This is a genomic window from Algoriphagus terrigena DSM 22685, from assembly GCF_000429445.1.
Taxonomy (GTDB): domain Bacteria; phylum Bacteroidota; class Bacteroidia; order Cytophagales; family Cyclobacteriaceae; genus Algoriphagus; species Algoriphagus terrigena.
The window spans coordinates 1-57,671 of sequence record NZ_AUBW01000026.1; the positions used below are offsets into that span (position 1 = coordinate 1).

49 protein-coding genes and 1 pseudogene (1 of these 50 running past the window's edge) are annotated in these 57,671 nt (G+C 48.6%); 39 read left to right on the forward strand and 11 right to left on the reverse strand.

Going from position 1 to position 57,671, the window contains the following annotated elements; translation table 11 throughout:
- Positions 1-166: 166 nt before the first annotated feature.
- From G459_RS29145 to G459_RS0120485, 6 genes are all read left to right on the forward strand, one after another.
- Complete coding sequence (locus G459_RS29145; protein ID WP_051315337.1) at positions 167-913, forward strand: hypothetical protein; 747 nt, start codon at positions 167-169, stop codon at positions 911-913.
- Between the two features lie 2 nt (positions 914-915).
- The gene (locus tag G459_RS0120465) at positions 916-1,362 is read left to right on the forward strand and encodes a DUF5675 family protein (RefSeq protein WP_026969314.1); all 447 of its coding nucleotides are present in this window, start codon (positions 916-918) and stop codon (positions 1,360-1,362) included.
- On the forward strand, positions 1,362-1,580 hold the full coding sequence (locus G459_RS28035) for a hypothetical protein (protein WP_245588214.1): 219 nt from the start codon (positions 1,362-1,364) through the stop codon (positions 1,578-1,580). The genes G459_RS0120465 and G459_RS28035 overlap by 1 nt, the downstream gene beginning before the upstream one ends.
- Before the next feature lie 104 nt (positions 1,581-1,684).
- On the forward strand, positions 1,685-1,936 hold the full coding sequence (locus G459_RS28040; protein WP_035456526.1) for a hypothetical protein: 252 nt from the start codon (positions 1,685-1,687) through the stop codon (positions 1,934-1,936).
- Between the two features lie 387 nt (positions 1,937-2,323).
- Positions 2,324-2,965 carry a hypothetical protein gene (locus G459_RS0120480; protein ID WP_026969315.1) on the forward strand — a complete coding sequence of 214 codons (642 nt, stop codon included), beginning with the start codon at positions 2,324-2,326 and terminating at the stop codon, positions 2,963-2,965.
- Between the two features lie 311 nt (positions 2,966-3,276).
- Entirely contained in the window at positions 3,277-4,086 is an 810-nt protein-coding gene (locus tag G459_RS0120485; RefSeq protein WP_026969316.1) for a universal stress protein, read from the forward strand.
- A 226-nt stretch (positions 4,087-4,312) separates the two neighbouring features.
- Here G459_RS0120485 and G459_RS0120490 read toward each other — a convergent pair whose 3' ends face one another.
- Positions 4,313-5,995, reverse strand: coding sequence for a sulfatase family protein (locus G459_RS0120490; RefSeq protein ID WP_026969317.1), 1,683 nt, complete (start codon positions 5,993-5,995; stop codon positions 4,313-4,315).
- A 357-nt stretch (positions 5,996-6,352) separates the two neighbouring features.
- Between G459_RS0120490 and G459_RS0120500 the strand changes: the two genes are divergently transcribed.
- From G459_RS0120500 to G459_RS28055, 7 genes are all read left to right on the forward strand, one after another.
- Positions 6,353-7,009 (forward strand): TetR/AcrR family transcriptional regulator, encoded by a 657-nt coding sequence (locus tag G459_RS0120500; protein WP_026969318.1) that lies wholly within the window; start codon positions 6,353-6,355, stop codon positions 7,007-7,009.
- 140 nt (positions 7,010-7,149) lie between these two features.
- Positions 7,150-8,208: an NAD(P)-dependent alcohol dehydrogenase gene (locus tag G459_RS0120510; protein WP_026969319.1), complete on the forward strand. Its 1,059-nt coding sequence runs from the start codon at positions 7,150-7,152 to the stop codon at positions 8,206-8,208.
- Between the two features lie 311 nt (positions 8,209-8,519).
- Positions 8,520-9,422 (forward strand): DUF4350 domain-containing protein, encoded by a 903-nt coding sequence (locus tag G459_RS28045; RefSeq protein WP_051315339.1) that lies wholly within the window; start codon positions 8,520-8,522, stop codon positions 9,420-9,422.
- 362 nt (positions 9,423-9,784) lie between these two features.
- Entirely contained in the window at positions 9,785-10,792 is a 1,008-nt protein-coding gene (locus G459_RS0120520) for an SDR family NAD(P)-dependent oxidoreductase (protein WP_026969320.1), read from the forward strand.
- 148 nt (positions 10,793-10,940) lie between these two features.
- A complete protein-coding gene (locus tag G459_RS30455) occupies positions 10,941-11,132 on the forward strand; it encodes a hypothetical protein (protein WP_245588215.1) in 192 nt (63 codons plus the stop codon).
- A 55-nt stretch (positions 11,133-11,187) separates the two neighbouring features.
- Entirely contained in the window at positions 11,188-11,775 is a 588-nt protein-coding gene (locus tag G459_RS28050) for an AraC family transcriptional regulator (RefSeq protein ID WP_245588216.1), read from the forward strand.
- Between the two features lie 14 nt (positions 11,776-11,789).
- Complete coding sequence (locus G459_RS28055; RefSeq protein WP_051315340.1) at positions 11,790-12,929, forward strand: adenylate/guanylate cyclase domain-containing protein; 1,140 nt, start codon at positions 11,790-11,792, stop codon at positions 12,927-12,929.
- Between the two features lie 136 nt (positions 12,930-13,065).
- Here the strand turns inward: G459_RS28055 and G459_RS28060 are convergent.
- A pseudogene (locus tag G459_RS28060) lies at positions 13,066-14,613 on the reverse strand (sulfatase family protein).
- Between the two features lie 276 nt (positions 14,614-14,889).
- Positions 14,890-15,975 carry a hypothetical protein gene (locus tag G459_RS0120540; protein ID WP_026969321.1) on the reverse strand — a complete coding sequence of 362 codons (1,086 nt, stop codon included), beginning with the start codon at positions 15,973-15,975 and terminating at the stop codon, positions 14,890-14,892.
- Between the two features lie 280 nt (positions 15,976-16,255).
- Here G459_RS0120540 and crtD point away from each other — a divergent pair, with 280 nt between their 5' ends.
- On the forward strand, positions 16,256-17,722 hold the full coding sequence (gene crtD, locus G459_RS0120545) for a 1-hydroxycarotenoid 3,4-desaturase CrtD (RefSeq protein ID WP_026969322.1): 1,467 nt from the start codon (positions 16,256-16,258) through the stop codon (positions 17,720-17,722).
- Between the two features lie 110 nt (positions 17,723-17,832).
- Positions 17,833-18,513, forward strand: a complete 681-nt coding sequence (locus G459_RS0120550) for a DUF6624 domain-containing protein (RefSeq protein ID WP_026969323.1) — start codon at positions 17,833-17,835, stop codon at positions 18,511-18,513.
- Between the two features lie 157 nt (positions 18,514-18,670).
- Here G459_RS0120550 and G459_RS0120555 read toward each other — a convergent pair whose 3' ends face one another.
- Positions 18,671-19,186, reverse strand: a complete 516-nt coding sequence (locus G459_RS0120555) for a regulatory protein RecX (protein ID WP_026969324.1) — start codon at positions 19,184-19,186, stop codon at positions 18,671-18,673.
- Positions 19,187-19,256: 70 nt separating this feature from the next.
- Between G459_RS0120555 and tpiA the strand changes: the two genes are divergently transcribed.
- The 12 genes from tpiA (at position 19,257) to G459_RS0120620 (ending at position 33,653) form a co-directional block, all read left to right on the forward strand.
- Entirely contained in the window at positions 19,257-20,018 is a 762-nt protein-coding gene (gene tpiA / locus G459_RS0120560) for a triose-phosphate isomerase (protein ID WP_026969325.1), read from the forward strand.
- Positions 20,019-20,024: 6 nt separating this feature from the next.
- Complete coding sequence (gene prmA / locus G459_RS0120565; protein ID WP_026969326.1) at positions 20,025-20,852, forward strand: 50S ribosomal protein L11 methyltransferase; 828 nt, start codon at positions 20,025-20,027, stop codon at positions 20,850-20,852.
- Positions 20,853-21,152: 300 nt separating this feature from the next.
- Positions 21,153-22,877, forward strand: a complete 1,725-nt coding sequence (gene recJ, locus G459_RS0120575) for a single-stranded-DNA-specific exonuclease RecJ (protein ID WP_026969328.1) — start codon at positions 21,153-21,155, stop codon at positions 22,875-22,877.
- A gap of 1 nt (position 22,878) precedes the next feature.
- Complete coding sequence (gene lptB, locus G459_RS0120580; protein ID WP_026969329.1) at positions 22,879-23,616, forward strand: LPS export ABC transporter ATP-binding protein; 738 nt, start codon at positions 22,879-22,881, stop codon at positions 23,614-23,616.
- Positions 23,616-25,139 (forward strand): GH3 auxin-responsive promoter family protein, encoded by a 1,524-nt coding sequence (locus G459_RS0120585; protein ID WP_026969330.1) that lies wholly within the window; start codon positions 23,616-23,618, stop codon positions 25,137-25,139. The genes lptB and G459_RS0120585 overlap by 1 nt, the downstream gene beginning before the upstream one ends.
- 145 nt (positions 25,140-25,284) lie before the next feature.
- On the forward strand, positions 25,285-25,641 hold the full coding sequence (locus tag G459_RS0120590; RefSeq protein ID WP_157373394.1) for a hypothetical protein: 357 nt from the start codon (positions 25,285-25,287) through the stop codon (positions 25,639-25,641).
- Positions 25,642-25,678: 37 nt separating this feature from the next.
- The gene (locus tag G459_RS0120595) at positions 25,679-26,617 is read left to right on the forward strand and encodes a lytic transglycosylase domain-containing protein (RefSeq protein ID WP_026969332.1); all 939 of its coding nucleotides are present in this window, start codon (positions 25,679-25,681) and stop codon (positions 26,615-26,617) included.
- 47 nt (positions 26,618-26,664) lie between these two features.
- Complete coding sequence (locus tag G459_RS0120600; RefSeq protein ID WP_035456531.1) at positions 26,665-27,951, forward strand: M24 family metallopeptidase; 1,287 nt, start codon at positions 26,665-26,667, stop codon at positions 27,949-27,951.
- 111 nt (positions 27,952-28,062) lie between these two features.
- Positions 28,063-30,894: an excinuclease ABC subunit UvrA gene (uvrA, locus tag G459_RS0120605; protein WP_026969334.1), complete on the forward strand. Its 2,832-nt coding sequence runs from the start codon at positions 28,063-28,065 to the stop codon at positions 30,892-30,894.
- An 83-nt stretch (positions 30,895-30,977) separates the two neighbouring features.
- Positions 30,978-32,042: a sensor histidine kinase gene (locus G459_RS0120610; RefSeq protein ID WP_026969335.1), complete on the forward strand. Its 1,065-nt coding sequence runs from the start codon at positions 30,978-30,980 to the stop codon at positions 32,040-32,042.
- 2 nt (positions 32,043-32,044) lie between these two features.
- A complete protein-coding gene (locus G459_RS0120615; RefSeq protein WP_026969336.1) occupies positions 32,045-32,776 on the forward strand; it encodes a LytR/AlgR family response regulator transcription factor in 732 nt (243 codons plus the stop codon).
- A 121-nt stretch (positions 32,777-32,897) separates the two neighbouring features.
- Positions 32,898-33,653, forward strand: a complete 756-nt coding sequence (locus G459_RS0120620; protein WP_026969337.1) for a LytR/AlgR family response regulator transcription factor — start codon at positions 32,898-32,900, stop codon at positions 33,651-33,653.
- 212 nt (positions 33,654-33,865) lie between these two features.
- On the opposite strand, the gene G459_RS30560 is transcribed toward G459_RS0120620, so the two are convergent.
- The 5 genes from G459_RS30560 to ileS all read right to left on the reverse strand — a co-directional run bounded on the left by G459_RS30560 (position 33,866) and on the right by ileS (position 42,969).
- Positions 33,866-33,991, reverse strand: coding sequence for a hypothetical protein (locus tag G459_RS30560; RefSeq protein ID WP_281171904.1), 126 nt, complete (start codon positions 33,989-33,991; stop codon positions 33,866-33,868).
- Positions 33,992-34,243: 252 nt separating this feature from the next.
- Complete coding sequence (locus G459_RS0120635) at positions 34,244-35,593, reverse strand: PhoH family protein (RefSeq protein ID WP_026969338.1); 1,350 nt, start codon at positions 35,591-35,593, stop codon at positions 34,244-34,246.
- Between the two features lie 225 nt (positions 35,594-35,818).
- Positions 35,819-38,755 carry a DEAD/DEAH box helicase gene (locus G459_RS0120640; protein ID WP_026969339.1) on the reverse strand — a complete coding sequence of 979 codons (2,937 nt, stop codon included), beginning with the start codon at positions 38,753-38,755 and terminating at the stop codon, positions 35,819-35,821.
- Positions 38,756-38,959: 204 nt separating this feature from the next.
- Positions 38,960-39,580 (reverse strand): lipoprotein signal peptidase, encoded by a 621-nt coding sequence (locus tag G459_RS28070; RefSeq protein WP_035456535.1) that lies wholly within the window; start codon positions 39,578-39,580, stop codon positions 38,960-38,962.
- A gap of 5 nt (positions 39,581-39,585) precedes the next feature.
- Positions 39,586-42,969, reverse strand: coding sequence for an isoleucine--tRNA ligase (gene ileS / locus G459_RS0120650; protein WP_026969340.1), 3,384 nt, complete (start codon positions 42,967-42,969; stop codon positions 39,586-39,588).
- 879 nt (positions 42,970-43,848) lie between these two features.
- Between ileS and G459_RS0120655 the strand changes: the two genes are divergently transcribed.
- The 10 genes from G459_RS0120655 (at position 43,849) to G459_RS0120700 (ending at position 53,650) form a co-directional block, all read left to right on the forward strand.
- Positions 43,849-44,331: a hypothetical protein gene (locus G459_RS0120655; protein ID WP_026969341.1), complete on the forward strand. Its 483-nt coding sequence runs from the start codon at positions 43,849-43,851 to the stop codon at positions 44,329-44,331.
- Positions 44,332-44,911: 580 nt separating this feature from the next.
- Positions 44,912-45,115 (forward strand): hypothetical protein, encoded by a 204-nt coding sequence (locus tag G459_RS0120660; RefSeq protein WP_026969342.1) that lies wholly within the window; start codon positions 44,912-44,914, stop codon positions 45,113-45,115.
- Positions 45,116-45,183: 68 nt separating this feature from the next.
- Complete coding sequence (locus tag G459_RS0120665) at positions 45,184-45,864, forward strand: hypothetical protein (protein WP_157373395.1); 681 nt, start codon at positions 45,184-45,186, stop codon at positions 45,862-45,864.
- A 78-nt stretch (positions 45,865-45,942) separates the two neighbouring features.
- Positions 45,943-46,431, forward strand: coding sequence for a RipA family octameric membrane protein (locus G459_RS0120670; RefSeq protein ID WP_026969344.1), 489 nt, complete (start codon positions 45,943-45,945; stop codon positions 46,429-46,431).
- Between the two features lie 219 nt (positions 46,432-46,650).
- Positions 46,651-46,827 (forward strand): hypothetical protein, encoded by a 177-nt coding sequence (locus G459_RS30210; protein ID WP_169725053.1) that lies wholly within the window; start codon positions 46,651-46,653, stop codon positions 46,825-46,827.
- An 11-nt stretch (positions 46,828-46,838) separates the two neighbouring features.
- The gene (locus G459_RS28085; protein WP_035456541.1) at positions 46,839-47,471 is read left to right on the forward strand and encodes a pseudouridine synthase; all 633 of its coding nucleotides are present in this window, start codon (positions 46,839-46,841) and stop codon (positions 47,469-47,471) included.
- Between the two features lie 144 nt (positions 47,472-47,615).
- Positions 47,616-48,587 (forward strand): AAA family ATPase, encoded by a 972-nt coding sequence (locus G459_RS0120685; RefSeq protein ID WP_026969345.1) that lies wholly within the window; start codon positions 47,616-47,618, stop codon positions 48,585-48,587.
- Between the two features lie 184 nt (positions 48,588-48,771).
- Positions 48,772-50,007: a hypothetical protein gene (locus tag G459_RS0120690; protein ID WP_026969346.1), complete on the forward strand. Its 1,236-nt coding sequence runs from the start codon at positions 48,772-48,774 to the stop codon at positions 50,005-50,007.
- An 84-nt stretch (positions 50,008-50,091) separates the two neighbouring features.
- The gene (locus tag G459_RS0120695) at positions 50,092-52,995 is read left to right on the forward strand and encodes a TonB-dependent receptor (RefSeq protein ID WP_051315342.1); all 2,904 of its coding nucleotides are present in this window, start codon (positions 50,092-50,094) and stop codon (positions 52,993-52,995) included.
- Between the two features lie 91 nt (positions 52,996-53,086).
- On the forward strand, positions 53,087-53,650 hold the full coding sequence (locus G459_RS0120700; protein ID WP_026969348.1) for a hypothetical protein: 564 nt from the start codon (positions 53,087-53,089) through the stop codon (positions 53,648-53,650).
- Positions 53,651-53,660: 10 nt separating this feature from the next.
- On the opposite strand, the gene G459_RS0120705 is transcribed toward G459_RS0120700, so the two are convergent.
- Positions 53,661-54,143, reverse strand: a complete 483-nt coding sequence (locus G459_RS0120705) for a cupin domain-containing protein (RefSeq protein WP_026969349.1) — start codon at positions 54,141-54,143, stop codon at positions 53,661-53,663.
- Positions 54,140-55,234: a non-hydrolyzing UDP-N-acetylglucosamine 2-epimerase gene (gene wecB, locus G459_RS0120710; protein WP_026969350.1), complete on the reverse strand. Its 1,095-nt coding sequence runs from the start codon at positions 55,232-55,234 to the stop codon at positions 54,140-54,142. Before wecB ends, G459_RS0120705 begins: the two co-directional genes overlap by 4 nt.
- A 131-nt stretch (positions 55,235-55,365) precedes the next feature.
- Here wecB and G459_RS0120715 point away from each other — a divergent pair, with 131 nt between their 5' ends.
- Positions 55,366-56,031, forward strand: coding sequence for a hypothetical protein (locus tag G459_RS0120715; protein WP_026969351.1), 666 nt, complete (start codon positions 55,366-55,368; stop codon positions 56,029-56,031).
- A 3-nt stretch (positions 56,032-56,034) separates the two neighbouring features.
- On the forward strand, positions 56,035-57,671 hold the 5' portion of the coding sequence (locus tag G459_RS0120720; RefSeq protein WP_026969352.1) for a capsule assembly Wzi family protein. It continues 67 nt past the right edge of the window; 1,637 of the gene's 1,704 nt are visible here — the first part of the coding sequence; its start codon is at positions 56,035-56,037; its stop codon lies beyond the right edge, outside the window.

Sequence of the window (57,671 nt, forward strand, 5' to 3'; positions counted from 1 at the left end):
CGTCATACCATCGTCATACATACGTCACACATAGGTTGGGTTTTGTCCACATTTTCCACGGATTACCTTAGTTTTCCTTTGTTTCCATAGATTCCACATTCGTTTTGATATTCAGGTTGTTGAGTTCAGTTTAGGGCCATGTTTCACATCTAAACAATCCAAAACTATGGCAAAACAATCTGGATATATCAAACTCGAGGGCACCATGGGTGACCTCACATTTTATAAAAACCGCGATGGAAAATTCATCGCCAGGAGAAAGGGAGGGGTGACCAAAAAGCGCATCCAAAATGATCCCCGCTTCCAACGGACCCGGGAGAATTTAAAGGAATTCGCCGAGGCCGCTGCCTCCGCCAAATTTCTCAAGAATGCGTTCCGTGAGATCGAACTCAAATCCAACGGTGGAAAGCTGCACAACAGACTCTATTCCGCGGCCATGAAAGTGGTCAAATCCGACTCGGTGAGTCCCCGGGGAGACAGGAAATTTGATCTGGGAGACATGACCTCGCTACTGCGGTTCGAATTCTCTGAAAAGGCATCCATGCGCAACGTCTTGAAAGTGAAGACAACGGTCCTGGATGAGCCGACTTCCGTGACGGTGACGATACCGGCTCTGGTTCCCAGCAAGTTTCTGCTGTTTTCTGAAGGATCAAAGTTCTACCGGTTTTCCCTGATACGCGCAGCGATCAACTTTGCGGAACAGGATTATTACACCGAGACCGCCACAATAGCGCCCCTGCCGATCATCAATCTCCCGGCGGCGCAAGTTTCGCTCTCCCTGCCCAAACCGGGCGTTGCCGGTGAAAAGTACTTCTTCGCTTTGGCCCTGGAGTTCTTTCTCGACGTCAACGGCAATCAGTACGACATGAACGATGTATCGCAGAATCCTGCGATCATCCTATCGGTCTCCTGATTATGAAATTCCTGCTCACACGGGAATATTGGCCCGGCGGCACCAATGGATCGCTTAGTTACAACGGCAAGATCCTCTGTGCCACGGCCGAGCTGCCCTCAGCATGCTTCCATCCTTCGATGGCCTGTCTGCCGGAAGGAGTCTACGAACTAGATCTGGTCCAAAGTTCATCCGAACAGCAGATCGCCGTGTTCCAAAACTCCGGCTCACACAAATCGAAGATCCCAAGGAAAGCAGAACTGGGGCTAACGCAACTGCACCGAAACATCGTCCTGGTGTCTGAAATTACAGGGGAGGGGAGAGGTGTTCCCGGCAGGGAAGTCTTCCAGAATCTCACTTCCCTGATAGGTCAAACACTCGGGAAAGGGGAAAAGGCCACACTGGAGATAAGGAGCTGTCCAGAATGTGCCCTGAACCTGACCTACCATCAAATCCAATGGATGGACTGATGTTTCAGGCAATTGTGGGAGGGGTCTTCGGACTCCTCCTTTCTGTCATCGCCTATTTCCTCAAGCTCCTCATCCAGGATATCAGGCAGATGAATAAAGAATTGGGAAAAATGAAGGAAGTCATGGTGCGCCTCCAAAGCGAACAGGCATTGATCAAAACGCTTTTACAAATACCTGGCAAGTTGCCCAAAAGCCGAAAGATCCAGCCCTGCGCCTAATTCTCTCAATTGGTGAGCAACTGATCACTGACTCTGATCACTGCGACTGAACACTGATCACTCCCAATAAACACTTAACCTTTAACATTTAACTAAAAAAAACTATGACAACAATAGAAGAAATAAAACACCGGGCTCTCGCCCCAACTCCTCCTTTCTTCCAGTTGCTGAAGAAGGCAGGTCTCCTGATCGCCGCCGTCGGCACCGCAATGCTGACTGCACCGGGAGAAGTACCCGAAATCCTCTTGGCGTATGCAGGCCATGCAGTGACAGCAGGCACCATCCTGATCAGCATCTGCCAACTCACCGTCGATGAAACCCGGCTGGAGGAGAAGCTCCTGCAGTCGGTGAAGTAAACCAGTAACCTTGAAAATCAAAACCCGGGCAGGAGGTCTTGCCCGGGTTTTTTGTCGCATCCATTGTGACATTGCCTTTAAATAAAAAAAACGTGTCTTGGGACTCCTCCTAACGGAATGTTGACTTTTCTGAAGAGCCTACTAACGTCCTCTATTTTGCAGGTGAGATTTCCGTAACGACGTCGGCAAAGTTGAACTACTAAGGTCTACAAAGACTCTGGTACAGTAAGCTATCATAGAAGTATAAGATATGATTGTATGAGTGCTAGGAAAAAATGCCAACAGGTGTTTGTTTCTTGATGAAAGCAAGCTGACTTTTTTATAAACTATTTGTAGTTATTGGAATATTTGGTATTATTACGTCATAACCTTTTAACACTCATTTTTATGAAAACTATTTTAATATTAACATGTATTTTGCTGTGCTTATCCGGCTGTGTCGACAATTTGGATATAGATGTTGGGAAGTCTATTGAAAAGCAAGTAGATCAACCTTTGGACACGGAAGATGGTAAGGATTTTACGATTGAGAAGTTTGGAGACTCGGAATCACAACCCGAAGCCTTGAAAGTTATGCCCGCGGGATCTCAACTTACCTATAATAGTGCGACTGGAATCTGGTACGGACATTTTGAAGGAAGTGGGGTTTATTTTTATGGACCCACCCCTTCTCAACTACAAAGTGGCATGCAATCTGTGTGGCAAGCGGCTCCAGGGCCAATATGTCCCGGTTGTTCAGTTTCTGGTGATGGCGATTTTTTTACGGTGCAACAGCCTGGGTGCATGGCTGGAACTTCTATTTCGAATATAGCGATGGTTTATCGTCAGGAAACTCAAGCAACGGCGACTTCACCGTCAAAAATTTACTGGTATATTGTTGAAAGAAATAAAGTAAGGATGAACGGTACTGACTGTCAATTTATATTTCATGCAAAAATTGTTATTGACGAGCAGTGCAAACCTGTAATAGTTGTTCCTGAATCCGATAGCAATAGTGCATGTTCTTCATCACCTTACCCCGAAGTTTAATTATCGAGGTAAGTGCTATTAATATTGGGTAATACTTTATAATGTATTTTATTTTCAATAATAATAGGTTGAAATTCATTTTAATAAGACTTCTGTTTTGAAGCCCGGGAATTGAACTAGGGAAGAGTTGCATGCTCCTCCCTAGGTTCTTATAAAAAATCCGATCTTACTTTAACTATAAAGCCCGGCTCGAAGGAGTCGGGCTTTTTTTGTGTAGCAATTTCCCCAGTTGAATCTGCTCGCTCGCGTAGTCAGAGAAAAATCGGCGAGCTTAATTTCTATATTTAGCCTAACATCTTAAAACGACTTTTATGATCAAATCCATCATCGCCCCTGTTGATTTCTCCGAAGCGGCGGGCAATGCGCTCCTGTTTGCGGCTGAAATATCAAAGCGGGTTTCGGCAACGTTAATTATCATTCATGTGATGCCTGCCGGTGACAGTGAAGCCCAAGCAATACAGAAGCTGGAACTTTTAGTATCTGAGCTACAAGCTTCTTTCGGAGCGAGTCTCAACTGCACTTCACTGGTAGCACACGGTGATTTCGTCGATACCCTGACAGAGCAAATCAGTGCTCAGCGGGTAGACCTGATTGTCATGGGCACCAAGGGTGCAAGCGGGCTGAAGCGGATTTTGATCGGTAGCAATACGGTAAAGGTGGTGGCACATACCAAAGTCGCTGTCATGGTCATCCCCGAAGTCGCGCGCTTCGAAGACTTTAACCGGAAGGGAAAAAACCGGGTGGTCTTTGCCACTGATCTTGAGGATGTAGAAAATGAAGCGTCTCTTGATATCTTGGCTGAGGTGGTGGGCTTGATGATCGCGCCTACCCTGCGGGTGCTGAATGTCCGGCCGAAAAATACCAGGCTTGGTTTCAGCCAAGAGATGGAGCGGGCAGCGCTGGTTTCACGTTTCAGAGAAGACATTGAGACAGAACGCATCACGGTATTCGATGACAGCGTGATGGATGGGATCAATTTCTATCTCGACAAGCACACCGACACTGGGATGGTCGCCATGATCGCCCGAGATTCAGGCGGGCTTTTCCAGCGTCACTTCACACACGAGATGGCTGCGGTCACTCACTATCCGCTGTTGGTACTAAATAGCTCTAAGCACTAAGCGATTGATCTTTGGATGAGTCAAGTGCCAGACCTTCCAGATTCTGAGATCAGGAAGGCATGAATGGCGCAAAAAGATTCAGCTCCTCAAACCCGCGAGATGTATCAGAAGTAATTCTACGGTTTTGTCAAAGGGTTTGGAATCTCGGTTTGACCTAACTGCTACCCGATGACAATCCCTTGAAGAATGCTTCGAGGTTAAAGCCCTCGAAGAGCGGAAAACCAATCTACTTTTTGTTCTCCTGACTGCGCTTGATTGCGGCATCCACCTTTGCTTTTGGCGCGCCGTAGACTTTGCCTTGCGAGGCATCCTCGATCAAGCGATCGATATAGCCTTGGCTGATCGCGGTGTTGTCTTTGTATTTCTTACGGATATTGTCCAGTTCGGAATGCAGTTCCTTGCGGATGGCAGCATAGGCTGGGTCGTCGTAGAAATTTTTCATCTCCATCGGATCATTGACCCGGTCGATCAGTTCCCATCTGTCCTCCGCAAAGTAATAGTGGATCAGCTTGTACTCGTGCGTCACGATGGCATAGTGCCGGTTGACCATGTGCTCGGCGGGGTATTCGTAGTAGTGGTAGTACACCGCGTCGCGATCCCACTCGTTCTCATCGCCTGTCAGCAAAGGCACCATGCTCTCTCCCTGCATGTCTTTGGGAGCTTTCACACCAGCGGCGTCGAGGAAGGTTTGGGCGAAATCGAGGTTTTGGACTAAGGCATCGGATTTAGTGCCGCCTTTGGTCTTGCCCTGCCAAGCCATCAGCAACGGAGTCTTGAAGGACTCATCGTAGATGAAGCGCTTGTCGTACCAGCCATGCTCTCCGAGGTAGAAGCCTTGATCCGAGGTATAGACGATGATTGTATTTTCCATTAGGTCGTTTGCCTCGAGGTAGTCGAGCAATCTGCCGACGTTTTCGTCCACGGCTTTAATCGTCCCGAGATAATCCTGCATGTATCGCTGATACTTCCACCGCATCTTGTCGGCGTCGGTCATGGACGGGTATTTTGATTTGAACTCTTCATTGACCTTGGTGTAAGCATTCAGGAAGTTTTCTTTTTGCGGAGGAGTAAAGCGCGCGAGCTCACCCTTGAATCTGACTTTGTCAGGGCCGATTTCCGGAATCCCCAGCTCCTCCATCACTTCGGGAAATACCTTGTTGTCCCCGGCCCAGCTCATGTGTTTGAGGATATTCATCTCTGCCTCCGCGGCGACAGGTCTTCCTTCGTAGTCGTCAAACAGAGTTGCAGGCTCCGGAAAAGTTTTGTTGGTGAATTCTTCCAAGTGGCGCTCAGCCATCATCCAGGGACGGTGTGGGGACTTGTGCAGGTACATTAGCATAAAGGGCTTTTCAGCATCCCGGTCTTTTTCCAACCAGTCCAGTGTCATGTCTGTCACGATGTCGGTTACGTAGCCTTCCACCTTAATCTCGCCCTCTTTTTTGGTGATAAATTCGGGATTGTAGTAGGAGCCTTGACCCGGGAGAATCTTGAACTCGTCAAAACCTTTGGGATTGTTGCCGAAGTGAAGCTTGCCAAACATGGCCGTCTGGTAGCCTGCGTCCTGTAACAGCTGTGGGAAAGTCACGTTGGTCGTGTCGAAGGCAAAGTGATTGTCCACCTTTCCATTCAGGTGGGAATGCTTGCCGGTCAGGATGGTCGCACGGGAAGGAGCACAGATCGAGTTGGTGACACTTGCCTGGGTGAAAAGAATCCCCATCTCAGCGATCCGATCTATGTTTGGAGTTTCGATCATTCGATTGTCATAGGCCGAAATCGCCTGATAAGCATGGTCATCCGACATGATAAAGATGATGTTGGGTCGCTTAGAGTTCTTGCCGTTTGAGCTTTGACCAAAGCCAATCTGAATACTTCCAAGGAACACTACTATTCCAACAAGAGCATTTCGCATAGGTTATGGGGTTTGATTTTATACTGCCGAATTTAGATCGTTTGATGGATTCTTTGGGGAAATTTTCCAAGAAAGTCAACGAAGAAAGATCTTCGACCGTGACGTTGACGACGCGCTTCAATTGTGTCAGGAAACATCCTATCTCCGAACATCTAAGCATTTGAAGAGAGCAGAAACCATTATTTTCTGGTAGGCCTAAATGAGCGTCCACCGAACCAAACCCCCAAGAAAACTCCGGGTTGATGGAAATTTTTGGCCTGCCTACTTTTGAGCGGTCAAAAAAAGCGAGCCGAAATCCCCTTTTTTATTTTATAGCTCTTAATTTTCTAATTGAAATTTTCCACTAACTCGGGTATAATGAAGAAGCCGGCAAAACTGAAAACCAAAGACAGGATTGTATCCGTCGCTATCCGGATGTTTAATGAATTTGGGATTCAGGGAGTTACCAGTCGCCATATCGCGGGGGAAATGGGAATCAGTCACGGAAATCTGGACTACCACTATCGTACCAAAGAAGAGCTGCTTTTGGCGATTTATGACAAGATGAGAGGTGATGCCTCCGAGGCCTATACCTCCCGAAAGCCAAACACCTCATCCCTTGAGCATTTTCACCGGATGGTATCGGAGCTTGAGGAATTTCAATATCGGTATCGGTTTTTCAATCTGGACGTATTGGAGATCACCCGGTCCTTTCCCCAGGTGAAAGGGAAGATCCAAGAGACACTCCTGCTTCGAAGACAGCAAATGCAGGGACTTTTTGAGGATTTCCTGACGGATGGGTATGTGGGTTTTCCTGACGAAGATGTCCTGGAAAGAATTCAGCAGACGATCCGCATTGTAATTACTTTCTGGCTGTCGCGGCTCGAGATTTTACCAAATCACCAGCCTCAGCAAAAAGGCGAGATGGTGCGCTTGGTCTGGAATACGGTCTTGCCTTACCTCACGGTGTCGGGGCGAGAAGAGTACGAAAGGATCATGCAATCGACCTCTTCCGAACTGATCGACAAACCCTAATCCGCCCAAGCTTCCCCGCTGGATAGATTTTTTAGGCCATTCAGTATGGTTTCTCTGGTTTTTTTTGGCAAATCGGTGAACCACCACATTCCTTTCGGGTGTTCCTATTTTACTTTTCCAAAATACTAAACCATCAAGCCATGAACACATTTGAAGTAAAAGCCTTTGGGGCCGCTTCCAAAGAAGCCGATCTGGAGCAGATGACCATTCCCCGAAGGGAAGCCACTCCAAAAGATGTGGAGATCGAAATTCTCTATTGCGGCGTCTGTCACTCCGACCTTCACACGGCCAGAAACGACTGGGGAGGGACGAAATACCCATCAGTGCCTGGCCATGAGATCGTAGGCCGTGTAACCCAAGTCGGAAGCGAGGTCAGCAAGTTCAAAGTTGGCGATCTCGCCGCTGTCGGTTGCATGGTGGACAGCTGCAAGACCTGCGCCAACTGCCAGCAAGACTTGGAGCAATATTGCCTAAATGGCTTCACCGGCACCTACAACGGACGGGATAGGCATCTCGGACAGCACACGTTTGGGGGGTATTCTGAGAAAGTGGTGGTGGACGAGGACTTCGTGCTGAGCGTTCCTGCAAACCTCGATCTGGCTGCAGTGGCTCCTTTGCTGTGCGCCGGAATTACCACTTGGTCTCCGTTGCGACACTGGAAGGTGAGCAAAGGCAGCAAAGTCGCCGTGGTCGGATTGGGCGGTTTGGGGCACATGGCGCTGAAGCTGGCGCATGCCTTGGGAGCTGAGGTCACCCTCTTCTCCAGATCTGCTGGCAAGATAGAAGAAGCCAAGAGCCTGGGCGCAGATCAGGTAGTCATCTCTACAGATGAAAGCCAGATGGCATCTGTCAGCAATACCTTTGACCTCATCATTGATACCGTACCATACACGCACGACTTGAATCCGTACATGGCTACGCTCCATGCAAGTGGCACGCTGGTGCTGGTGGGCTTTTTGGGCAATCTCGACCCTACGCTCAACACTGCCGGTATGGTCATGGGCAGAAAAGCAATCTCCGGTTCACTGATCGGAGGAATTGCGGAAACCCAGGAACTGCTTGACTTCTGCGGGCAGCACAACATCGTCTCCGAGATAGAGATGATCAAGATGCAGGATATCAACGAGGCCTACGAGCGCATGCTCAAAAGTGACGTCCGCTACCGCTTTGTGATCGATATGGCCTCGATGAAAAATTAGAAGAGAATTACGAAGGAATGCCAGTTTAGACGCCGGATCTTCTTTTCAAATAAAACCCCAGGCTCTTTCGAGTCTGGGGTTTTGGTTTTTAGATCAAAGTGAAGTTTTCGAAAACTTATTCCTCCATGGCCAGGAAGCCCTTTTTCAACTGAAGAGTCCTGAGTCCTTCCACGGGGGCAGATGGCTTGAGCTTGATGTCTTGTATGATTTCAAAAGCAAATTGTAATAACTTACATCAACACAGTTTTGCTGTTAATGCCAGAAAATGCCTTGCTCCTGAGCCCATTTCCAATTTTCCAAATCTTGAAATCATGCCGAAAAGAGTACTCCTTGCACTGCTGTTTTTGATTCCCTTGATGGGGGCTGCTCAGCAGGTAGCAGACACTGGATTTGATCCGGTTATTTCAAGTCCTGTCTATCCGCGAGGTCAGGGGCCGGTGGTGTTGATCGATGAAGCGCACCATAATTTCCATACCAAGGACGGGAGATTCAGTGCTTTTGCCAATGTGATTGAAAAGGACGGTTACGTGGTTGAGGCCTCGGTCGCGCCTTTCACAAAAGAGCAGCTGGAAAAGGGGAAGATTCTGGTTGTCTCCAACGCATTGAATGCCGCTAGCCTTGAAAGCTGGACTTTGCCTACTCCGCCTGCATTCACTGAGAGTGAGGTCGAAGCAGTTAACAGTTGGGTTAAAGATGGCGGTTGCCTCTTTTTGATAGCAGATCACATGCCTTTTCCCGGAGCTGCAGAGAACCTAGCCGCATCCTTTGGCTTCAAGTTTTACAATGGCTTCGCGATGAAAAAGGGAGGCGGCAAAGATATCTTTACACCCGGCGAGGGGTTGATGGAGAATGTCTTGACAAAAGGACGAAATGAAGGTGAATCAGTAACCTCACTGCAAAGCTTCACGGGTCAGGCGTTTGAAATCCCAGAAAACGCAGAGCCTGTCATTGTTCTTGATGCCAAATATGAGCTTAAGATGCCGCAGACAGCCTGGGAATTTACGAAGGACACACCGGTGATTTCAGCCGAAAATTTCGTCCAGGGAGCCTATATGACTTATGGTAAGGGCCGTGTCGTCATCTTTGGAGAGGCGGCAATGTTTACAGCGCAACTTCAAGGCAAGGACAAAGTGGGGATGAATCAAAAAAGCGCTTCCCAAAATGCTCAGTTTCTGCTTAACATTTTTCATTGGTTTGACGGCCTGCTTGATTAAGTTGTCTCATCTTACAGTCGCTACTTTCCAGACCCAGCACTCCTTTTTCCAACAGGAACCCTGAATTTTTCAAGCTCGGAAGCTTGATTAGCTTCGGCTAAAAGACGTCTGCCTAAACCAGGATTTCAGATTCTCAACGCATGAGACGTTGATTCCGTCAGCTTTGGTTCGTTCCCAATCAATGGTCTTTTAAACAAAGTAAAGTTGGTCTTTTAAACAAAGTCCACGGCCATGCCCGGCTATAACTTTGCCATCACAAACACAAAAAGACCATGAAATCGAGCACGAGGCAAAACCTCACACATTGGTATGATTTTATGCGGTGCGAGATTCCATCTGACCTCTAAAAAAACTATAAACAGATGAAAGCAACAACAAAAATTACCAATTACAACGGGCAGCTGCAGAAGCCGATCCGCTCGGGCTTCAACAGTACGGCAACAGCCAGTGAGGTCATCAAGGGGATCGACCTGAGCGGAAAGGTTGCCATCGTAACAGGCGGGAATACCGGCATCGGACTGGAAACCACGCGGGTTCTCGCGGCAGCGGGGGCGACTGTGATCGTCCCTGCAAGAGATATCAAGAAGGCAAAGAGAAACCTCGATGGCTTTGCCCATGTGGAGGTAGAACCGATGGACTTGATGAGTCCAGAATCTATCGATGCGTTTGCCAATAAGTTCCTGTCTTCAGGCCGGTCGATTGATCTGCTGATCAACAACGCGGGAATCATGTGGGTGCCACTTCGAAGAGACAGCAGGGGCATCGAATCTCAGCTCGCCACCAACTACCTGGCGCAATTTCAACTGACTGCCAGATTGTGGCCTGCGCTGAAACGGGCAAATGGAGCGAGGGTGATCAACGTTTCGTCCCACGGACATCAATTTGCGCCGTTTGATTTTGAAGATCCCAATTTTGATCATAGGGAGTATGAGACCTTGCAAGCCTATGGTCAGTCCAAGACCGCAAGCAATCTATTTGCCCTGGAGCTGGACACTAGAGGCAAGGAATTCGGCGTAAGAGCCTATTCACTGCATCCCGGATCCATCGGTGGAACCGAATTGGGCAGAGAGGCGCCGCTGGAATTGTTTCAAGAGATGGGCTTCTGCGATGCGAATGGCAATCTTTTCCCGGAAGTTTTGGCCTCGCTCAAGACAGTGCCGCAAGGAGCCGCGACCACCGTTTGGTGTGCGACGAGCCCGCTGCTCACCGACATTGGAGGCGTGTATTGTGAAGACGCGGATGTAGCTGAACTGGCTTCTGATGCTGTCGCCTCTCCCGGTGTGAAGCATTATTCATTGGACGAGTCCAACGCAAAACGACTGTGGAAGTTGAGCGAGGAGATGATTGGCATCACCTTCCAGATTGACTGACCCTTGCACGAATTATTCAAATCTACGGGAGGCTTTGGCTATCTTGGCCATCAGGATGGAGTGGAAAAGCCTCCCGGGATTAAGTAGGGGCGGTTGTAAGCGGTTTTTTTAAAAACGTATGCAAAACATGAAGTTTACGAATTGACGCATGGACCATATTTCAAAATACCTCACGCCTGAGATCAAGCTTTCTTGCTACGAGGATAAGTTTTTCAAATCGGAGGTGGTGTTTGAGGACCACATGCTGATCTGGTTTATCTCCGGGGAGACCAAAATCGTACAGACCAACGAAACGCATACCTTCAAGAAAGGCGAGTATTTTTCTGATTCCCAGAAATAAGCCTGCCACGATCATCAACTATCCGAAAGACGGTCTGCCACACAAGACTGTCGTGATGCATTTGACAGCCAAGATTCTGCGGAATTTTTACAGTGGAATGGATGTGCAGACGAAGACTGTGCCTTTTTCGGAAATTCGTGCCTATGGCAATCATCCCTTTTTGGAAAGTTGCCTTGCATCCGTCATTCCTTACTTTGAGATGACGCAGCCCTTTCCGGAGAATCTGGCTTTGCTTAAGATCACCGAAGCGATCACTATCCTCAGGGCAATTGATCCTGAGATTGACGCGGTGCTGGCGCACTTTGACGATCCTTATAAGGTCGAGCTGGTCAGTTTTATGGAGAAAAACTACATGTTCAACATGCCAATGGAGAAGTTTGGCTACCTGACGGGCAGGAGCCTGACCACGTTTAAGCGTGACTTTCAAAAGGCATTTAATAGCACTCCACAGCGCTGGCTGACCCAAAAAAGGCTGGAACTGGCCCATTATCAAATCACCGAACTGAAAAGCAAGCCGGTAGATGTATGCTATGAGACGGGATTTGAGAATCTTTCGCACTTTTCATACGCCTTCAAGAAGCGCTTTGGCTATGCCCCGACAGATCTTATCAGTGGAAAAGCTCCCATCAGCAGGACGAGTTAAACAAACCACGACACATGCCCGAGAAGTTTGAATACACGACCATCGCAAACCGCCTCACTGCCCGATTTCCCGTGGCAAGTTATGTCGGAATCCAGGTGAACTTTTGGATGGTCGCCAACATCCTGCTGGTAACCCTGATGGAGCTACAGGGGCAGATAATCGGTCAGATTTTCGGGCTTCCTATGGTCGGGCGATTTGGCGCGATGTTGTTGTTTGCTGTGATGCTTGGAGTGCTGTATGGAGTAACTCTTGGCCTGACTGGGTATTACCTCGACAGAAAGCTCTTGAGGAAATTGTCGCTTGGGAAGATAATCCTGTTTAAAACGCTGATCTCACTGACGCTTCTCATTGTGATTTCATGGCTTTTGCGGTTCGTCTTTTTTGACCTGCTAATTTCACCCTCGCTGGGCATGAAGGCCAGTGCGCTGGATCCTAGATCGTGGCATTTACTTTTCTACCTGCTATTGCTTTACTATTTTTTTATGACCCTTGGGATCAGTTTTATCAATCAAGTCAACAAGAAATACGGACCCGGAGTATTGCTGCCGCTGCTTTTGGGCAAGTACCAAAATCCGAGAGAGGAAGAGCGCATCTTCATGTTTATGGATTTAAAGTCGTCCACTGCTGCTGCCGAGCAGTTAGGGCATTTGAGGTATAGTGCCTTTATCAGGGATTGTTTTTCGGATATCAACGACGTCCTGTTTCCTTTTCGTGCCCAAGTCTACCAATATGTCGGCGACGAAATCGTAGTGATGTGGCCTGCGGGCGAAGGATTGAGCGATCATCGGTGCGTTCGCTTTTATTTTGCCTGCAAGCGTCAGTTTCAAAATAGGGCTGAACATTATCTGAAAAACTATGGCTTCCTTCCAGTCTTCAAGGCCGGTGTACATCTTGGGAAAGTCACGGCTGTGGAGATCGGCGAAGTCAAAAAAGACATTGCCTACCACGGAGATACCCTGAATACTGCCGCCAGGATACAAAGTGTGTGCAACGAATACGGTAAGGACTTTCTCGTGTCAGAATACCTGCTTGACAGAGCGGGGGCAAGCCCTTACTTAATTACCGAAAATCTAGGAATGATCCTGCTCAGAGGAAAGACAGAGCGGGTGGGAGTGGTCAGTGTGGATTGGACTGACCACGCGGAATCTGTCTGAAAGGTGATTTTCGGACACGGACCTAAGCTCGGTCAAAGATTCAAGCTTGCTGTCAGAATCAATAGGCAAGTGATGAACCGGAAGTTAGCTCCGTTGTGTCGACTTGGAGGCCACTCTCTTCGAACTCCCCTATTTTTCACTTCAACTCAGTCTCTCCCGCCTCGGGCATTTTCTTGCCGACAACTCCCTCGTGAAACTGGATCATTTCCTTCAGTTTTTCAGGTTCTGAAGCAGCCAGGTTTTTGGTCTGAGAGATATCGGTTTTCAGGTTATAGAGCTGATATTCTGGCAAATTTCCGGTTTCGATGTTGACAGGCTGAAGAACCGGATTTCCTTTGTGGGGAGGGATCATCACGTAGCTACCCATACGTAGCGCCGTTCGGCCGGTAGCTTCAATGATCAGATTTTCACGGCCTTTTTGACTTTTGCCGAGGAATGCATCCAGGATGTTTTCGCTGTCCTGCCCTTTTTCACCGCTGCCTGTCAGTGCTGCAAAAGAAGTCAGGAAATCCACCTGACAGACCAGTGCATCAGACACCTGAGGCTGGATTTTCTTTTTCCAGTAGATTAAGAAAGGTACCCGTGTTCCGGCTTCCAGCAAACTGTACTTCCCGCCTCGGAGCGGTCCGGCTGCGGTATGCGTGCCGTTTTTCTCCACCGCATCATCGTAATAGCCGTCGTTGAGCACGGGGCCATTGTCGCTGCTGAAGACGATGAGTGTGTTTTCCAACAGGCCTTCTTGCTCCAGCGTTTTGACAAATTCGCCAACCACCCAATCGGCCTCCAAGATCACATCGCCTCTTGGGCCGAGGCCTGATTTACCCACAAATCTTGGATTAGGCGTGCGGGGCACGTGTGGTTCCTGCAGGGCATAATAGAGGAAAAAGGGCTTTTCTTTATTCGACTTGACAAAAGCTTGGGCTTTTTGCAGGAAATGGTCTGCCATCGTGGTGTCGTTCCAAAGGGCAGCCTTTCCGCCTTTCATAAAGCCGATCCTCGGAATGCCGTTGACGATGCTATTGTGGTGCCCATGATGCCACTTCATCGTGGTGAGTTCGGGATTGTCTTTGCCGGTAGGCTCTCCTTCGAAGTTTTTCTCATAATCCACTTCAATCGGATCGTTTGGATCGAGGTTATCCACCCGGTCGTTGTGGATGTACCCGGTCGGCACACGATCCTATGTCGCCGCCAGGATATAACTGTAGTCGAATCCAACTTCATTTGGACCGGGCGTGATGCTGCCATTCCAATCAGCTTGGCCTGAACCTAGCCCCAAATGCCATTTGCCGACGATTCCCGTCTCGTACCATTGCGCTTTCAGCATCTTCGGCAGCGTCATCTGAGCTGTGTCGATCAACAGGGGAGCAGTGCCGGGAAGGATCTTGGCGTCTTTGTTTCTCCAGGGATAGACTCCGGTAAGCAAGGCGTATCGACTCGGTGTGCAGGTCGCCGAAGTCGCATACCCGTTGGTAAAACGGACGCCGCCGGTGGCGAGTCGGTCGATATTTGGTGTGGATAACTGTGTCGCTCCGTAGGCACTCAGGTCTCCGTAACCCAGATCATCCAGATAAATAATGACGATATTGGGTTTGGTTTCCGGGCTGTTTTTTCCGGCAGTTTTGGGAGTGCTGCAGCTGATGCCAAACAAAATCAGCAAACCAAAACTTAAAATTCTAGTGTACATGTGAACAAAAATTTACTGAATTTCTTTTTGAATAGGCAGTTGACAATAGCCGGTTAATATAGACAACTAGTATTTAGCCTCTCTCTTTTTACTGGATTGGGAGTTTCGAGAAGCGTTTACATTTCAGCAATTTCTAGACAAACTTCAAAATAACCAGGGCGGTTTCGGCGCGAAAACGAAGGGAATTTGATAGGATATGGGAGGTTATTTGTTAATAACAGGCAAAAAAAATCCCCCGAGGGAAGCTCGGGGGATTAGAATTATTAAAGGGTTAACTCAGTTGGCAGGACATTCAATTATAGCTTGTACCGCCGTTTTAATACCGTAGTAGTCAGCTTTAGGAAGTCCTGAAATGGTATATGAACTTCCTGTTACGTTGTTGAATTTGTATAGAAATTGACCGGGAGCGGGGTTGTTATTATTCTGAAGTCCCGGAATAGTTCCATTATCTACATCACTTTGGCCAAATGGTTGTACAAATAGAGAGCCCGGCAGTAAATTACCTTCTTCGTCAAAAGATTCGTCACCGAACACGTAACCGCTAAGAAGGGTTACTGTTATTTTTACAAGTTCTTCTCCTTGTTCACCTAGTTCCTCTGCAGCAATAGCATTTCCTACATGAGTGTATTGGGCACCGGCCTGAAGTTTTACACCGAGAAGAAGGTCAGATAAAGAGGAGTATTCAGAGAAATTTTTACCAGGATTGTATTCAAACCCCTCAGTCCAAGACCCTTCTTCCGGACCAAAGCAATTAGGCTCTGGACAATCTGTTTGGATGGTATACACAAAGTGCCTTCCTTGTTGTCCTGGTATGTTGTTGATAAAAGCTGTTCCTTCACCCCAGTATCTTGTAGTACCGTCAGCAAGCTGGAGGACAACCCCCAAATCGAAATTAACACCGTCAATTGCTGGGTAAACGTCAGCAATTCCTGCAATCGGGATAACGAAGGATGGACTAGCGGACGTATTTACAGTCAATACACCATTTAGTGCGCCTAGGTTGGCAAGTGAAGTATGATTACCAAGGAAGTAGGCATACGAAACAGGGCTAATTCCTGAAGGCGTAATATCTATGTAGATATTAGTCTGATCATTCGAGACAACAATGTCCCCATAATCCGCTGCTTGGATTGCGGCACTACCTTGAAGCCTCCTAATGTTTTTAGTTGTTGCTTGCCCACAAATAGTTCTAAGATTTACCCCACTTGTAGCTCCAAAAGGACTCAACTTGTATCCCGCTTTTTCTGCTACTGCCTGCTCATTTGCCAAGTCAGCATCCTCAAATGTGGCCATCTGGCTACATGAGCTTAGAATCAACCCCGTCAGAGCCAATCCTAGAAGTTTTGTTGTAAAAATTCTCATAGGTTTTGTTTTTTGTTTAAATGTAAATGAATGTTATATACGAAAAAATGTTCTTGAAACTATTTTATGAAAATAATGATAAATTACTAAAGAAAAATTCAATCTGTGGAATCGATAATGTAATTGATCGTCGAATATTCTAATTTTGAGGCCATTGTCCTTGTATTATTCAATCTAGGCCGCTAAACTTTTGGACGGCTTTTACTAAATCAGCCAGCTTTTTTCAGGTTCTCTTTAACATTTCATTCCAATAGCTAGTTTAGGCTGGATAATTATTCCTATGACCAAAAAAGCTCTCATCGTCGGTTCCGGAATCGCAGGCCTAGCTGCTTCCGTTCGTTTGGCGGCAAAGGGATACCAGGTGGAGGTCTTCGATGCCAACACTTATCCCGGTGGGAAGCTTTCGCAGATTCAAAACGGCGGCTACCGGTTTGACGCCGGGCCATCACTTTTTACGATGCCGGAGTTGGTGGACGAGCTTTTTGTCCTGGCTGGGAAAAAGCCAGAGGAGTTCTTTGAGTACGAAAGACTGGAACTGATCTGTCGCTACTTCTGGGAAGACGGCACGAAACTTAGCGCTTGGGCGGATTCCAGTAGCTTTGCGGAAGAAGTAGAGACAGAGCTAGGAGAACCGGCATGGAAAGTTAAAAATGCGCTGAAACAGTCTGCCTTTATCTACGGGCACTTGGCGCCGCTGTTTTTGGAAAAATCCCTGCACCGACTCTCGACCTGGACTGGACCAAAAGCCATGAAATCCTACCTGAAGATGGGGAAGCTGGGTATCTTCACGACCATGAACACTGCCAACGAGAAGCAGTTTTCACATCCCAAACTCGTACAGCTTTTCAACCGGTATGCGACTTACAACGGTTCTGACCCCTATCAGACACCAGCTACCCTGAATATCATCCCGCATCTGGAATTCAATCGGGGCGCTTTTTTTCCAAAGAATGGAATGCACGACATCACCACCAGCCTGTTTAGTCTGGCCCAGTCGCTGGGCGTGACCTTCCATTTCAACACCAAGGTGGAGGAAATCCTTGTGGAAGATGGAAAAGCCGTTGGACTCAGTTCCCGGGAAAAAAAATTCCCGGCAGATGTGGTGGTCAACAACATGGACATGGTCAATGCCTACAAGACCATCCTCCGGAAGCAGAAACAACCCAAGATGCTGCTCAGTCAGCCCAAATCGAGTTCTGCGTTGATCTTTTACTGGGGAGTACAAAGCGTTTTCCCGGAACTGGAGCTGCACAATATCCTCTTTTCGGAAGACTATCAGACGGAGTTTGCACATATTTTCAAACACGGAACGATCTATCATGATCCCACGGTGTACATCAACATCACCTCAGTCCACAAACCGGACGATGCGCCGCCGGGTTGCATGAATTGGTTTACCATGATCAATGTGCCCAACAATCAGGGACAAGACTGGGATCTGCTGATAGCCGAAGCGCGGAAAAATATCATCGCTAAGATCAACCGGGTTCTGAAAACCGAGCTCGAGCCCCTGATCGAAGTCGAAGAAATCCTCGATCCCAGATCGATCGAACTGAAGACGTCCTCCGCGCAGGGCGCGCTCTACGGCAATAGTTCCAACAACCGTTTTGCGGCTTTCCTCCGCCACGCAAATTATTCTTCATCGATCAAAAACCTCTATTTCTGCGGTGGCTCAGTGCATCCGGGCGGCGGGATTCCGCTTTCGTTGCTTTCGGCTAAGATCATGAGTGAGATGATCGGGCAGTGATCGTTTTGATTCTTGAGTAGGGAGAGGAATTCGATTTTTTGATAAATTCTGTTAATTAAATCTCTCGGCTCCAGTGAGTTTTTATTTTTGGATAATCACTTTAAGAATTCATGAAATATCTACTCGTTGGAGTTTGTCTCGCCGTTTTAAGTTTCTCGTGTCAGCCCGCTGTGGTAAAGGAGGAGACGGGGGAGACAAATAAGGAATTTGATCAGGAATTGGCGGCCGAACTGTCGGCGATGAAGAAAGTCGATCAGATCGCCGCTTTTGTCCAACAGGGAGAATACAAAACTTGGAGTCGCGAGAGATGGGAATCCTTCAAAGACAGTGTGTTTACAACGCATCAAAAGCGCCTTGAAGAGATATTTGAGGAAAGCGGATTTCCCGGTTATGACCTGGTCGGAAAGGACGGATCGACGGATTTTTGGTTGATGGTTCAGCATTCAGATCACGTTCCGGATTTTCAAGCGAAGGTGCTTAGCCAAATGAAAGCGCAGGTGGACAAGGGTAACGCTGATCCGGCTAACTACGGGTTGCTGGTGGATCGAGTCAATCTCAACACAGGCAAACCTCAGATTTACGGCACTCAGGTGGCCTATCGCGACGGAATTTGCCAAGCCTATTCCCGGGATCTTGCTGACAGCGCAAATGTAAATCAGCGCAGAGAGTCTATCGGGCTACCGCCGCTTGAGGAATATCTAAACCAGATGTCCGAGATGCACTTCGAAATCAATAAAGCAGTATTTCTTGGAGAAGGTATCACGGGGCCAACGCTCTACGAGTTGAAATGATTTGTTTTAGATACGATCTCGATATTTTAACCACTCATATTTTCAAGAAGAAGGTATTCCAGTATGGTCGCCTCGACGATAGGAGAGGTCTGATCGTCACAACTACTCCACATTATAAGATTTTTCCCTACGGTCGAAATGATTCTTCGACCACCGATCACTGCGACTGCCCACTGGAAACTGTCAAAACCGCTTCCTGTACCAGATCCTGCTCAAAGCCCTTTGCCATCAGGTAGCTGATCACTTTGTAGCGTTTCTTGAACGGTTCTTTCTCCACGGTCTTCTCCCATTTTTTCTCGGCTTGATTTAACAGCTCATCGTAGTATTCTTCCGGATCGATCTCCGAAAGCCCCAATCGAACACACGCTGGGCTGATCTGCCTGAGCTTGAGCTCTCTGGTGATCCGAGTTCGGCCCCAGTGCCTCAACCGAAACTTGCCCCGGGCAAAAGATCTCGCAAATCGCTCCTCATTCAAAAAATCGGACAAAATCATCTCACTGATCATTTCTTCGGCGGAATCGCCTTTGATGCCTTTTTCGTAAAGTTTCCGCCGGACTTCCCACTGACATCGCTCTTGATAAGCACAATAGGTTTCTAGTTTCCCCCTTGCTTCCTCGACTGACCAGTACTTTTTTGGAGCATGATCCGGGTTATTTGTTCCCCAACTGGACATTTTTGGTAATTTTAAGGCAAAATACCCTTGCTTACTCTTTTTTTCAAACTCCACAAATTTTAATCCCCTCATGAGAAAGAAAATCGTTGCTGGTAACTGGAAGATGAATATGACCTTTGACGAAGGTCAAAAACTCACTTCTGAGATCGTAAACATGTACAAGGACGAAGCTGTAAAGGACGTCATCGCTGTGCTTAACCCTCCTTTTCCACATATTTTTCCTGTAAAAAAACTGATCGGCGATACCAAAGGAATCGCCTTGGGTGCTCAAAACTGCTCAGACAAAAACGGAGGTGCCTATACGGGCGAAGTCTCAGCCAAAATCTTGGCTTCATTTGGTGTGCAGTATGTGATCTTGGGTCATTCGGAACGCAGAGAATATTTCAAAGAAAACAATGAACTGCTTGCCGAAAAAGTGAAGACTGCGCTCGCTCATGGCCTGACACCGATCTTCTGCTGCGGAGAATCTCTGGAAATCCGAACTGCCGGCACGCACGAATCCAATGTGAAATTCCAGCTGACACAAAGTCTTTTTGACCTCTCTCCTGAGGATTTTTCCAAAGTGGTGATCGCCTACGAACCCATCTGGGCAATCGGCACCGGTAAAACCGCCACAGCTGACGAAGCTCAGGAAATGCATGCCGCGCTGAGAAGACACATCTCCACCAAATTCGGAAAAGAAATCGCAGCGGAGACGTCGATTCTCTACGGAGGAAGTGCCAATCCAGGCAACGCCAAGGAGCTTTTCTCCAAGCCGGATGTCGACGGGGGCCTGATCGGCGGAGCATCGCTGAAGTCCAGAGACTTCCTGGATATTATCAAATCATTCTAAGTTTTCATGGATTACCTGGAGTTTAAGATCGAATGCCTGGAAGAATTCCGGGAAATCCTAATCGCCGAATTGGCCGAAATTGGCTTCGATTCCTTCCTCGAGACCGAGGAGGGAATTGACGCTTATGCGTCTGAAGCCGATTTTGACCGGGAGAGATTCGACGAACTAATAGCGGGCTATCAGGAAGTCGCCCAAATCACCCTGACTGAGGCTGTGATGCCCAAAGTCAACTGGAACGAGGAATGGGAAAAGAATTACGACCCGATTGAAGTGGAGGATCTGGTGTACGTCAGGGCGTCATTTCACGAACCAAAGTCCGGTTTCAAACACGAAATCGTCATCAATCCGAAGATGTCCTTTGGCACCGGTCACCATGCCACGACATTCCAGATGCTCAGACACCAGGGTGAGATTGATCATGCCGGGAAAAGAGTACTGGACGTCGGTTCCGGGACCGGAATTCTTGCAATCATGGCCCATTTGCTTGGAGCCGGTGAAGTAGAAGCCTTTGACATCGACGACTGGTGCGTGGATAACGGCAACGAAAACTTTGACCTGAACGGACTCCAAACCCGTATGGGATTGGGCACGATCAGACAGGTCAATCCGATGGGAACTTTCGAGATCGTCCTGGCCAATATCAATAAAAACGTGCTGCTCGACGAGATGGAAATCTACGCTGGGCTGTTGCCTTCCCGAGGGTTTTTGTTACTGAGCGGATTTTACACCGAAGACATCGTGGACTTGGTGGAAGCCGCTCGACCACTGGGATTGGAGTTGATAAAGCAATCATCCAAAGACAATTGGGCCGCACTTATCTTGCAGAAGGACTAAAATGACAGAGCTCTACATCTACGCAGTTCTCTTTTTAGTTTTGTTGGGGCATTGCCTTTTGGCGGGAAAAATGTACCGGACCATTCACGAGGATGAAGCGCTGACGCTGTCGGAGAAAAACTTTTGGAAACTGAGAGCCTTGATCTTTCCAGGTTTATTTTGGTTTTATTATCAGGGGGAAAAAAAGCGACGAAAATCGTAGCTGTAGAAACTTTTAGGCATTAAAGTTCGCTTAAAGTCTATCACCCAATCATTTCACAAGAGGATCTCGATCCCCTTTATCTTTTGTAAAACAACCCCATGGAGTACGTCTGGAGACAAAAACCCAAAGCCTCGCAATCAGCCATCGAACGGCTCGGTAAGGAGATCAATGTGAATCCTACCTTGGCCAACATGCTGATCAACCGAGAGGTGGAGAGTTTTGAGCAAGCCAAAGACTACTTCCGTCCGGTCCTTAGTCAGCTGCATGATCCATTTCTGATGCAGGACATGGAAGCAGCGGTCAACCGGATCGAGCAAGCCGTGCTGCGTCAGGAGCGAATCATGGTCTATGGAGATTATGACGTGGACGGCACGACGGCTGTAGCGCTCATGTACAGTTTCTTGAAAGGCTTTTATCCAAACGTTGAATTTTATATTCCTGACCGATACAAGGAAGGGTACGGCATATCGGAGCGGGGAGTGAGGTTTGCTGCCGAAAATGGCATCAAGCTGATCATTGCACTGGATTGCGGTATCAAGGCGATTGAGAAAGTCGCGCTTGCGTCCGAGCTTGGCGTGGATTTTATCATCTGCGATCACCACACGCCGGGAGATGAATTACCTGCTGCCATCGCGGTGCTGGACGCCAAAAGAGCGGACTGCAACTATCCCTACAAAGAATTGAGCGGTTGCGGGGTGGGCTTCAAACTAATCCAAGCATACGCCAAAAGGCATGGGATGGAGGAGTCAACATTGTATGGCTATCTCGATCTGGTAGTGGTCAGTATCGCAGCTGATATTGTTCCCATTTCGGGAGAAAACAGGATCTTGGCCTACTATGGCCTGGACCGCATCAACAATATTCCAAGGCCGGGATTGAAAGCACTGATCCTGCAAGCCAAGGTTGAAAAGGATATCCAGATCTCGGACATCGTCTTTAAAATTGGTCCCAGGATTAACGCTTCCGGACGTCTCGAACATGCCAAGGCCTCTGTCGAACTGCTGATCGCGCCCAACCTCGATGAGGCCATCGAGCGCGCCAAACTGGTGGATGAGGTCAACTCGACCCGACGCAATTTTGATGAGAATATCACCAAAGAGGCCTTTGAGATGCTGTTGGAGATGGAGGAGAAGGCGGAATGGAAGTCCACCGTGCTTTTCAAAAACGATTGGCACAAGGGAGTAATAGGCATCGTGGCTAGCCGCTGCATCGAGAAATATTACCGCCCGACAATCATCCTCACCGAGTCTAACGGTAAAGCCACCGGCAGTGCCCGCTCCGTCGTGGACTTTGACATCTACGAGGCAATTGCGGAATGTGCCGACCTGCTGGATCAGTTTGGAGGACATAAATATGCCGCTGGTTTGACGCTTTCGGTCGAGAATGTGCCGGCTTTTCAGAAGAAATTTGAAAAAGTGGTGCACAGCCGGATCGAAGAAGTTCACCGCAAGCCAGTGATCGAGATCGACGATGTGCTGCTTCTAGATCAGATTAATTACAAATTCCACAGCATCCTGAAGCAGATGGCACCCTTCGGTCCGGGCAATACCGAGCCGGTGTTCCGAATCTCCAATGTCTATGCGGACGAAGTTACGGTTCTGAAAGACAAGCATTTGCGGTTCAAGATCGTGCAGGATGGGCAGGTGACCACGCCCGTTTGTCTGGGATTTGGCATGGCCGACCGCGCCAAAGATCCCGATCTGACGACAGTCAATATGCTTCGCGGCAAGATGCGATTTGACATCGTCGCCGAAATGCGGGAGAATTTTTTCCGCGACAAAAGTAGCTTGCAACTCTACGTGAAAGACATCAAATTTGACTGATATGATGCTTCGTGCCGAACACTTAGTCAAGATCTATAAAGGCCGCCGGGTGGTCAATGATATCTCCGTGCAGGTTGAGCAGGGTGAAATCGTCGGACTCCTAGGACCAAACGGTGCCGGAAAGACGACCTCGTTCTACATGATTGTGGGGCTGATCCAGCCCAACGAAGGCAAGATTTTCCTCGAAAACGAACCCATCACCAGCCTTCCAATGTACAAGCGTGCGAAGTTGGGGATCGGATATCTGGCGCAGGAGGCGTCGGTTTTCAGGAAACTCTCCGTGGAAGAAAACATCCTGGCAGTGCTGGAGATGACCAAATTGCCCAAGGCAGCCCAAAAGGAGAAGATGGAAAGTCTGATGGAAGAGTTCAGCTTGACACACGTGCGGAAAAACCTCGGGATGGTGCTGTCTGGAGGCGAGAGACGCCGAACTGAGATTGCCAGAGCCTTGGCTGTGGACCCCAAATTCGTCCTGTTGGACGAGCCCTTCGCCGGAGTGGATCCGATCGCTGTGGAAGAGATCCAGACCATCGTCGCCAAGCTCAAGACCAAAAATATCGGCATCCTGATCACCGATCACAATGTCAACGAGACCCTTTCCATCACCGACCGCGCTTACCTGATGTTTGAAGGCAAGCTGCTCAAGGCTGGCACCGCCGAGGAACTTGCCGCTGATGAGCAAGTGCGAAAAGTATATTTGGGAAGTAATTTTGAGCTGAAACGCAAAGTCTTCAACTAGTGGAAGTGATCAACAGTTTTTTGACCTGGATCTTCAAAAACCGGTTAGGTCAGATCGAGAATTTTAAGCAAAACCCCATTCCAGTCCAGGAAGCGACTTTTCGGGAGCTGATCCAATCCGGAAAAGGGACGGAGTTTGGCGAAGAATTCGGCTTCGAATCGATCAAGTCCTATGCTGATTTCGCAGGCAGAGTTCCGGTGTTCGACTACGAATCCTCCAAGCCCTACTTTGAGAAGACCATGCAGGGCCGGCAAAATGTCATCTGGAATACCGAGATCGAGTGGTTTTCCAAATCCTCCGGCACTACAGGCAGCCGCAGCAAATACATTCCCGTATCAGAGCAAAGCTTGGAAGAATGCCACTACAAAGGGGGCAAAGACATGCTCTCGCTGTACATCTCCAACTACCCCGACACCAAGCTGTTCACCGGCAAAAGTCTCACGATCGGCGGGACGCTGGAGAAAAACCCGCTCAATCCGGAGGGAACCGCCAAAGCTGGTGACGTCTCTGCGGTCATCATGCAAAACCTGCCGCTTTGGGTTCAGTTTGCCAGAACTCCCAGCTTGGAAACTGCCCTGATGGCTGACTGGGAAGCCAAGATTGAGAAGATGGCCCGTGAGACGATGAACGAAAATGTGACGAGCATCGCAGGAGTTCCTACTTGGACGATTGTACTGTTGAGAAGAATTCTCGAGCTGAAAAAGGCAAAAAACATCCTGGAAGTTTGGCCCAACCTGGAAGTCTTTTTCCACGGGGCGGTGGCTTTTGGCCCGTATCGCAGTCTCTTCTGGGAGCTGATTCCTTCAGATAAGATGCACTACATGGAGACCTATAATGCCTCCGAGGGATTTTTTGGCATTCAGGACCAGCCTGATTCTGATGAGCTCTTGCTCCTGTTGGACTACGGGATTTTCTATGAATTCATTCCTATGGAGGAGTGGGAAACGGAATGGCCGAAGGTCGTCCCACTTCAGGATGTGGAGGTGGGTAAAAACTACGCCGTGGTGATCTCCACCAACGGCGGACTCTGGCGCTACAAGATCGGCGACACGATCAAGTTTACCTCGACCTTGCCCTATCGCTTCCGCATCTCTGGGCGTACGAAACATTTTATCAACGCTTTTGGCGAAGAAGTAATCGTGGAGAATGCCGAAGCGGCTGTCCAGTTCGCTGCCGAAGAAACCCATGCGACCATCAACAATTTCACCGCAGCTCCGGTTTATTTCGAGGGAAACGGATCCAATGGCGCGCATGAATGGGTGATTGAATTTCAAAAAGCTCCGGAAAGTCTCGACGAGTTTACCCGGCTTTTAGACCAAAAACTCCGTCAGGTCAATTCCGACTATGACGCGAAGCGGTACAAAGACATCGCGCTGAAGATGCCCATCGTCCATCAAGCCAATCAGGGTCTTTTTGAGGCTTGGCTGGGCAAGAAAGGCAAATTGGGCGGACAGCATAAGGTGCCGCGACTTTCCAATACGCGGGAATATCTGGAAGAAATTTTGGAGATGATGAAGGGATAGTTAAATGAAATCTATCTGCCTTTTGCTTTTCGCCTTCGTTATCCACTTCCAATCATCGGCCTGTGAATGTGTTATTCTCGCCGGATCTCTCCAAGATCACTCAAAGAGATACGATTACATATTTTTTGCAGAAGTAGAATCCTTGGTGGATAGTCAAGTCGAAGGCTTTGAAAATACGATTTATCTTTCCTCCGATTCGACCTATTACAAAAAGGGAGGGTATCATCCCCAGTTGCGGGTTTTGGAGGTTTTCAAAGGGAAAGTGAAAAAGAAAATGACTGGCGAATACCTGCTTATGGACAATGGTTGGTCTATTGATTCAGAATATTTTCAGCCCGGTCAGCTTATGCTGATTTTTGGTTCAGCAGGGCAAAATGGAGGTATTGCGACTAGTAGTTGCGCTTCCAATTGGACATTTGAATCTCTGGAAGACTTCAACCTCAAGAAAAAGGAAATTCGAAAAGCCACTCGAAGAAAGTTCTTAGGGATTTCCCTCGGCTGATCTTACCTTTTGGGCTGAAGTTTCCGTTTCTTGCCCCATGTCCAAGCCCCATCTCATCCTCATTTATACACTTCTGACGGCAAGTCTGGTATTGGCGGCGCTCGCCTACTGGAAGGCACCTTTGCCAAGTACGACCACCGAATACATCGCGGTCGAACCCGTGGATATGCCTCCGCAGATGTCGTTTCGGGATTCTATCCGTCTGTTTGACATCCCAAAGGATCTGGATTTTGCAGGAGAAAAAGTACCGCTGGAGAACGGTGATATCCTGGAGCGCCTAGAGCGGGAGATCTATGTCAACGCTTACTGGGAGTCCAACATGATCTTACTGCTAAAGCGATCCGCGAAATACCTTCCGGAGATCGAGCGGATGCTGAAGGAAAACGGCATTCCGGATGATTTTAAATATCTGGCTATCGCTGAAAGTGCGCTGATGAATGTAGGTTCCCCGGCCGGTGCCAGAGGGTTTTGGCAGATCTTGGAATCTACCGGCAAGGAATATGGCCTGGAAATATCCAAAGATGTGGACGAGCGCTACCATTTCGAAAAGTCCACATTGGCAGCTGCGAAGTATTTTAAGAAAGCCCACGCAAAATTCGGCGACTGGACCGCGGTCGCAGCAAGCTACAATATGGGCCAGACGGGCTTTAGTAAAAGACAGCAGGAGCAACTGCACCGGAATTTTTACGAGATGTACCTCAATGACGAGACCAGCCGATATCTTTTTAGGATACTTGCATTCAAGGTAATCTTCGAAAATCCAGGATCCTTTGGCTATCATCTCCGGCCAAGCGATTATTACAAAAATCCCCCACTGAAATCAATCCGAGTGGATTCTGATATCAAAGACCTTCCCAAGTGGGCCAAGGATCACGGCAGTTCCTACAAGGAGCTGAAGCTCTACAATCCCTGGCTGAGAGAACGTGATCTGAATGTCAAGCGAGGGAAAACTTACGAAATTCAATTGCCGGAATAGCTATTTCCGGTATTTTCGACAAAACTACCACGAACCTTTTGAACCCAATGAAACGACGGAACTTTATCCATATGTCAGCTTTAGGAGCAGGATCATCCCTTTTGGCCGCAGGCTCCGCTTTTGGAGCTACCGAGCCACCATCCACCAATTCACAACTTGATCGATTGACTTCCCGGGTGGCGGATGTGGTCCCGATCTCTCTGGAAGAGCGAAAAGCCCGCGTGGCAAAAGCACAGGAATTGATGGCAAGAAATGGCTTTGCGGCCATCGTACTCGACTCCGGCACCACGATGAACTATTTCACAGCGATGACCTGGGGACAAAGCGAGCGTCCGATGGTAGCGGTGATTCCTGCCAAAGGGGAAGTGAGCTATATCTGCCCGAAATTTGAAGAAGACCGGCTGGAGGAGATGCTCGCGACGGGAACCAAACTTGGAGACAAGATTTACCCGTGGGAAGAGGACGAAAGTCCCTATGAGCAAATCAAAAAGGCCATTTTAGACTCTGGAGCCCAATCCGGCAAGATAGGAATGGAGGAGCGGGTTCGATTCTTCATTGCCGATGGAGTGCGCAAAGTCGCCACCAATTTTGAAATCGTCAGTGCGGATCCTGTCACGATTCCTTGTAGAATTATCAAATCCAAAGCGGAAATTGCCTTGATGCAGATCGCCACAGATTATACCATTGAAGCAATGAAATTTGGATTTGCGGCGCTGAAAGATGGAGAATCCCCTTCCCTTTTTTCGTCTGCAGTCGCCCAAGCGCACCAGAAAATGGGTGCAAGACATGCTTTTGCCTTGGCCAACTCTGGCCCCGCGTCTGCGTTTCCCCACGGAAGCTCTCAGCCTCAAATCTTGAAAAAAGGAGACGTCGTTCTGGTGGATTGCGGTGCGCTCGTGCAGGGATACAACTCAGATATCAGCCGTACGATTGTATTTGGAGCGGAGCCGACGGCTCGGCAGCTGGAGATTTGGAACCTGGAAAAAGAGGCCCAAGCGGCGGGCTTCAAAGCGGCGCAGCTCGGAGCTCCTCTGGAGGCAGTGGATGCCGCTGCGCGAAAGGTGATTACCGATGCCGGATTTGGACCGGACTACAAGCTTCCCGGCCTGCCACACCGTACCGGTCACGGGATCGGCATGGATGGCCACGAATGGGGCAATGCCGTCAGAGGCAACAAACAAGTCCTGGAGCCGGGCATGTGTTTCAGCATCGAGCCCAACATTTCGATTGTGGGAGAATTTGGAGTTCGACACGAAGACTGCGTCTATATGACCGCGAACGGGCCGGTTTGGTTTTCCCAACCCAGTCCGTCGATCACACAGCCTTTTGCCTAAGTAAATAGAAGGGAACCAATTGTCGCATTTTGGGTTACAATCTTTGAGCTGGGATCGCTCTTCCCTTCAAAAAATTGTACCTTCGCTCCTTAGTTAATTCCCCCCTTTCCAATGAGTCAAACCCCTGCTTCACAGGAAGAATATATTGAAATTTTTGGTGCCCGAGAGCACAACCTGAAGAATCTGGACATCAAGATCCCGCGCAACAAGCTGGTGGTGGTGACCGGACTTTCGGGCAGCGGAAAGAGTTCGCTGGCCTTTGATACGATCTATGCCGAAGGGCAGCGTCGCTATATGGAGAGCTTTTCGGCCTATGCGCGCTCGTTTTTGGGAGGGATGGAGCGACCGGACGTGGACAAGATCAACGGCCTCTCGCCGGTGATTGCCATCGAGCAAAAGACCACTTCCAAGAATCCCCGCTCGACTGTCGGCACCGTGACAGAGATCTATGACTTCATGCGTCTGCTCTACGCGCGCGCAGGGGAGGCTTATTCCTATCTGACGGGAAAAAAGATGATCCGTCAGACCGAGGATCAGATCATCGAGCAGCTGTTTTCAAAGTTTTTGGATAAAAAACTATACATCCTCGCACCAGTGGTCAAAGGGCGAAAGGGACACTACCGGGAGCTTTTTGAGCAGATCCGAAAGATGGGCTTTTCCAAGGTCCGAGTAGACAATGTTGTCATGGACATAGTGCCCAAGATGCAGCTCGACCGGTACAAGATTCACGACATCGAGATCGTCATCGACCGCATAGTGGCGGAAGAATCCGACCGATTTCGTATCACTCAATCACTGAAAGCCGGTTTGCAACACGGCAAAGGAGTGATCATGATCCGTGAGGAAAGCGGAGAGATCCATCATTTTTCAAAATACCTGATGGATCCCGAGACGGGCTTGTCTTACGATGAACCCGCACCTAACTCATTTTCATTTAACTCTCCCTACGGAGCCTGTCCCACCTGTAATGGACTGGGAATCACAGAAGAAATTACCCAAGAGAGCATCATTCCAGATCCTAGTCTGAGCATCACCCGTGGTGGAATCGCGCCGCTGGGAGAATACCGGGACATCTGGATTTTCAAGAAGATTGAAGCCATCCTAAAGCACTACAAATGCAGCATGAGCACACCGATCCGGGATCTGCCGGAGGAAGTGGTGCAGGTGTTGCTCTATGGCGACAAAGTGGAAGTCGCAGTGGATTCGGTGAAATACCCGGGGACGAAATGGACGACGACTTTCGAAGGGATTGTCAATTTCCTTCAGAAATATCAAGAGGGATCTTCCGACAAAATCCAGGACTGGGTCAGTGAATTCACCATCACCCAAACCTGCCCCGATTGCCATGGCTATCGATTGAAAAAAGAAGCTTTGCACTTCAAGATCGACGAAAAGCACATCGGCGAACTTGCTGTGATGGATATTCGAAGTCTGTCCGAATGGTTTGATGGGCTGGAGGATCGCATGACAGAGAAGCAACAGCTCATCGGTGCCGAGGTCTTGAAGGAAATCCGAAAACGGATCGGATTTTTGCTGGATATCGGACTGGATTACCTGTCGCTGAACCGACCCCTGCGGACACTTTCCGGTGGAGAGGCCCAGCGAATCCGCTTGGCTACCCAGATTGGAACCCAGCTCGTCGGCGTACTTTATATTTTGGATGAACCGAGCATCGGGTTGCACCAGCGGGATAACGAGAAACTGATCAAGGCGCTCCAAAGCCTTCGCGATCTTGGTAATTCGGTGCTGGTTGTAGAGCATGACAAGGACATGATGCTGGCTTCTGACTTTGTGCTCGACATGGGCCCTGGAGCGGGTCGACATGGAGGACATGTGGTTGCTGCAGGCAAGCCAAGCGAGATCTTCAACAACGGCTCGGTGACCGCGAGATACCTGAGTGGGAAGCTCGGTCTTCCGATTCCCAAAGAGCGGAGAAAAGGGAAAGGCAAAAGCCTCATCCTGAGCGGTGCTACTGGGAACAACCTAAAAAATGTCACTTTGGAACTCCCATTGGGCACTTTGATCCTAATCACGGGTGTATCCGGCAGTGGAAAAAGTACGCTGATCCACGAGACACTGTATCCGATCTTGAATCGGGAATTTTATAATTCCAAAAAAGAACCGATGCCCTTCAAGAGCATCGAAGGCCTGAAGGAACTCGACAAAGTCATCGAAGTGGACCAGTCTCCGATCGGGCGGACTCCGCGGTCGAACCCGGCCACCTACACCGGAGTTTTCTCCGATATCCGTACGCTCTTTACCGAGCTGCCCGAAGCGAAAATCAGGGGCTATAAACCCGGACGGTTTTCATTCAACGTCAAAGGTGGCAGATGCGAGGACTGTGAAGGTGCGGGAATGAAACTGATCGAGATGGACTTTCTCCCCGATGTGCACATTCCATGCGAAACCTGCAAAGGCAAGCGCTACAACCGTGAGACCTTGGAAATCCGATTCAAGGGCAAGTCTATCTCCGACGTGCTGGACATGACCGTGGAGCAGGCGGTGGAGTTTTTTGAGTTTCAACCTAAGATCCTGAGAAAGATAAAAACACTGAGTGAGGTTGGATTGGGTTACATCACCCTCGGCCAGCATGCGACGACGCTGTCCGGCGGGGAAGCCCAACGGGTCAAGCTTGCAACCGAGCTTTCGAAAAAGGACACTGGAAAGACCTTCTACATCCTCGACGAGCCGACAACGGGCTTGCACTTCCAAGACATCGACCTCTTGATGGGTGTGTTACAAAAGCTGGTGGACAAAGGGAATACCGTCCTGATCATCGAGCACAACCTCGACGTGATCAAAGTGGCTGACCGTGTCATTGACCTAGGGCCTGAGGGCGGAAACAAAGGCGGGACAATCGTGGTGCAGGGAACACCCGAAGAGGTCGCTGCTCATCCTCGAAGTCATACCGGCAGGTTTCTCAAGCTTGAGCTAAACTCCTGAAATTGACGCGAAAATCAACGGTCTCGCCCTTCTATCAAAATTAAAGCCGGCAATACTCCCCCATGTCTACCTTTGCGCCAGTTATGAACAGAGTAAGGCTTTACTGGGTATTGCAGATTATAGGTTGGGGAAGCTTTGCCTTTGTCAATGTCTTTTTTGCCTCTCTTTCGCAGGGTATTTCGGCCGTCCAGATTTGGGCATTTGTCGTTCTGGCTGCTTTTTACCTGATTTCTACCCACGCGCTCCGTCATGTGGTCAAAGAATACGGATGGTTTCGGCTTGGGATTTTCCAACTTTTGGTCCAGACGATCCTTGGTTTGCTGGTGCTGTCTGTAGCCAATGTGCTGGCTCAAATCCTGATCAACCTGGCTTTTGGTACGCTGAAACCAGAGGATGATTTTAGGTCGCTGGTGATCGCCGTCAACCTGTTCGTCAGTTTCCTGTATTACGCATTTTGGTTCTTGCTTTACTTTTTGTTCCACTTTCTGGACAACTACAACAACGGCCTGCGATACGAGGCAAAGATCAATGAGATCCGGCTCAACCATCTGAAGAACCAGTTGAATCCGCATTTCATCTTCAACGCACTGAATTCTGTCCGGGCGCTCGTCGATGAGGATCCCAACAAAGCCAAGTCGGCGATTACTAAGATCTCCAACATGCTTCGGTTTTCGCTCATGATGGACAAAAAGCAGGTCATTGATTTTGCCGAGGAACTGGCCACCGTCAAAGACTATCTCGCGCTGGAGTCGATCCGGTTTGAAGAGCGACTAGAAGTCGTCTATCACATCGAAGACGAAGCCTACAGCTACAAAATCCCCCCGATGATGCTCCAGACCATCGTGGAAAATGCCATCAAACATGGCGTATCCAATTTGGTCAAGGGTGGATTGATCGAGATCAAATGCCGGGAGGGACTCGAGAACGAGCTGTATATCCAGGTGAAAAACAGCGGTTACCTCAATCCCAATGCCTCCAAGTCCAAACGCGACGAAGGCGGACATGGAATCGAAAATACCCGCCAGCGTCTCAAACTCCTCTATGGAGATCAGGCCAGCTTCCGGATTTTCAACTCAGGAAGCCAATTCGTGATCACCGAAATCAAAATTCCCAAACAAAGAGTTACTTTAGAATATCAAACTCAATAACGATGAGAGCCATTGTAATAGACGACGAAAGACTAGCGCGCAAAGAATTGATCAATCTACTCAACCAGCTGGAAACGGTAGAAGTGATCGGCGAAGCGGTCAACGTAGACGATGCCAAAGAGAAAATCGAGCAACTTCAGCCCGATGTGATCTTCCTCGACATCCAAATGCCCGAGAAAACAGGCTTTGACCTACTGGAAGAGCTGGATCATGTGCCCCACGTGATCTTCACGACTGCGTACGACGAATACGCGCTGAAGGCGTTCCAAGTGAATGCGCTGGACTATCTACTGAAGCCCATAGAGCCCAAGAGGCTGGAAGATGCGATCAACAAATTGCTGGGCAAGATCGAGGAAGTTTCAAAAAGAGACGACGAATCCTCGGTCAACCAAAAGAAACTGACACTGGAAGATCAGGTTTTTGTCAAAGACGGAGACCGTTGCTGGTTTGTGAGACTTTCGAATGTTCGCCTGTTTGAATCCGACGGGAACTATATCAAAGTGTATTTTGACAACTTCAAGCCGATGATTCATAAGTCGCTCAACGCACTCGATGAGCGCCTGGATGAGAAGTCTTTCTTTCGCGCCAGCCGCAAGCATATCATCAATCTCGGATGGGTAGAGGGCATTGAGCCTTGGTTCAACGGAGGCTTGGTCGTCACACTCAAAGGTGGCGACAGAATCGAAGTGAGTCGGCGACAAGCTGCCCGCTTTAAGGAAATGATGAGCCTCTAGGATTTTTGTAGACAAAAAAAGGCATTTGATTTTCCGAAGAAAATTTTGACATTAGGGGAACTGTTGGTTTCGTAGTAGCGGAGCCAGTTATCACCCCTATTAGCTATCAATTGCTCAACTTATGAAAGAAGAACGAATTCTGATTGTCGAGGACGACTTAAGTATTGCAGAGAATATCCAGGAAATACTTGAGCTCTTGGGCTACGTGAATATCGACATCGCCAACTCCGCGAATCAGTGCATCAAGGTCATCAAAAAATATCGGCCGGATCTGATTTTCATGGATATCAAGCTGAAGGGTGACAAAGACGGAATCGAGCTGGGCGAGATTGTGAAGCAGATGGTGGATGCGCCGCTTGTATTTGTGACTTCCTACAGTGATCCGACGATCATCGAGCGCGCCAAGCGAATCGCTCCGGCAGGCTTCATCGTGAAGCCGTTCAATACGAATGACATCCACGCGATCGTGGAGATTGTGCTCTATAACAAGCGCACCAAGCCAGCGCCGGAAGCGGCGGTCGTGAAGACTGGCAACGAAAGCCCCTATCTGGTCAATGATGCGGTTTTTATCAAAGCCGACAACGCCTTTGAGCGGGTTCAGTACGACGATATTTTCTATGTGGAGGCCAATGGCAACATGGTGACCATCTTTACCAAAAACCGTGACTACAGCATCCGGAAATCCATGAAGGAGATCGAAGACATACTTCCTTCCCATTTGTTTCTACGGGTTCAAAAGTCCTATATCCTCCATCTCGGACAGATCGAGAGCTTCAATACCAAAGAGATCATGCTCAGACAGGGAGGCGTAATCCAGGTAGGAAGGCAATATTACAACAGCTTCCTGGCCAAGCTGAACACCATCACTGAAAGTTAAAAAGACAACACACTCTATCTTTGGAGGGAAAACAAAAAGGCGGGTAAAAACCCGCCTCTTTCGATTAACCAAACAATCAACCAAATTAACCCTTACGGATAATTGTCTTTAACAAGTCCCGGAATCCTGGGACTTTTCTGTTTTGTAGATGTTTACCTGAAGTTTCTCAGGACTTTTGTCAGTAGCGAATCCGATCTGTGGAGTTGGTTTAGTCATTTCAAATCGGGCAGTTGCTGTGCAAGGCTGGTTTCAGATTTTGCTTTGAGCACGATAGTGATTGCCATTGCAAATCCCAGTGCCGCACAGACGTTTTTTTGAGAAAAGGTTGCAGTAGTCATGGCAGTAATAATGTTGGTTTGTTTTGTATATCACCTTATGCCAAAAGGCGACCAAACTTTAAAAACCCCCAAAAATAGCGTAGGAGGCACTTTTTCCAAAAATCACTGTACGGTTCCGTACAGCACACTGCCAGTGGCGGACAATATTTCGAAAAGTGAAAAGTTACACGAGAGATAGGAAATTCTTAGAGTTTAACAAAAAAGCTCCCGGTTAGAGGAGCTTTAACTAAACAGGAGCAAAAGTTCTTAGAGCTACAACAACTCATTCGCAAGATTGGCCAGCTCAGACCGTTCGCCTTTCTCCAGCTTGATATGCGCATAAAGCGGGTGATCCTTCACCCGATCGATCAGGTACGACAATCCATTGGACTGCGAATCCAAATAGGGCGTGTCGATCTGGAAGACGTCGCCGGTGAAGATGATCTTGGTGTTTTCCCCAGCCCGGGATATGATCGTCTTGATCTCATGCGGAGTCAGGTTCTGTGCCTCATCCACGATGAAGAAGATATTGGAAAGCGAACGACCCCGGATATACGCCAAAGGCTGTATGACCAATTTTTCTTGGTTCACCAGTTCGGTGATCTTCTGGAATTCCTTGTCGGTCTCCTTGTATTGATTTTGGATAAACTTCAGGTTGTCCCAGAGCGGCTCCATGTAGGGATTGAGCTTGGACTTGATATCACCGGGCAGGTAGCCGATGTCTTTGTTGGAGAGCGGCACAATAGGTCGGGCCAGGAAGATCTGCTTGTACTCTCTTCGCTGCTCCAGCGCGCCAGCCAAAGCCAAGAGCGTCTTTCCTGTTCCTGCCACGCCCTGGATCGAGACCAGTTTGATGGCTGGGTTCATGATTGCGTGCAGCGCAAAGGTCTGCTCGGCATTCTTGGGCTTGATGTTGTAAGCCAAGCGCTTATCCACGCGCTCCAGTACGCTTTCCTCCGAATTGTAGTAAGACAACACCGAGTTTTTCTCGTTTTTCAGGATGTAAAAGGCATTTGACTTTCGCTTTCGTGTGCCCAGGACATTTTTAGCTTCGATATACCCTTGCTCATAGAGCTTGTTGATCGCATCGGGATCCACGTCATCCAGCACGTACTTTCCGGTGTTTTCGAGTTCGGTTATGTTTTTGATCTTCCCCGTCTCGTAGTCTTCGGCGTTTACATTCAGCGACTTGGCCTTGAGTCTCAGGTTGATGTCTTTGGACACCAGGATGACCTTTCGGGTCTTCTCAGTCTCCATGAGATGCACCGCGACATTGAGGATTTTGTTGTCGTTTTTGTCGTCCCCAAAGATCTCTACGGCATTCCTCTCATTTTTTGGATGCTGCATCATCACCTTGAAGTTGCCCTTGGTCTTCCCGTTGAGCGGCGTCCATTCGTGAATCATGTGGTCAGCGGACAGCTTATCCAACAATCGGATAAACTCCCGCGCCTCAAAATTCTTGGTGTCGTTGCCCTTCTTGAACTGGTCAAGCTCCTCCAGCACGGTGATCGGTATTACCACGTCGTGCTCGGCAAAATTCATGATGGAGTTGTGTGCATAGAGGATCACGGACGTGTCCAGCACAAAGATTTTCCGATCTTTATCGGACTTGGCTCTAGGCATGCGCAGGAAAATTGTAGTGGTACTGAGTAGAATTAATTTAGAAAAATATCCCCATCAAAAGCTAGGAAACCCCAAGAAATAATGGTTAACAATTGTCAAACAGGGGTAGGAGATTGAGTATCAAAATGATAAAAATGGGTTGGAAGGTGGTAAAGCTCAAAAGTTGCAAAGTTCGTGGACCAAACCTTGCAACTTTAGAACCTTGCAATTTTTAAACTTCAAATTTTAATCCAGGAGCGCCCGGATATCCTCATTGTCCAGACTCTTCATAAAGCTTTCTTCGTTGCTGATCAGCTCGCCAGCCAAAGCCAATTTGCGGTCCTGAAGCGCCATGATCTTTTCCTCGACGGAGCCGCGCGTGATGAATTTGTAGATGATGACCTTGTTTTCCTGCCCGATCCGGTGCGCCCGGTCGATGGCCTGCGCTTCCACTGCCGGATTCCACCAAGGGTCAAGCAAGAACACATATTCTGCTTTCGTCAGGTTGAGTCCGACGCCACCGGCTTTCAGAGAGATGAGAAACACCTTGATGTTTTCGTCATTTTGGAACTTCTCTACCTGTGCCTGACGGTCTTTGGTCGCGCCGTCCAGATAGGCATAGGGGATGTTATTTTCATCCAGATAAGCCCGGACGATGCTCAGGTGCCGTACAAATTGACTGAAGACAAGCACCTTGTGGTTTTCGGAGATCGTCTCCTGCAGCATGTAGGTGATGTCTTCCAGCTTACCGGAATCGTCTTTGTAATCTTCCCGGACTAGTTTCGGATGGTTGGCGATCTGGCGCAGCTGGGTCAAGCCACGAAGCAATGTGAATTGCTGCGAGCCCCGTCCGCCGCCGTTTAGTTCGCCGATGATCTTTTCCCGATAATAGGTTTTTACCTCTTCGTAGACTTTTTCCTGCTCTGGAGTCATGTCGGAATACTTCACATTGGTGAGTTTTTCCGGCAGGTCTTTGGCGACTTGGGATTTGAGTCTTCGGAGGATAAAGGGCTTGATCATCGCGTTGAGACGACCGGCCTTTTCCCGGTTGTTTTCCTTCTCAATGGGCTGGAGATACTGCTTCTTGAAGAGCGCTTGATTGCCCAGCAAACCCGGATTGACAAAGTTCATCTGTGACCAAAGATCCATGGTGCTGTTTTCCACCGGGGTACCGGTCAGGATCAGGCGTCGTTTGCTTTTCAGCTTGTTGACGGCCACGGCGATGTTGGACGTTGGATTTTTGATGGCCTGGGATTCGTCCAGGATCACGTAGTTGAAGTAGAAATCCTTCAGCACATCGATGTCCAGTCTCACGATCCCGTAGGAGGTCAGCACGATGTCGTAGCCTCTGAACTTCCAGGGATCTTTGAGTCGCTGCGAACCGGAATAGACGAGGATCTTGAGATCAGGAGCAAACTTTCTAGCCTCGAGTTCCCAGTTGTAGATCAGGGAAGTGGGCATCACCAGCAGGGAGGTGAACCCGGGATTTTCCTCTTTCTCATGTGCCAAAAGTGCCAAAGCCTGCACGGTCTTACCCAGACCCATGTCATCGGCCAGGCATCCGCCAAACTGGTATTCATTCAGAAACCGCAGCCAGTTGTACCCAGCATGCTGGTACGGGCGAAGGGTGCCTTCAAAATTGCCCGGGAGCTCGTAATCGTCGATGGCGTCGAAGTTTCTCAAACGCTCGAGCTTCAGGCTGAGGTTGAGGCGGATCAGCTCGCCGTTTTGCAGTTCGCGGGCGAAAGCCAGGTGATGCTTGCGCAGCACAAGCTCCTCCTGCGAGCGCTCCTCGATGAAATTGAAGAGCTCAGAGTAGTTGACAAACCACGAGGCCGGGATGACGGCGGTTTCCCCGTTTGGAAGCTCAAATTCCGATTTACCCTGGATGAGCAGCTTTCTGATCTTGGCAAAAGGCACGAGGTAAACCCCGAATTTGATCAGCGCTTTGACATCAAACCAGTCGATGTTTTCATTGACTTCGATGGTAATCTGCGCTTTGCCGATATGGAATGTCTTGCCGGACAGGCTGCCGCGCTGCTCGATCTTGATCTTGTTTTCTTCAAGATAGTCTTCGTTGTTTCCCAGCCATTCAAACGCTTTGGTCTTGGGCAAGGCAAACTTTCCGTGGACGAAAACCATCTGTTTTTTCTTCAGAATGGTCTCGAATTTCTTCTCTACGAGGGGTGTCCTGACGGTTTTCCAGAAGGTGTATTCACCGTTGTTGTCCTCAAACCGGCAGGAATTCCCGCTGTTTTCTCCGTCTGCAGAGGCGATTCCAAAATCAAAATCGCCGTATTTGAACCGGAGCTGGAAGACGATCACCTCTTCATTGGGCGACTCGATTTCTCCTCCAAAGAGGTCCTCGGCGGCGTTTCCAGGGAGTTCGTTGAAGGTAAGCAGCGCTTGGGGAGTACCTTGCTCGGTGTGGATGTCGAAGCCTTTGGAATGGACATCAAATTGCGTAATCAGGCTGGTGACAAACTTGCGGTAGTATTCCGGCTCAAATTTGCGCTCGACCATCACGCGGCTTTTGGTCAGGAAAGCCTGGAGTTTTTTACCGTCAATTCCTTTTGCGAAGTGGTAGAGTTGCTGATTGACAATCAACCATGCGGGATCCTTGCAGATCAGGTAGCCGCCCTTGTGCTGCCAGTCCAGCGGAGTGTCTTTGAATGTGACCCGTGGGTAGTATTGGGTGTTGTATTCGTTCTTTTCAAAGTGGAAAATCACGTTCGCCGGTTCGGCATTGACCTGGATTTCCTTCCAGGTTGGGTTGCCGTCGCTGGCCATTTCGAACAGCCTCTTGCCGATCAGCAGGGGCAGAATCTTTGAGCGTTTGATCTCGATGTTTTTAAACAAGAGCTCCTGGATCGTCTTGTCCTCGGTCTTTGGATCAAAGATCTTGGCCAAAAAGTCTTTTGGGCGCAGGTTCCCCTTCTTCATGTATGGCTTGACCACGACCTCAGGCTGCATCGAATCCATCAGCTTGATCAGCTCATAATCGGCCTTGTCCATACCGGAGTCAAACTCCTTGGCATTTGCCGAACTGATATTTTGGTAGGCGAGTGAAAGCCTGCCTTTTTCATCCAGCTGAACTGCAAATGATTCAAACAGTAAGCCCAGATGTTCATGGCTGAAGATAGAGTATACTATTTCAAAAGGCTGATCGGAATTAACTATCATGAATAAGTAGCTACTATATAGCGTTAGAAACTAACTCCTGGCGCTGACAGCAGCCGATTGGCGTTAGCACATGGATATACAAATTGGAAATTACTCAAAATGCCCGGTTCTTTCGAACTAGAAGGCCTCTTTTTTGGGAAAAAAAGGCATAAAAGAGGCCCGGACTTTTAAAATCCGAGCCTTGAATTGGATTATTTCAATTTGTCAGGAAAAGGTTTCTGTTTTTTCCGGAGCGATTTCTTCTTTTTTCTCAGGAAAGAAGCGGTTCTGGAAGATCAAAATAATACCCACTCCTACGAAGATCGCTGCATCTGCGATGTTGAAGATCGGCCAAAGTGCCGTATAGCTGCCACCCCAAAGCGGTACCCACTCCGGGACGTGACCTTCCCAGATATCAAAATAGAACATGTCCACGACCTGCCCATGAAACCAGGGTGTCGGGGCATTGTAGGGCGCATTGTCCAGCCAGACGCCGTAGAAGATGGAATCTACCAAGTTGCCGATCGCGCCACCCAGGATCATGGCGATGCACAGGATGTACACCGGGTGGTTTCTCTTGTCGATGATATAGGTCAGGTAGTATCCGATCCCCACCATCGCCACGAGGCGAAAGGAAGTCAGGATCATCTTGCCGTATTCTGAACCTAGTTCCATCCCGAAGGCCATCCCCGGATTGGTGGTGTAATGAAGCTTAAACCAGTCGCCAAAGATGGGGATCTGGCCAGGAGTGCCAAAATCCATCTCAAAATGCACCAGCATCTTAACTATTTGATCAATGGCAATCACCAATAGGGCGACCCCGAAATACTTTAAATACTTATTCATCTGTTTCAGGCTTTGGCCTTTTCTAGTTTAATGGCCAGTTCGAAGTCATCCATATCCAATACCGTCCCGTCAGATACCGACGCCAGAGTCAGTGTGAGTGCCTGGGTTTCGGACTGGATATACTGACCAAAGGAGGAAACGGCTGCATTTACGAGCTCGTTGTCTTCGGACACAATGATGTTGATTTTATCCTGAACTTCCAATCCCATCTCTTTTCGTAGATTTTGGATGCGGTTGACCAGATCACGGGCGATTCCTTCCTGCTTGAGTTCTTCGGTCAAAGTCACGTCCAAAGCGACGGTCACTCCCTGATCGGAAGCGACAAACCAGCCGGGAATATCCTGAGAAGTGATCAATACTTCCTCAAGAAGCAAGACGATGCTTTCTCCCTCGACCTCAACGGAGATCTGTCCCTCGCGTTCGATCTGCGCGATTTCGTCCTGTCCCCAGGCGTTGATCGCAGCGACGACGAACCGCATCTTTGGTCCGAGTTTTTTACCCAAGACGGGCAGGTTTGGTTTTACGTTTTTCACCAAAATGCCCGATGCATCGTCCAGAAACTCGATGCCTTTGATGTTGACCTCGGATTTGATCAGGTCGGCCACGTGCTCGATTTGAGCCTGGGTCTTTTTGCTGAGCACCGGGATCAGGATACGCTGCAGTGGCTGTCTGACTTTGATTCCGATCTTTGGATTTTTTCTCAGTGAGTGTACCAAAGAAGAGATCGTCTGCGCCAAGTCCATGCTGGCTTCCAGATCCGGATTGATCAGCGCGCTGTCCGCAGAAACCCAGTCCGACAGATGGATGGATTCTTGGCCGCTTTCCCCGGCCTCAGTCAGATTTTGATACAGCCAGTCTGCATAGAACGGCGCAAAGGAAGACATCAGCTGAGTCAGGGTAAGCAGCGCTTCGTAGAGTGTCTCATACGCCGACTGCTTGTCCGCATTCATATCTCCTCTCCAGAATCGCTTTCTGGCCAGGCGAACGTACCAGTTGGACAGGTGATCCACGGTGAAGTTCATGATGGCGCGGGTCGCGCGGGTCGCGTCGTAGTTGTCCATAGATTCCTCTACTTCCGCGATCAGGGATTGCAGCTTGGAGACGATCCACTGATCGAGCTCTGGCCGCTGGTTGACGGGTACGGACTTGGATTTGTCGTAGACAAAAGCATCCAAGTTGGCGTAGAGCGCAAAGAAATTATAGGTGTTCTGAAGCGTGCCAAAGAAGCGACGCTGCACCTCGGTAACTCCGTCCAGGTTGAATTTCAGGTTGTCCCAAGGGTTGGCATTGCTGAGCATGTACCAGCGCAAAGCATCCGGGCCGTATTCTTTCAGGGTTTTGAAGGGATCCACCGCATTGCCCAACCGCTTGGACATTTTGTTGCCGTTTTTGTCCAGCACGAGTCCGTTGGCGATCACATTTTTGAAGGCCACGCTGTCAAACAGCATCACGGCAATCGCGTGAAGGGTAAAGAACCACCCACGGGTCTGATCCACGCCCTCGGCGATGTAATCGGCCGGATAGTTGGCTTTGAAGATATCTTCATTTTCGAAAGGAAAGTGCCACTGCGCATACGGCATCGCTCCTGAGTCAAACCAAACGTCGATCAAATCCGGCTCCCGAAGCATCTTTTCGCCCTTGGAGGACACCAAGATGATTTCATCTACATAGGGTCTGTGAAGATCCAGCTCTTTGCCTTCGTAAGGAGACTTTTCCATAAATCCCGCCGCGATGGACTTCTCCATTTCGGCATTCAGTTCAGCGATGGAGCCGATGCATTTCTCTTCGGTCCCGTCGGAGGTTCTCCAGATCGGCAGCGGCGTCCCCCAGAAGCGGGAACGGCTGAGGTTCCAGTCCACGAGATTTTCCAGCCAGTTGCCAAAGCGGCCCGTGCCGGTCGCTTCGGGCTTCCAGTTGATGGTCTTGTTGAGCTCGACCATCCGGTCCTTGTATGCGGTTGTTTTTACAAACCAGCTTTCGAGCGGATAGTACAAGATCGGCTTGTCCGTTCTCCAGCAGTGTGGATAGGTGTGCTCGTATTTTTCGACCTTGAAGGCCTTGTTTTCATTTTTCAGGATGATCGAGATGATCACATCGGTGTTCTTGTAATCCGCCGCGTTTTCATCGTCCTCGAGGTAGTTTTTCACATAGAAATCATCCGCTCCGTACGTCTTGTGGGCGGCGATTGCATGCTCCTGCATCTTGGCAGCCAGGTATTCTCCGACCACGGGCAGGAATTTGCCTCGCTTATCCACCACTGGCATCTCATTCCCCAGTTCGTCTTTGACAAAGACGCCAGGCACCTTGTTTTGCACCAAAGTTCTAAAGTCATCCGCGCCAAAAGCCTTCGCCAAGTGCACGATCCCTGTACCGTCTTCGGTGGTCACGTAATCTCCAGAGACGACCGTGAAAGCTGGATTTGGCAGGGCCAAGGCTGCGATCGGGAACAATTGCTCGTACTCCCAGCCCAGCATGGATTTGCCTTTGAACTCTTCGACCACTTCGTAAGGGATCAATTTGTCGCCCGGTTTGTAGTCTTCGATTTTGAGCTCGGCGGCTTTTGGATTGAGGTAGGCAGCCATTCGGGGCTTGGCCAAGATCACCGTTACCGGCTCGAAAGTATAGGGATTGAAAGTCTTCACTTTCACATAATCCAAGTTTTCCCCGATTGCCAAAGCCGAGTTGGACGGCAAAGTCCAAGGCGTGGTCGTCCAGGCCAGGATGTAGGTATTTTCTTCACCCTTCAGCTTAAACTGCGCCGTGATCGAGGTGTCTTTTACGTCTTTGTAGGTGCCAGGTTGATTCAGTTCGTGGGAACTCAAACCTGTCCCGGCAGCCGGGGAATAAGGCTGGATCGTGTAGCCTTTGTAGAGCAAATCTTTGTCATAGAGCCTCTTCAGCAGGCTCCAAAGCGACTCGATGTAGTTGGGCTCAAACGTGATATACGGATCATCCAGATCGACCCAATAGCCGATTTTCTCGGTCAGGTCGTCCCACTCTCCCTTGAATCGCATGACCGTCTCCCGGCACTTGCGGTTGTATTCCTCGACGGTGATTTTCTTGCCGATGTCCTCCTTGGTGATGCCGAGTTCCTTTTCCACCTGCAGTTCCACGGGCAGACCATGGGTATCCCATCCGCCTTTGCGTTTGACCTGAAATCCTCGGAGAGTCTTGTATCGGCAGAAGATATCCTTCAGCGTGCGGCCCACCACATGGTGAATCCCCGGAGTGCCATTTGCCGAAGGCGGACCCTCGAAAAAGGTAAAAGTCTCCGCGCCGTCACGGTTGGCAACTGACTTTTCGAAAATCTTTTTTTCTTTCCAATACTCAAGGACTGACTCCCCGATCTGCGGATAGTCGACCTGCTTAAATTCCTGATACGTTTTCACTGGTTTCTTTCTGGTGAATTGGGAGTTGGGGAAGATTTGGGCGTGCCCCGCCTTGAAAAAAGGCGGGTCGGGCTATCCGCTGTATCCCGTCTCCCCGAGAAAATCGGGGTGCCGGGATGCCGCTTCTATCCCTCACGCGGGCCATCCCGCTCAAAACAAGCCACAAAGATAGAAGAATTGGGCTTTTCGGGGAGATGGAAATTGGAAATAGGGAAAAAGCTTGAGTTTTGGATCAAGTGGTGTCTTCAAAAGGGATTAAAATCAGGAGAAGGCTCAGGCCTGAAGGGCCGATTTATCCCAACCCAGTCCGATAGGGCTGGGTTTTGCAATCGACTCGATACCCGTTAGGCCTGAAGCGCCGATTTCCAAAATCAATAATCAGGAACAAAATCGGTCCTTCAGACCTTTGTCCTTTGCGTGTGTCCCACCTTTCCCGGAGCTCATCCGCTCCGGGCTGCTATAAATCAGGCTTTCAGCCTGGATAGTTCCCACAGGTTCGGGTTTCTAATTCAGCCATTTGAATCGGAATGTGGCATTCCCCCAAAATTGGGTAATTGATTGGGCTAAAGCCCGGATGCCTCTTGCATCATTTCAATCCTCCCGCCCCGAAAGCTTTCGGGGCAGGAGGCAATTCATAGCCTGGTTTCCAACCAATTGAATAGGAATGTGGCTTTAGCCCATTCCTCTGGGGATTCAATTACATGCAGGGCTTTAGCCCAATCTTGGGAAATACATCCAAACACCAGGATTATCAGCTATTGTCGTCCTGTGCGGAATATAATTCTGTTAAAATTTCAACCTAAATATTTTATTTTTAAACGGGCAATTATTTAAATTAGTAGGAGTTAATCTATTTTTCACCATTTAATCTTTTTCAATATGAGCACAGACAATCTGGTCTCGGTCGATATCCCCGACGGGGAAATCGCCCAAGTACTGGCGGCCCTGACCACCGCATCCGACATCCTCATGAAGTACCTCATCGCACTGACTCCCGAGCAGCGTGCGAACATGCTCAAGCTGGGGGACGCCTCGGTGGCTTTCGCCTCCAAGGCCATGGAGTACCTGAAGTCCAGCCCCACCTTTCTTCCGGCGACTGTGAGCGCCGTGGAGATGGAAAAAGACTGGAAAGTCTTCAACCAGCTTATGCCTGTCATTCACCTGCTGGACAAGCTCTACAGCGGGGTCAGCGATACGTCTATGGAGGCAGGCTCGGAGCTGTACAAAAACTGCCTGCTGTACTACACCGGTGCCAAGATCGGCGCAGAGATGAACTACCCGGGAGCCAAGCCCATCAGCGAGGATCTCGGCAAGCGATTCAAGGGACAAGGCCGCCGCAATGGCCCCCCTCCCACAGAGTAAGGTTGTTTGATTACCTCAGTACAGGGCCGACAGCATCGCTGCCGGCCCTTTCTATTGCCGCCCGCAACGCACGGGACATACTTGGTATACTCCGAGGTATGTCGACTGAGCTCCGGGGCAAAAAACTTCGACGCAGCAGGTAACTGGAGAAGCACTTTGGTAAAAAACTTCCCTTTCCCGCCAAACTTGAACGCCTCGGAGGCTAAAAACTTCGCCACTCTGGTAAACTTGAAATGCTCGTCCGGTAAAAACTTCACTTCCCACCCAAACTTGTTTCACTCCGGGGCGAAAAAGTTATCCTCTGAGCATAACTTTCGAAGCTCCGAGGTTAAAAAGTTATCCTCTGAGCATAACCTTCGAAGCTCCGAGGGTAAAAGGTTATCTTCCGAGCATAACTTTCGAAGCTCCGTGGGTAAAAAGTTATCCTCTGAGCATAACTTTCGATGTTCCGAGGGTAAAAGGTTATCCTCTGAGCATAACTTTTTATCAGCCGAAGAAAAAACAGCGAGCATCCAAAAAACACCTTTTCGTTTTCAGGAAGACTGATATCTTTAGGGAACAGATTTCATACACGCAGTCCATGACCACAGCAGAATACAGCATCAACACCCGTTATCGCTTGGGAAACGCATGGGGCTTTCACATCGGAGGATACCAGCCTGCCCCGAAATGGATTAAAGACGGAATCCTTGATTTCGAAGACATTATGCATTATGAGGAGATTATTAAGACATTGGCGGAGAGGGAGAGAGTTATTAGGGAGATTGATGGGGTGGGGATATGACTGGTATTTGCAGACTTTGCCAAGAGGAGAAGGAATTGTTGAAAAGATCTCATATTATCCCAGATTTTATGTATAAAAATCTATATGATGAAAAGCATAGATATATAATTACAACAAATTCTGACATAAAAAATAAAACTAACAACTTTGAATTACCTCAATCCGGAATTCATGAGCCAAACATTTTATGTAAAGAATGCGATAACTCACTTCTATCAAGTTTTGAAAGATATTTTTCAATTTTTTTCAATTCAAATAAAATTCCAATTGAAAAATCACCAAATTTGATCAGTGATTTTGATTTAAATGGAAATAAATTTTTTCATTGTTCAAATGCCGATTATTCAAAATTAAAGTTGTTTTTTCTTTCAATTCTATGGAGGTCAAGTCTATCAAATCATGAGTTTTTTAAAGAGATATCTTTAGGACCTCATGAAGATAAAATAAGGCTGATGTTATTAAACAATTCGCCTGGTGATGTTGATGATTATCCAGTTATGATTTCAATTGTTGATCAAGCGCCTAAAAGCCCGAAAGATTATATTGGGCAGCCAACATTGAAGAAATATAAAGGCCACAAAATTGCAGGTTTTTGGATTTCATCAATAATGTTTGCAGTGGTAATTTCTTCCCATAGAAAACCTTCTGAGTCTCTTATAATGTCATTAAAACCAAATGGTGAATTCCTTTTGCCGTTTGTGTCTAAATCTAAAGCTTGGGAATTGATGCTTAAATATTCAGGCTTATAATAATACAGTACTAACCCACCTCGGCGTAGTCTATTGTCTTCCAGGGTTGTGGCTTAACTATATTTAAAAAAAACAATTATGAAAAAAAGTAAAAATTATGACCGGGCTATTATTTTAATTCAGAATCAGGTACAGTTATTTTGGCTAGTATTTTCAGCTTTCTTAATTACTGAAACTGTAATATTAAGCTCAATTGTAACTTTAATCAAAGATGAAAAAAATATTCTAATATTTTTTGGTAGTATTTTTGGGTTATTGATTTGTGTTGCATGGTGGAGGTCATTTCAATATAATCATGCTTTTTATCTACTTAGAATTGAAGAAGCAAAAAAATTAGAGAAGAAAAATGGATTCTATAAACAGGGTGACGAACTTATTAAAGAGCGATGCATCAAAATTGGGAAAAAACCAATAACTATACCATGGCATGGAGGCTCTCCAAAAAAGGGACTTGAACTACTGATTTTTCTTTTCGCCTTTTCATTTTTAGCATTAGTGGTTCTTAACAATCCATTTTTCAATCTTTTTTGGAATTTTTGCTTTATCTGTAACCCCACCTCAGCGTAGTCTATCGTCTTTCCGCTTGGGGTTCCGTGAAGGCCCCGGAGGGTGTCGAACTCATTTCGTCCCTTCCCAGAAAATCCCCGATCGCTGCTCCCCAATCTCTAATCAATTGAAGATCAACTGGCCCTATTTTTGACCAAAAAAATCCACCGGGAAAAGGAACCAAATCCGCTGGTTTGGTTATTTTCATACCACTCAATCATCACTTTAAACCTCACTTTTATGAACGAACAACAGAAACAAGCGCTCGAAGAGGCCATTGACGCCTTGAAAGGAAAACTCACCGGAGACATGTTTGCCGACATGGAGGCCCGGGACGAAATCCACAACCTGGAGATGCAACTCAAAGGGGTGAAGCCAATGGACTCCCACTTCGACTGTATCGGCTGCGGCAGCTAAGCATCACCGCAGTGGCCAGTTACTTTATTCTCTACAAGCCCTTTGGGGTCTTGACACAATTCACCGGAGAGGGGCCCACGTTGGCCTCTCTTGGTGCTTTTCCCCGGGAGGTTTATCCCGTAGGACGACTCGACAAAGACAGCGAAGGACTCCTGCTCATCACGGATGACAAGGTTCTCAACCATCATTTACTTAATCCGCGTTTCGGGCATCAGCGAACCTACTATGCGCAAGTCGAGGGGATTCCTACCCCAGAGGCTTTGAAGCAGCTTCGTGCCGGTGTGACCATCAATGTCGATGGGAAGGACTATAAGACGAAGCCAGCCTTGGCAAAGATCCTGGAGCCTGCGCCTGTTTTACCCGAGCGAAATCCCCCGATCCGCTACCGCGCCGCGATCCCCGACACCTGGATCGAATTGACCCTGATCGAAGGGAAAAACAGACAGGTGCGGAAGATGACCGCCGCCGTGGGATTTCCCACGCTTCGGTTGGTTCGCTTTTCGATGGAAAAGATCAACATCTCGGGAATGCAGTCGGGAGATATCCTTGAGCTGGATGAAAAGACGGTCTATCACCAGCTGGGCTTGACAGGTTTTGCAAAGACGGGTGCCTCGCAGGCAAAGGGCAGAAATAATCCTCGCTAAGAATCCCAAGGCATAGTCCGGGTTAAAAAATCCTAAATTGACCGCTTAACCAATGCAATTCCACTTATCCGTTTTAAGATTGTCCGTTGGTACAAAATCACCTATTTTAGCCCGGCCGAATCAGGCATCTAATACTAGTAGTTCATGCATCAGGAAAAAATCGCCGAAGTAATCCAGGAAGTCAAAAAGGTAGTAGTTGGTCAGGACAAGATGGTCAACCGACTGCTTATCGGGCTATTTACCAATGGGCACATTCTCCTCGAAGGGGTGCCCGGTCTGGCCAAAACACTGACAGTTAACACGCTTGCCAAAGTCCTTCACCTGGATTTCAACCGTATCCAGTTTACGCCGGATTTGTTGCCTTCCGACTTGATCGGAACCATGATCTACAATCAGCAGACGGCAAGTTTCGAAGTGAAAAAGGGTCCGATCTTCTCCAACGTCATCCTCGCGGATGAAATCAACCGATCACCGGCAAAGGTTCAGTCGGCCTTGCTGGAAGCCATGCAGGAAAAGCAGGTCACGATCGGAGAGACATCCTTTGCCCTGGATAAGCCATTCTTGGTATTGGCTACCCAAAACCCGGTCGATCAGGAAGGAACCTATCCGCTTCCCGAAGCGCAGGTGGATAGATTCATGATGAAAGTACACATCGACTATCCGAGCAAAGCCGACGAAATGGAGGTCATGCGCCGGATGTCCAATATGCAGTACACTTCGGAGGTGAGACCGATCCTCTCCAAGCAGGATATTTTCGACATCCGCAATGAGATCAACGCGGTCAATATGGCTGAGCCGTTGGAGCATTACATTATTGAGCTGGTGTTTGCGACTAGATTCCCGACGCAATACGGACTGAAGGACGAAGCGAAGTACATCATGTTTGGTGTTTCGCCCCGTGCCAGTATCAATCTAAATCTGGCCGCCAAAGCGGTAGCCTTCATGGATGGCCGTGACTATGTGCTGCCGGAAGACATCAAAGAAATCGCCGAAGACGTGCTGAATCACCGGATTTTGCTCAATTATGAGGCGGAAGCGGACAATATCAGCACCAGAAGTCTGGTCAGAACCCTTCTGGAAAAAGTACCGATTAATAAGTCGGTAACATTGAAGTAACATCAAATCCAGCATACGAAGGCTTTCCCGAGGGAAAGCCTTTTTTTTTGTTTCAGCTGTTAATTCAATATTAAATTCTGTCTGGAATTTTAAAAAAAGCATAAACAGCAAAATTCTCTTGCGGGGAAAATTGAAGTCAGTTTTGCATCATCAAAACGCAAAACCATAATTCAATTTATACCAAATGAAAAAGTACAACTACCTGTTGACGCTTATTACAGCTTCCCTTTTGGGACTTTCGAGCTGTATCGAAGGAAACGACAAGCCGGACACCGACGACGGTGATGACTCAAGTGTAGTGATCACTTCCAACATTACTACCAACACCACGTGGCAGACCGGCAAGGTGTACGTGCTCGGCGGTAGAATCGCCGTGACTTCCGGAGTGACCCTCACGATCCAGCCTGGCGTAGTCGTCAAGGGTGAAGTGGGATCCGGCGCCAACGCGACTGCATTGATCATCGCCAGAGGAGCTAAAATCATGGCTGAAGGAACAGCCGCACAGCCAATCATCTTCACATCTACAGCAGATGAGATCATGCCGGGCCAGATCGCTTCTCCAAATATGGAGCCCACTTTGGAGGGTCTTTGGGGAGGTTTGATGATCATGGGCAAAGCCAAAGGCTCTTTCGCCGGCGATGTGGCTGAAATTCAGATCGAAGGAATCCCTGCTTCTGATACCAACGGATTGTATGGTGGCAGCGATGACGCTGACAACTCCGGTGTGTTGAAATACATCTCTATCCGTCACGGCGGTGCTAACATCGGTGAAGGTAACGAGATCAACGGCTTGACCCTGGGCGGAGTAGGCTCTGGTACTGTCATCGAAAACGTAGAAGTAGTTGCCAACCAAGATGACGGAATCGAGTGGTTTGGCGGAACGGTTTCTGTCAAAAACGCACTGATCTGGAATTCCGGTGATGATGCGGTCGATACCGATCAGTCATGGGCAGGTACTTTGGACAACTTTATCGTGATATGCGGTGTCAATACCGATCACGCCCTTGAGATCGATGGACCGGAAGGTGCTTACAACGCAGCACATACTGTAAAGAACGGCTCAATCAAAGGCCATCCAAGCTCTGAATTTGCTGACTTCAGAGCGGGTGCAAGAGGCACGTTCGAAAATCTCTACTTCTTCAACTTCCCAGCTCCATCGGACAACAACAACGCCGGTAAAGGTGACTTGTCACTTAGCGGTGACAATACCATCGCCAACTATGCTGGAGGTATCCTGAATTTCTCCAAACTGGAGGCAACGCTTGCCGAAGGCGTGACACTGGATCAAGCGTTCAGAAACGGTACATCTGCTCACGCCAGCACCGTTGCCTTGAAGGCAAACACCGTAGGTGCTGACAAGGCCGCATTCAACGGCTGGACTTGGGCTGCTGCTGCAAACGCTCTGGCTGATTTCAAATAATCAAAAACAAACACATCCTGAAGAGAAGGTCTTGCAAGGACCCTTCTTTTCAGGATTACTCTATTGAATACTTTCTACTGCTGTATGAAAACCAAAGCATCCAAATCTCTCTTTAAAACCTCCCTGGCCATTGTGCTGCTGGTATTGTTCCAGTTGCTGGCAGGGTTTGCTTTTGCACAAAACGGTACCATCCGTGGCGCCGTCTATGAAGAATCAACCGGAGAACCTCTCTTTGGGGTTTCGGTTTTGATCAAAGAACTATCTACCGGTGCCGTCACCGATTTTGACGGGAAGTTTGAAGTCCAGGTAGCACCTGGCGCCTACACTGTCCAAGTGTCCTACCTGTCCTACACGACATTTGAGTTGACAGCTGTGGTGGTAACTGCGGGCCAAGTCAATGTCCTTCAGGACGTCCTGATGAAAGAAGATGCTTCTGAGTTGGAGACCGTAACGGTACAAGCGGCTGCGATCCGAACCACAGAGTCGGCGCTGATGTCGGTAAAACGGGGCGCTCCAAATCTGCTGGACGGAATCTCTGCTAGTACCTTCCGCCAAATCGGCGATGGTGATGCTGCTTCTGCAGTGAAGCGTGTCACCGGAGTATCCATCGAAGGAGGCAAGTACGTCTACGTGCGTGGCCTCGGTGACAGATACACTAAGACGGTCTTGAATGGCATGGACGTGCCAGGTCTGGATCCGGATCGAAACACGATCCAGATGGATATCTTCCCGACGAATGTGATCGACAACATCATCGTATCCAAGTCATTTACCTCTGACTTGCCAGCTGACTTCACAGGCGGCGTGGTAGATATCGAGACCAAAGATTTCCCGGAGGAAAAGACCATGAAGTTGGGCATCTCGGGCGGTATCAATCCTTCGATGCACTTCAATAAAAACTATCTCACGTATCAGGGCGGGAAAACAGACTTTTTGGGCTTCGATGATGGAACCCGCGCGATCCCAACTGGCGGGAGTACAAATATTCCCCAGTACGGTCAGGTCGTCGGCAATCCAAATAGCCCCGCAGGACTGGAATATCAGGACATCCTCGGCAATTTCAACAAGACTTTGGGTGGAACCCGCCAGGCCAGCATGATGGATTTTGGTCTTTCTTTTTCCCTCGGAAATCAAATTGTCAGACCGAAAGTCACGTGGGGTTACAATGCCGCGGTGACGTACAAAAACGAAACAGAATACTACCAGGGAGCCGAATACAACCTGTATGGAAAAGCGATCGGCGAGACAGACACCGAGCTTGAGGCCCTTGAAAAGCAAAGAGGAGACTTTGGTGTAAACAATGTGCTACTTGGCGGGATGGCCGGTATTGCTTTGAAAACCAATGCTTCCAAGTACAAGATCAACATCCTTCACCTTCAAAACGGCGAGTCTAAAGCAGGAACTTTCGACTTCGTGAACACCAACCTGGGCGCCAACTTCGAGGCAAAGCAATACAACTTGGAGTACAGCCAACGAGCTTTGACCAGCATCTTGCTGTCAGGTACTCACTTTTTCAACGGAAGAGACTGGGAAGTAAACTGGAAGATCGCGCCGACTCTTTCCTCCATCGAAGACCCGGATATCAGATTTACACGCTTCAGATTGCCTACCAACAACATCTCTACCGAAGTAGGTCTTCCTGCACGGATCTGGAGATCATTGCAAGAGGAGAATGTGAACGGGAAAGGCGACATTACCAGAAACCTTTCAGCCTTCAACAGAGACGCGAAATTGAAATTTGGTGGCAGCTATTCCTTCAAACACCGACTTTTCAACATCCAGAGCTTCCAGTTTCCGACCGGAGACACAGAGCTGACTGGCGATCCCAACCAGATCTTAGCGCCCGAAAATCTCTTCTCGGCGGACAACCGAAATGGCGTGCGATACAACCCGGACTTTATCCCGATCAACCCAAATGAATACGAAGCTTATGCTACCACGATGGGCGGATATGCTTCTATGGAGCTCAACCCAGCTGAGAAACTGAAGGCAGTAGTGGGATTGAGAGTGGAGCAGTTCAATCAGTTCTATACCGGCACCAACCAAACCGGCGATATCGTCTATGATCTGGTTGAGATGCTGGATGATTTGGACTTCTTCCCGACAGTGAATTTGATTTACAACCTGAAGGAAAACCAAAACCTGAGACTTTCGGCTACCCGCACTACGGCGAGACCTTCTTTCAAGGAGATGTCTTATGCGGAGATTCTAGACCCGATTTCTGGCAGAACTTTCATTGGTGGGATGTATCAGGAGACCACAAATGGCGGCACGGAAGTGTTGTGGGATGGAAATTTGACTTCTACGCGTATCAACAATTTTGACCTGAGATGGGAGATGTTCCAGCAGCGGGGCGAGATGTTTTCGGTAAGTGCATTCTACAAAACCTTCGACAGACCAATCGAAATGGTGCAGTTCCTGGCTGATCCAGGCACTTTCCAGCCACGAAATGTGGGCGATGGTGCAGTGGCCGGTTTGGAACTCGAATTCAGAAAGTCACTGAAGTTTATCGCTCCATCTCTTGAAGCGTTCAACTGGAATACCAACGTAACCCTGGCCGAATCACAGATCAAGATGTCTGAGTCTGAGCTGCGATCGAGACAAAATTCTGCCAAAGAAGGCGAAGTAGTCGAAGACACCCGTCAGATGGCTGGTCAGGCACCGTTCATCATCAACACAGGATTGTCTTACAATAGCTACACGACTGGATTCGAAGCAGGATTGTTCTACAACGTGCAGGGATCTACGCTTACGTATGTCGGATTTGGAAACAGGACAGACACGTTCACAGTGCCGTTCCATTCGGTGAATTTCAACCTCAACAAGTCATTTGGTGCGGACGAAAGAATCCAGGCCGGCTTGGGAGTTCAGAATATCTTGAACCAAAAAAGAGAGACGGTTTTTAGCGCCTATGGAGCAGAAGACCAGATCTTTTCCAGCCTATCTCCTGGCACTAAGATCAATTTCAACGTTTCGTTTTCTTTCTAAAATCACATTACCACAACCGAGAGAGGCTCCTTTTTGGAGCCTTTTTTCGTTTGGTAAAGTTGGTTGGAGTATTTTGGAGAAAATCTAAGCGATGAAGTACGTCTATGCCCTTGCATTATTTCTGGTCAGTTTTCAGCTGCAAGCGCAGGAAGACTTCGGTTCAGCCCAATTTTGGGACAAACTCAGTTCCCATTGTGGCAAAGCATTCGAGGGACAATTAGTCTCTCCGCAGTCAGATCCGAGATTTGCCGGAAGACTCATCATGCATGTTAGATCCTGCGAGGATGGAAGAATCCGGATTTCTTTTTTTGTCGGTGAGGACCGATCCCGCACCTGGGTTTTGACCAAAGATGACGCAGGCTTGATCCAGCTGAAGCATGATCACCGTTATGAAGATGGCTCCGAGGACAAGGTTACCCAGTACGGAGGGAAAGCGAGCAATACCGGTTCGGGGACAACTCAGTTTTTTCCCGCAGATCAATTCACCGCTGAGCTATTGCCTGCTGCCGTGGGTAATGTCTGGTGGATCACGGTCGATGAAAATTCCTTTACCTACAACCTGCGAAGGTTGGGTTCTGAGACGCTTTTTACAGTCAAATTTGACTTGACCAAACCCATCGCTGCACCTGAAGCACCTTGGGGTTGGGTAGATTGACGAAGCGGACTTAGGTGAGTTTGCGGATGATTTCTTCTGACTCAGGAAAAAGCGGAAGCAAGTCGTCCGTTTTGAAAAGCTCAAAATCCCTGAAATCAAATCCCGGGGCGACGACACAGGAAACCAACGCGTAGCTGTCAGGTTCATCCACAGAGCTACCAAATATCGTGTCGGCTTTGACCAAATGCTGCGGAGAAGTGCCTGAATGATCCACTTGCCCCAGCTTTAGAATTTCGTGCCCTTTTTCTCCCAATAGATGGATTGAAAGCGGGCTTCCCTCATGCCAGAACCAAAGCTCGTCACTTTTGATCCGATGAAAATGCGACACATCTTCCGAGCGCAATAAAAAGTAGATGGATGTCGCGAGGCTTCTTTCGCCGCTGGCGGTAGTCAGGTTTTCGGTAGATCGGTAGGTTTCTGCATAAAAGCCCCCCTCAGGATGGGCGACCAATCCCATGATTTCGATCAATTCACTGATCCGCTGCTCGCTCATGAGTACGATTTTACCAGGATCTCGACGATCCGCTCTGCGGTCTTGCCATCCCAAAGCGGAATGCCCTGATACTGTTTCCACTCACCTTTCATGATTTTGTCGAGGTAGGGCCTGAGTTTTTTGGGATCGGTGCCGACCAGTTCGTTGGTTCCCAGATGGATGGTCTCGGCGCGCTCGGTATTGTCGCGGAGAGTCACACAGGGGACATTCATCACGGAGGCTTCTTCGGTTACCCCGCCAGAGTCTGTGATGACTCCTTTTGCATTTTTCACCAGATAGTTAAACTCCAGATAGCCCAAAGGCTCGCACATCAATAGATTGGGTGCCTGGATACCGATCGCCTGGAGGTTTTTGGCAGTCCGTGGATGCACCGGGAAGATGATCGGAAGGCCACCGGTTCCAGCAAGGATGGCATCAATCATATCTTTAAGCGACTGCTCTTGATCGACATTGGCCGGGCGGTGCATCGTCATCACGAAGTAGTTTCCCGCCTCTAAGTTTTCGAAAATTTTGCCTTCGGGTTTTTTGAAAAAAGGCATTTGCGCTTTGAGCGTATCGATCATTGTATTGCCCACGAAGTGGATTTTATCGTCAGGAAATCCGGCCGCTCGAAGGTTCGAGTTGGCGATTTCGGAGGTGGTAAAGAAGTGATCCGTGATGCTGTCGGTCACCATGCGGTTGATTTCCTCTGGCATGGAAAGGTCTCCGGACCGGATTCCTCCCTCTACGTGAGCCACATCGATTTGAAGTTTTTTGGCGGCGATGGAGCAAGCCAAGGTGCTGGTGACGTCGCCGACTACGATGACCAGATCAGGGCGGTTTTCGATCAGTTCTTTTTCAAAAGCAACCATAATCGCCGCTGTTTGCTCTGCTTGAGTTCCCCCTCCTCCGCCAAGATTGGCATCAGGCTCGGGGATGTTGAGCTGCTCAAAAAAGTCTCCCGACATCTTCTTATCGTAATGTTGTCCGGTATGTACCAAGCGATAGCTCACGGCCACTCCGGCCTCTTGCTGCCGCTGGAAAGCGTGGATAATAGGGGCGATTTTCATGAAATTGGGTCTCGCTCCCGCAACGATTGTAAAGATGGGCATCAGCACATTGGTTTATTTGGGCAAAAATAGCTAATCCAAACGGACGGAGAGCCCCTTTGTCCCAATGATGCACAGCGTTTGGCTAAATTTTTGTTTCTTTGCCGAGGTGTTTTTTGAGTAAATCTTATTGAATGAGAACGATTAGTTGGCGGAATTACCTGCAAGGTTGGGCGCTTTTTGGAATGGTTGGCTTCATGACTTCCTGCTTGCCTACCGCAGAGATGGAACAAGTAGTGTATTCAAACGATTTCTCGGATTTGGATCTCGCGGGATTTGAAAATGCGAGGCTGTTTGTGTTTCAAAGCGACACCGTGGTCGGGTACTATCACAATGAAGAAGTAGCGGTGACCATCCCAGATATTCCTGCGCACAATTATCTCAAGATTACCATCGATATACTGATTCACGATAGCTGGGATGGCAATCCAGATGATGGGCTAGGAGGTCCTGATATTTGGTACATGGGCTACGACGGCACGGAAGTGTTCCGAACGACCTTTTCCAACACTCCCTGTGTGTCTACATATTGCCTGTATCAATCCTACCCAAATGACTATTTCAGGCAGAATGTCCCAAGATCCGGTGCTGTCCAAACCAATTTGCCTGGACGGTGTCTCTTTTCATCATCGCCTAATTACACCACCAGATACAGTATTTCGAAGTTGATTGAACATTCCAATCCAAGCGTGAGAGTATACATGGGAGATGAATTGACAGCAAACAATTCTCCTGACCCACTCTGCGATGAATCTTGGTCGATTGCCAAAGTTGAAGTTGAAGCCATCCAAACGAACTAAGGAATGAAAAAGGCACTGCAATTTCTCTCGGCTTCGGTTTTTGTTTTTTTGGTTATGGGCTTCCATACCATCGGTTTTTCACAGACAATACCGGTGGGTACGCCGGTATTGGACGAGTATCTGAGACGGCTTCAGCTGACGGGTCAGGTCGATTCCGCGTCTTCTTGGATGATCCGTCCGATCTATCCCACCGAGGCATTTGGGATTGAAAATGGATTTGATCTTGACAGCTCGGTGGTCGATCTGGACGTTTCCAAGTTGCATGGCCGATTCGGGAAAGACGGCAAGGGGAAGTTTTTGATGATGCCGGGTGTCTATAAGATGCAATACAATTCCACCTATGCTTTTGGTGTGAATGACGGCGCATTTATTCCAAACCGGGGAATTCAGCAGATTTTTAGTCCGGGTATTTATGCAGAATACAAGAACTTCACGCTCCAATTCCAACCTGAGATTCTTCTGGCTCAAAACAAAGATTACCTCGGATTTCCGATCGAGCACCAGTCGACAATCCTGTTTTATTACGAATACATGAACCGGATCGACATGCCGGAGCGCTTCGGGGACGGAGCCTTCAATCGCGTCTATCCGGGCCAATCTAGCTTGAGATTCAACTTGAAGGAATATTCCGTGGGGATTTCGACCGAAAATCTATGGTGGGGACCTGGGCGGAGAAACTCTCTGCTGCTGGGAAATAACGCTCCCGGATTTCTGCACCTCACGCTGAACACCCGAAAACCCGTCAAAACTGGGATTGGGTCTTTCGAAGGACAAGCGATTGCTGGTTTTTTGAAATCATCCGGTTATAAGCCGCCGTGGCCGGACTATTACTTCCAGCAAAACCCTGTCTACATTCCTCCACGCGAAGATGGCAATCGGTATCTGTCCGGATTGATCCTTACTTACCAACCAAAGTGGGTGCCGGGCCTGTTTCTAGGCTATGGGTCTGTTAGCCATATGTACCGAGAAGATGTGTCGAGTATCGGAGACCTACTTCCTGTGTTCAACGGTAGAAAAGGCCCCTCCAACGTGGTTGATCCGATTGCAAACAAAAGGCAGCAGTTCAGTTCCGGGTATTTTCGATGGTTAAGTCCACAGGGACGCTTTGAGTTTTATGGGGAGTATGGAACCAGAGGCAATAGCCGGAAATTCGAAGATTTTATCACCACCCCCGAGTCAGGAAGAGCATTTACATTCGGCTTTGCCCATCTGATCAATCTAAAGAAATCGGGTCGTTATCTCGAATTAAGTTCTGAGATGACCCTCTCGGGCCAGACGATTCGTGAGGATATCCGGCAATTGAGGACTTGGTATATTCACGATTATGTGCGGCATGGCTACACCCATCAGGGACAGGTGCTCGGGATCGGGAACGGTCCGGCATCCAACCAGCTGTTTGTTGGAGTTGCCTGGGTAGAGGGTTTGAAGAAAATCGGACTCCAGTTTGAGCGAATTGAATACAACAACGATTTCTACTATTTCCGGTATGAGGCATCCAAAGACTGGAGAAACAAATATGTGGACTTGGTGTTTACCTTGGCACCGGAGTGGAAATTTGGAAGCTTTTTGCTCTCTGGAAAATTCCAGTACGTGAGTACCTTGAACTACAAATGGTACTTGGAAAATAGCCCCGACCAGTA

Excerpts from the sequence above, each read along its gene's own strand:
- G459_RS29145 (WP_051315337.1), top strand. The coding sequence starts at position 167 with ATGGCAAAACAATCTGGATATATCAAACTCGAGGGCACCATGGGTGAC.
- G459_RS0120465 (WP_026969314.1), top strand. The coding sequence starts at position 916 with ATGAAATTCCTGCTCACACGGGAATATTGGCCCGGCGGCACCAATGGA.
- G459_RS28035 (WP_245588214.1), top strand. The coding sequence starts at position 1,362 with ATGTTTCAGGCAATTGTGGGAGGGGTCTTCGGACTCCTCCTTTCTGTC.
- G459_RS28040 (WP_035456526.1), top strand. The coding sequence starts at position 1,685 with ATGACAACAATAGAAGAAATAAAACACCGGGCTCTCGCCCCAACTCCT.
- G459_RS0120480 (WP_026969315.1), top strand. The coding sequence starts at position 2,324 with ATGAAAACTATTTTAATATTAACATGTATTTTGCTGTGCTTATCCGGC.
- G459_RS0120485 (WP_026969316.1), top strand. The coding sequence starts at position 3,277 with ATGATCAAATCCATCATCGCCCCTGTTGATTTCTCCGAAGCGGCGGGC.
- G459_RS0120490 (WP_026969317.1), bottom strand. The coding sequence starts at position 5,995 with ATGCGAAATGCTCTTGTTGGAATAGTAGTGTTCCTTGGAAGTATTCAG.
- G459_RS0120500 (WP_026969318.1), top strand. The coding sequence starts at position 6,353 with ATGAAGAAGCCGGCAAAACTGAAAACCAAAGACAGGATTGTATCCGTC.
- G459_RS0120510 (WP_026969319.1), top strand. The coding sequence starts at position 7,150 with ATGAACACATTTGAAGTAAAAGCCTTTGGGGCCGCTTCCAAAGAAGCC.
- G459_RS28045 (WP_051315339.1), top strand. The coding sequence starts at position 8,520 with ATGCCGAAAAGAGTACTCCTTGCACTGCTGTTTTTGATTCCCTTGATG.
- G459_RS0120520 (WP_026969320.1), top strand. The coding sequence starts at position 9,785 with ATGAAAGCAACAACAAAAATTACCAATTACAACGGGCAGCTGCAGAAG.
- G459_RS30455 (WP_245588215.1), top strand. The coding sequence starts at position 10,941 with ATGGACCATATTTCAAAATACCTCACGCCTGAGATCAAGCTTTCTTGC.
- G459_RS28050 (WP_245588216.1), top strand. The coding sequence starts at position 11,188 with ATGCATTTGACAGCCAAGATTCTGCGGAATTTTTACAGTGGAATGGAT.
- G459_RS28055 (WP_051315340.1), top strand. The coding sequence starts at position 11,790 with ATGCCCGAGAAGTTTGAATACACGACCATCGCAAACCGCCTCACTGCC.
- G459_RS0120540 (WP_026969321.1), bottom strand. The coding sequence starts at position 15,975 with ATGAGAATTTTTACAACAAAACTTCTAGGATTGGCTCTGACGGGGTTG.
- crtD (WP_026969322.1), top strand. The coding sequence starts at position 16,256 with ATGACCAAAAAAGCTCTCATCGTCGGTTCCGGAATCGCAGGCCTAGCT.
- G459_RS0120550 (WP_026969323.1), top strand. The coding sequence starts at position 17,833 with ATGAAATATCTACTCGTTGGAGTTTGTCTCGCCGTTTTAAGTTTCTCG.
- G459_RS0120555 (WP_026969324.1), bottom strand. The coding sequence starts at position 19,186 with ATGTCCAGTTGGGGAACAAATAACCCGGATCATGCTCCAAAAAAGTAC.
- tpiA (WP_026969325.1), top strand. The coding sequence starts at position 19,257 with ATGAGAAAGAAAATCGTTGCTGGTAACTGGAAGATGAATATGACCTTT.
- prmA (WP_026969326.1), top strand. The coding sequence starts at position 20,025 with ATGGATTACCTGGAGTTTAAGATCGAATGCCTGGAAGAATTCCGGGAA.
- recJ (WP_026969328.1), top strand. The coding sequence starts at position 21,153 with ATGGAGTACGTCTGGAGACAAAAACCCAAAGCCTCGCAATCAGCCATC.
- lptB (WP_026969329.1), top strand. The coding sequence starts at position 22,879 with ATGATGCTTCGTGCCGAACACTTAGTCAAGATCTATAAAGGCCGCCGG.
- G459_RS0120595 (WP_026969332.1), top strand. The coding sequence starts at position 25,679 with ATGTCCAAGCCCCATCTCATCCTCATTTATACACTTCTGACGGCAAGT.
- G459_RS0120600 (WP_035456531.1), top strand. The coding sequence starts at position 26,665 with ATGAAACGACGGAACTTTATCCATATGTCAGCTTTAGGAGCAGGATCA.
- uvrA (WP_026969334.1), top strand. The coding sequence starts at position 28,063 with ATGAGTCAAACCCCTGCTTCACAGGAAGAATATATTGAAATTTTTGGT.
- G459_RS0120610 (WP_026969335.1), top strand. The coding sequence starts at position 30,978 with ATGAACAGAGTAAGGCTTTACTGGGTATTGCAGATTATAGGTTGGGGA.
- G459_RS0120615 (WP_026969336.1), top strand. The coding sequence starts at position 32,045 with ATGAGAGCCATTGTAATAGACGACGAAAGACTAGCGCGCAAAGAATTG.
- G459_RS0120620 (WP_026969337.1), top strand. The coding sequence starts at position 32,898 with ATGAAAGAAGAACGAATTCTGATTGTCGAGGACGACTTAAGTATTGCA.
- G459_RS30560 (WP_281171904.1), bottom strand. The coding sequence starts at position 33,991 with ATGACTACTGCAACCTTTTCTCAAAAAAACGTCTGTGCGGCACTGGGA.
- G459_RS0120635 (WP_026969338.1), bottom strand. The coding sequence starts at position 35,593 with ATGCCTAGAGCCAAGTCCGATAAAGATCGGAAAATCTTTGTGCTGGAC.
- G459_RS0120640 (WP_026969339.1), bottom strand. The coding sequence starts at position 38,755 with ATGATAGTTAATTCCGATCAGCCTTTTGAAATAGTATACTCTATCTTC.
- G459_RS28070 (WP_035456535.1), bottom strand. The coding sequence starts at position 39,580 with ATGAATAAGTATTTAAAGTATTTCGGGGTCGCCCTATTGGTGATTGCC.
- G459_RS0120655 (WP_026969341.1), top strand. The coding sequence starts at position 43,849 with ATGAGCACAGACAATCTGGTCTCGGTCGATATCCCCGACGGGGAAATC.
- G459_RS0120660 (WP_026969342.1), top strand. The coding sequence starts at position 44,912 with ATGACCACAGCAGAATACAGCATCAACACCCGTTATCGCTTGGGAAAC.
- G459_RS0120665 (WP_157373395.1), top strand. The coding sequence starts at position 45,184 with ATGTATAAAAATCTATATGATGAAAAGCATAGATATATAATTACAACA.
- G459_RS0120670 (WP_026969344.1), top strand. The coding sequence starts at position 45,943 with ATGAAAAAAAGTAAAAATTATGACCGGGCTATTATTTTAATTCAGAAT.
- G459_RS30210 (WP_169725053.1), top strand. The coding sequence starts at position 46,651 with ATGAACGAACAACAGAAACAAGCGCTCGAAGAGGCCATTGACGCCTTG.
- G459_RS0120685 (WP_026969345.1), top strand. The coding sequence starts at position 47,616 with ATGCATCAGGAAAAAATCGCCGAAGTAATCCAGGAAGTCAAAAAGGTA.
- G459_RS0120690 (WP_026969346.1), top strand. The coding sequence starts at position 48,772 with ATGAAAAAGTACAACTACCTGTTGACGCTTATTACAGCTTCCCTTTTG.
- G459_RS0120695 (WP_051315342.1), top strand. The coding sequence starts at position 50,092 with ATGAAAACCAAAGCATCCAAATCTCTCTTTAAAACCTCCCTGGCCATT.
- G459_RS0120700 (WP_026969348.1), top strand. The coding sequence starts at position 53,087 with ATGAAGTACGTCTATGCCCTTGCATTATTTCTGGTCAGTTTTCAGCTG.
- G459_RS0120705 (WP_026969349.1), bottom strand. The coding sequence starts at position 54,143 with ATGAGCGAGCAGCGGATCAGTGAATTGATCGAAATCATGGGATTGGTC.
- wecB (WP_026969350.1), bottom strand. The coding sequence starts at position 55,234 with ATGCCCATCTTTACAATCGTTGCGGGAGCGAGACCCAATTTCATGAAA.
- G459_RS0120715 (WP_026969351.1), top strand. The coding sequence starts at position 55,366 with ATGAGAACGATTAGTTGGCGGAATTACCTGCAAGGTTGGGCGCTTTTT.